This is a genomic window from Burkholderia sp. KCJ3K979 (assembly GCF_016759955.1).
GTDB lineage: Bacteria > Pseudomonadota > Gammaproteobacteria > Burkholderiales > Burkholderiaceae > Burkholderia > Burkholderia orbicola.
Genome location: NZ_JACFYV010000026.1, coordinates 1 through 52,817, shown reverse-complemented (window position 1 = coordinate 52,817; position 52,817 = coordinate 1). Strand labels below are relative to the sequence as shown.

The 52,817-nt window shown below is 66.8% G+C and carries 45 protein-coding genes and 1 riboswitch; of the genes, 22 read left to right on the top strand and 23 right to left on the bottom strand.

The features are described 5' to 3' along the window. The 7 genes from H3O04_RS09220 to H3O04_RS09190 all read left to right on the top strand — a co-directional run. On the top strand, positions 1-2,602 hold a 2,602-nt coding region (locus tag H3O04_RS09220; protein ID WP_202587538.1), incomplete at its 5' end, for a TonB-dependent receptor. A 188-nt stretch (positions 2,603-2,790) separates the two neighbouring features. Continuing rightward, positions 2,791-4,653: an extracellular solute-binding protein gene (locus tag H3O04_RS09215; protein ID WP_202587537.1), complete on the top strand. Its 1,863-nt coding sequence runs from the start codon at positions 2,791-2,793 to the stop codon at positions 4,651-4,653. A gap of 12 nt (positions 4,654-4,665) precedes the next feature. After that, the gene (locus tag H3O04_RS09210; protein WP_124477813.1) at positions 4,666-5,718 is read left to right on the top strand and encodes a microcin C ABC transporter permease YejB; all 1,053 of its coding nucleotides are present in this window, start codon (positions 4,666-4,668) and stop codon (positions 5,716-5,718) included. Then, positions 5,672-6,775 carry an ABC transporter permease gene (locus H3O04_RS09205; protein WP_011694290.1) on the top strand — a complete coding sequence of 368 codons (1,104 nt, stop codon included), beginning with the start codon at positions 5,672-5,674 and terminating at the stop codon, positions 6,773-6,775. Before H3O04_RS09210 ends, H3O04_RS09205 begins: the two co-directional genes overlap by 47 nt. After that, the gene (locus tag H3O04_RS09200) at positions 6,775-8,409 is read left to right on the top strand and encodes an ABC transporter ATP-binding protein (protein ID WP_202587542.1); all 1,635 of its coding nucleotides are present in this window, start codon (positions 6,775-6,777) and stop codon (positions 8,407-8,409) included. The genes H3O04_RS09205 and H3O04_RS09200 overlap by 1 nt, the downstream gene beginning before the upstream one ends. 112 nt (positions 8,410-8,521) lie before the next feature. Then, complete coding sequence (locus H3O04_RS09195; RefSeq protein WP_202587541.1) at positions 8,522-11,695, top strand: multidrug efflux RND transporter permease subunit; 3,174 nt, start codon at positions 8,522-8,524, stop codon at positions 11,693-11,695. Positions 11,696-12,518: 823 nt separating this feature from the next. Then, positions 12,519-15,239, top strand: coding sequence for a TonB-dependent receptor plug domain-containing protein (locus H3O04_RS09190; protein WP_202587540.1), 2,721 nt, complete (start codon positions 12,519-12,521; stop codon positions 15,237-15,239). Positions 15,240-15,731: 492 nt separating this feature from the next. Here the strand turns inward: H3O04_RS09190 and H3O04_RS09185 are convergent, their stop codons facing one another. After that, positions 15,732-16,745, bottom strand: coding sequence for a hypothetical protein (locus tag H3O04_RS09185; RefSeq protein ID WP_011545435.1), 1,014 nt, complete (start codon positions 16,743-16,745; stop codon positions 15,732-15,734). A 677-nt stretch (positions 16,746-17,422) separates the two neighbouring features. On the opposite strand from H3O04_RS09185, the gene H3O04_RS09180 reads away from it, so the two are divergent. From H3O04_RS09180 to H3O04_RS09165, 4 genes are all read left to right on the top strand, one after another. Then, a complete protein-coding gene (locus tag H3O04_RS09180) occupies positions 17,423-17,842 on the top strand; it encodes an organic hydroperoxide resistance protein (RefSeq protein ID WP_011545433.1) in 420 nt (139 codons plus the stop codon). Between the two features lie 65 nt (positions 17,843-17,907). Further along, a complete protein-coding gene (locus tag H3O04_RS09175; protein WP_200160635.1) occupies positions 17,908-18,234 on the top strand; it encodes a DUF4148 domain-containing protein in 327 nt (108 codons plus the stop codon). A gap of 63 nt (positions 18,235-18,297) precedes the next feature. Then, on the top strand, positions 18,298-18,627 hold the full coding sequence (locus tag H3O04_RS09170; RefSeq protein WP_011545431.1) for a DUF4148 domain-containing protein: 330 nt from the start codon (positions 18,298-18,300) through the stop codon (positions 18,625-18,627). 168 nt (positions 18,628-18,795) lie between these two features. After that, positions 18,796-19,512 (top strand): GNAT family N-acetyltransferase, encoded by a 717-nt coding sequence (locus H3O04_RS09165; RefSeq protein WP_202587536.1) that lies wholly within the window; start codon positions 18,796-18,798, stop codon positions 19,510-19,512. Between the two features lie 52 nt (positions 19,513-19,564). Here the strand turns inward: H3O04_RS09165 and H3O04_RS09160 are convergent, their stop codons facing one another. From H3O04_RS09160 to H3O04_RS09155, 3 genes are all read right to left on the bottom strand, one after another. Continuing rightward, positions 19,565-20,020, bottom strand: coding sequence for a MarR family winged helix-turn-helix transcriptional regulator (locus tag H3O04_RS09160; RefSeq protein ID WP_074802704.1), 456 nt, complete (start codon positions 20,018-20,020; stop codon positions 19,565-19,567). A 111-nt stretch (positions 20,021-20,131) separates the two neighbouring features. After that, a complete protein-coding gene (locus tag H3O04_RS36535; protein WP_256334039.1) occupies positions 20,132-20,260 on the bottom strand; it encodes a hypothetical protein in 129 nt (42 codons plus the stop codon). Beyond that, positions 20,257-20,628, bottom strand: a complete 372-nt coding sequence (locus H3O04_RS09155) for a GFA family protein (protein ID WP_202587535.1) — start codon at positions 20,626-20,628, stop codon at positions 20,257-20,259. The genes H3O04_RS36535 and H3O04_RS09155 overlap by 4 nt, the downstream gene beginning before the upstream one ends. A 482-nt stretch (positions 20,629-21,110) precedes the next feature. On the opposite strand from H3O04_RS09155, the gene H3O04_RS09150 reads away from it, so the two are divergent. After that, positions 21,111-22,574 carry an MFS transporter gene (locus H3O04_RS09150; RefSeq protein WP_201316941.1) on the top strand — a complete coding sequence of 488 codons (1,464 nt, stop codon included), beginning with the start codon at positions 21,111-21,113 and terminating at the stop codon, positions 22,572-22,574. Between the two features lie 57 nt (positions 22,575-22,631). Here the strand turns inward: H3O04_RS09150 and H3O04_RS09145 are convergent, their stop codons facing one another. From H3O04_RS09145 to H3O04_RS09125, 5 genes are all read right to left on the bottom strand, one after another. After that, positions 22,632-23,525, bottom strand: a complete 894-nt coding sequence (locus tag H3O04_RS09145) for a LysR family transcriptional regulator (protein WP_201316940.1) — start codon at positions 23,523-23,525, stop codon at positions 22,632-22,634. A gap of 96 nt (positions 23,526-23,621) precedes the next feature. Beyond that, complete coding sequence (locus H3O04_RS09140; RefSeq protein ID WP_202587534.1) at positions 23,622-24,449, bottom strand: alpha/beta hydrolase; 828 nt, start codon at positions 24,447-24,449, stop codon at positions 23,622-23,624. A 225-nt stretch (positions 24,450-24,674) separates the two neighbouring features. Then, positions 24,675-25,058, bottom strand: coding sequence for a VOC family protein (locus tag H3O04_RS09135; protein ID WP_202587533.1), 384 nt, complete (start codon positions 25,056-25,058; stop codon positions 24,675-24,677). A gap of 34 nt (positions 25,059-25,092) precedes the next feature. Continuing rightward, positions 25,093-26,055, bottom strand: a complete 963-nt coding sequence (locus H3O04_RS09130; protein ID WP_124480873.1) for a hydroxymethylglutaryl-CoA lyase — start codon at positions 26,053-26,055, stop codon at positions 25,093-25,095. 21 nt (positions 26,056-26,076) lie between these two features. After that, positions 26,077-27,267 (bottom strand): CaiB/BaiF CoA transferase family protein, encoded by a 1,191-nt coding sequence (locus H3O04_RS09125; RefSeq protein WP_202587532.1) that lies wholly within the window; start codon positions 27,265-27,267, stop codon positions 26,077-26,079. A gap of 259 nt (positions 27,268-27,526) precedes the next feature. Between H3O04_RS09125 and H3O04_RS09120 the strand changes: the two genes are divergently transcribed. Further along, a complete protein-coding gene (locus H3O04_RS09120; RefSeq protein WP_202587531.1) occupies positions 27,527-28,492 on the top strand; it encodes a D-2-hydroxyacid dehydrogenase in 966 nt (321 codons plus the stop codon). A 215-nt stretch (positions 28,493-28,707) separates the two neighbouring features. Here H3O04_RS09120 and H3O04_RS09115 read toward each other — a convergent pair whose 3' ends face one another. The 6 genes from H3O04_RS09115 to H3O04_RS09090 all read right to left on the bottom strand — a co-directional run bounded on the left by H3O04_RS09115 (position 28,708) and on the right by H3O04_RS09090 (position 33,852). Next, positions 28,708-28,920, bottom strand: a complete 213-nt coding sequence (locus H3O04_RS09115) for a hypothetical protein (RefSeq protein WP_006497261.1) — start codon at positions 28,918-28,920, stop codon at positions 28,708-28,710. Positions 28,921-29,135: 215 nt separating this feature from the next. Beyond that, positions 29,136-29,573 carry a hypothetical protein gene (locus tag H3O04_RS09110; RefSeq protein WP_023475953.1) on the bottom strand — a complete coding sequence of 146 codons (438 nt, stop codon included), beginning with the start codon at positions 29,571-29,573 and terminating at the stop codon, positions 29,136-29,138. 129 nt (positions 29,574-29,702) lie between these two features. Beyond that, entirely contained in the window at positions 29,703-30,626 is a 924-nt protein-coding gene (locus tag H3O04_RS09105) for an ABC transporter permease (RefSeq protein WP_006476007.1), read from the bottom strand. Then, positions 30,626-31,507, bottom strand: a complete 882-nt coding sequence (locus H3O04_RS09100; RefSeq protein WP_006483578.1) for an ABC transporter permease — start codon at positions 31,505-31,507, stop codon at positions 30,626-30,628. The genes H3O04_RS09105 and H3O04_RS09100 overlap by 1 nt, the downstream gene beginning before the upstream one ends. Positions 31,508-31,556: 49 nt before the next feature. Beyond that, entirely contained in the window at positions 31,557-32,636 is a 1,080-nt protein-coding gene (locus tag H3O04_RS09095) for an ABC transporter ATP-binding protein (protein ID WP_202587530.1), read from the bottom strand. Positions 32,637-32,685: 49 nt separating this feature from the next. Then, on the bottom strand, positions 32,686-33,852 hold the full coding sequence (locus tag H3O04_RS09090; RefSeq protein ID WP_011545418.1) for an ABC transporter substrate-binding protein: 1,167 nt from the start codon (positions 33,850-33,852) through the stop codon (positions 32,686-32,688). A gap of 469 nt (positions 33,853-34,321) precedes the next feature. On the opposite strand from H3O04_RS09090, the gene H3O04_RS09085 reads away from it, so the two are divergent. The 3 genes from H3O04_RS09085 (at position 34,322) to H3O04_RS09075 (ending at position 37,283) form a co-directional block, all read left to right on the top strand. After that, on the top strand, positions 34,322-35,026 hold the full coding sequence (locus tag H3O04_RS09085; protein WP_202587529.1) for a glutathione S-transferase N-terminal domain-containing protein: 705 nt from the start codon (positions 34,322-34,324) through the stop codon (positions 35,024-35,026). A gap of 514 nt (positions 35,027-35,540) precedes the next feature. Then, positions 35,541-36,029 carry a cache domain-containing protein gene (locus H3O04_RS09080; protein WP_043887405.1) on the top strand — a complete coding sequence of 163 codons (489 nt, stop codon included), beginning with the start codon at positions 35,541-35,543 and terminating at the stop codon, positions 36,027-36,029. A gap of 456 nt (positions 36,030-36,485) precedes the next feature. After that, a complete protein-coding gene (locus tag H3O04_RS09075) occupies positions 36,486-37,283 on the top strand; it encodes an alpha/beta fold hydrolase (RefSeq protein WP_043887407.1) in 798 nt (265 codons plus the stop codon). 141 nt (positions 37,284-37,424) lie between these two features. Here the strand turns inward: H3O04_RS09075 and H3O04_RS09070 are convergent, their stop codons facing one another. Further along, entirely contained in the window at positions 37,425-37,946 is a 522-nt protein-coding gene (locus tag H3O04_RS09070; protein WP_006476012.1) for a MarR family winged helix-turn-helix transcriptional regulator, read from the bottom strand. A gap of 130 nt (positions 37,947-38,076) precedes the next feature. On the opposite strand from H3O04_RS09070, the gene H3O04_RS09065 reads away from it, so the two are divergent. Further along, positions 38,077-39,255 (top strand): MFS transporter, encoded by a 1,179-nt coding sequence (locus H3O04_RS09065; protein WP_202587527.1) that lies wholly within the window; start codon positions 38,077-38,079, stop codon positions 39,253-39,255. 115 nt (positions 39,256-39,370) lie between these two features. Here H3O04_RS09065 and cobM read toward each other — a convergent pair whose 3' ends face one another. The 4 genes from cobM to cbiE are packed head-to-tail and all read right to left on the bottom strand — an operon-like array spanning position 39,371 to position 43,238. Beyond that, a complete protein-coding gene (cobM, locus tag H3O04_RS09060; RefSeq protein WP_023478073.1) occupies positions 39,371-40,099 on the bottom strand; it encodes a precorrin-4 C(11)-methyltransferase in 729 nt (242 codons plus the stop codon). 42 nt (positions 40,100-40,141) lie between these two features. Continuing rightward, entirely contained in the window at positions 40,142-40,873 is a 732-nt protein-coding gene (locus tag H3O04_RS09055; RefSeq protein WP_124478095.1) for a cobalt-precorrin-6A reductase, read from the bottom strand. Continuing rightward, positions 40,870-41,976, bottom strand: a complete 1,107-nt coding sequence (locus tag H3O04_RS09050; RefSeq protein ID WP_202587526.1) for a cobalt-precorrin-5B (C(1))-methyltransferase — start codon at positions 41,974-41,976, stop codon at positions 40,870-40,872. The genes H3O04_RS09055 and H3O04_RS09050 overlap by 4 nt, the downstream gene beginning before the upstream one ends. After that, entirely contained in the window at positions 41,976-43,238 is a 1,263-nt protein-coding gene (gene cbiE / locus H3O04_RS09045; RefSeq protein WP_202587539.1) for a precorrin-6y C5,15-methyltransferase (decarboxylating) subunit CbiE, read from the bottom strand. Before cbiE ends, H3O04_RS09050 begins: the two co-directional genes overlap by 1 nt. 213 nt (positions 43,239-43,451) lie before the next feature. Further along, positions 43,452-43,642: riboswitch (cobalamin riboswitch) on the top strand. 70 nt (positions 43,643-43,712) lie between these two features. Here cbiE and cobG point away from each other — a divergent pair. The 5 genes from cobG to H3O04_RS09020 all read left to right on the top strand — a co-directional run bounded on the left by cobG (position 43,713) and on the right by H3O04_RS09020 (position 49,720). Then, positions 43,713-45,113, top strand: coding sequence for a precorrin-3B synthase (gene cobG, locus H3O04_RS09040; RefSeq protein ID WP_202587525.1), 1,401 nt, complete (start codon positions 43,713-43,715; stop codon positions 45,111-45,113). Further along, the gene (locus H3O04_RS09035; protein WP_202587524.1) at positions 45,106-45,573 is read left to right on the top strand and encodes a precorrin-8X methylmutase; all 468 of its coding nucleotides are present in this window, start codon (positions 45,106-45,108) and stop codon (positions 45,571-45,573) included. Before cobG ends, H3O04_RS09035 begins: the two co-directional genes overlap by 8 nt. Further along, entirely contained in the window at positions 45,570-46,304 is a 735-nt protein-coding gene (locus H3O04_RS09030) for a precorrin-2 C(20)-methyltransferase (protein ID WP_202587523.1), read from the top strand. Before H3O04_RS09035 ends, H3O04_RS09030 begins: the two co-directional genes overlap by 4 nt. Then, entirely contained in the window at positions 46,301-48,025 is a 1,725-nt protein-coding gene (gene cobJ, locus H3O04_RS09025) for a precorrin-3B C(17)-methyltransferase (protein ID WP_202587522.1), read from the top strand. Before H3O04_RS09030 ends, cobJ begins: the two co-directional genes overlap by 4 nt. Before the next feature lie 339 nt (positions 48,026-48,364). Then, complete coding sequence (locus tag H3O04_RS09020; RefSeq protein WP_202587521.1) at positions 48,365-49,720, top strand: chitinase; 1,356 nt, start codon at positions 48,365-48,367, stop codon at positions 49,718-49,720. Positions 49,721-49,821: 101 nt separating this feature from the next. Here H3O04_RS09020 and H3O04_RS09015 read toward each other — a convergent pair whose 3' ends face one another. The 3 genes from H3O04_RS09015 to H3O04_RS09005 form a co-directional block, all read right to left on the bottom strand. Beyond that, positions 49,822-50,565 carry an IclR family transcriptional regulator gene (locus H3O04_RS09015; RefSeq protein ID WP_200160652.1) on the bottom strand — a complete coding sequence of 248 codons (744 nt, stop codon included), beginning with the start codon at positions 50,563-50,565 and terminating at the stop codon, positions 49,822-49,824. Between the two features lie 60 nt (positions 50,566-50,625). Continuing rightward, complete coding sequence (locus tag H3O04_RS09010; RefSeq protein WP_202587520.1) at positions 50,626-51,792, bottom strand: acyl-CoA dehydrogenase family protein; 1,167 nt, start codon at positions 51,790-51,792, stop codon at positions 50,626-50,628. A 38-nt stretch (positions 51,793-51,830) separates the two neighbouring features. Then, the coding region (locus H3O04_RS09005; protein WP_202587519.1) for a citrate:proton symporter at positions 51,831-52,817 on the bottom strand (987 nt) is incomplete at its 5' end.

Below are 52,817 nucleotides of genomic sequence, written 5' to 3'. Positions count from 1 at the left end.
AACCGGGGCGGCCGCACCCGACGTCGCACCCGGTGCGGCTGCGACGGGCGACACGGCGCCCGCCGCCCCGGCCGTGAACGGGCAGGGCAAGGTCGCACAGATCAAGCGTTTCGAGGTGACCGGCTCGCTGATCCGGCAATCCGACAAGACCGGCTTTCAGCAGGTACAGACCATCACGCCGAAGGAGATCCAGGCCAGCGGCGCGGTGACGGTGACCGACTTCCTGCGCAATGCGACGGCGAACTCGGCGAATAGCTGGGGCGAAGGGCAGTCGGGCAACTTCGCGGCCGGCGCGGCCGGCATCGCGCTGCGCGGCCTGTCCGAGAAATACACGCTCGTGCTGGTCGACGGCCAGCGCGTGGCGCCGTATGCGTTCTTCTCGAACAGCGTCGATTCGTTCTTCGACCTCAACACGCTGCCGCTCAACGACATCGAGCGCATCGAAATCGTGAAGACGGGCGCGGTGTCGCAATACGGATCGGACGCGATCGGCGGCGTCGTCAACATCATCACGAAACACAATTTCCGCGGGCTGCAGCTCGACGGCAGCATCGGCAGCGCGATCAACGCCGGCAACGGCGACGGCACGACGAAGTTCGGCGTGCTCGGCGGCTTCGGCGACCTGAACGCCGACCGCTTCAACGTGACGGCGGCGCTCAGCTACTACAAGTCGAACGGTTTCACGCTTGCCGATCGCGATTCGACCCGCAACCAGGACTTCACGGGCAAGCCGGGCGGCTTTTCGTTGCTCGGGCCGTCCTACTGGAACATGCCCGACGGCAGTGCGCAGGCGCTGAACGGCTGCCCGTTCGGCGGGGCGGTGCGCCAGGCCGCGACGAACTCGCTGTCGGCCGGCCTGCCGGGCACGATCTGCGCGTTCAACACGGCGGAAAGCACGTCGATCCTGCCTATGACCGAACGCCTGAACGCGAAGCTGCATGGCGACTTCAAGATCAACGACACGACGACGGCGTTCGCGGACTTCCTGGAAAGCTACAACACGACCACGACCAACGATGGCCTGTGGAACAACGTGATCGGCAACCCGCAGAACCCGGCGCTGGTGTGGAATCCGCAGACGCAGTTGCTGTCGCCGTTCAACACGGTCGTGCCGGTGACCAACCCGTACAACACGACGGGCGCGGCGACGCCGTTGACCTACGCGTTCCCGAACACGGTCGCGCAGAAGACCTGGGCGAACTACTGGCGCGCGGCGGCCGGCATCAAGGGCTCGTTCACGCTGCCGTACGGCGACTGGGACTGGGCGACGTCGGTCAGCCATTCGCAGAGCACGGTGTCGAACGTGTTTACGAACCAGCTGAACGTGAATGCGCTGAACAACATCTACCAGAACGGCACGCTGAATTTCGCGAACCCGGCCGCGACGCCGAACGCGTTCAACGGCCTGTACCAGGAAGCGAACAACCTCGGCATCTCGAAGCTCGATACGATCGACGCGACGCTATCGACACCGAACCTGTTCCACCTGCCGACCGGTGACGTCGGCATCGGCTTCGGTGCACAGTTCACGCACCAGAGCGAAACGCTGACGCCGGGCTCGGAATACCTGAGCGGCGCGGTGGTCTCGCCCGATCTGCAGACAGTGAACGGCGCGCGCAATGTCGCGGCCGTCTATTACCAGGTCAACGTGCCGATCCTGGAGAACCTGACGTTCAGCCAGGCAGGTCGCTACGACCACTACACGGACGTGGGCGGGGCGTTCTCGCCGCGCTTCGCGCTACGCTACCAGCCGATCAAGGCGCTCACGCTGTATACGTCGTACAACCGCGGGTTCCGCGCGCCGACCTTCGTCGAGGACAGCAAGTCGCAGACGCTCGGCATCCAGGTCGACCCGGCCACCGGTCAGAACTACACGTCGATCACGGTCGGCAACCCGAACCTCGCGCCGGAACGCACGCGCAACTTCAACATCGGCTTCCAGGTCTCGCCGGCCCGCTACACGGATATCGGCTTCGACTGGTACAAGATCCGCATCGACAACGTGATCGGCCAGGGCAAGCCGTCGCAGGTCGTGACCGACCCGACGACCGGCCAGTTGCTGTACAAGGTGATTCCGTACCAGAACCTTGGCTACCTCGACACGAACGGCTTCGAAGGCACGTTCCGCCAGGGTCTGCCGCTCAAGGGCTGGGGCATGCTCACGCTGTCGGGCGACTGGGCGTACATCAACAGCTACAAGATCGGCTTCCCGGGCAGCGCACCGGTGAACGGCGCGGGCAACAACTTCACGATCACGCAGCCGTTCGGCGGCAGCTTCCCGCGTTGGCGGGGCAACACGACGCTCGACTGGAACTATCGCAAGTTCGACGCGGCGCTGACGTGGCAGTTCACGGGCCCGTACGCGCAGAACCTGCTGCCGGAGCCGCCGAAAGTCGGTTCGTACAGCCAGTTCAACCTGATGCTGACGTACACGGGCTTCAAGAACTGGACGATCTACGGCGGCATCGACAACATCTTCAACCGCACGCCGCCGTACGATCCGATCTTCGCGAACGGCACGCTGAGCCAGAGCGGGTACGACACGTCGGTGTATTCGTACATCGGTCGCTTCGCGCAGGTTGGCGCGACGTACAAGTTCTGACGCCGACACGCGCAAGACCGAACTGCTTGGACAGGCCGCTCCACGTCCACTACCCCTAATTCGGAGCGGCCTTTTTTAACCAGGCGCGATGACGGTACGGCCGGTTCGACCGGTATCGACAACGCATGAATCGACAGGCATTGATCGCGCGCGGGCATCGGGCCGGCACGCTACCGGGTTGACTGAACATGAGACTGTTGAAATGGCGGCGGATGCACACGCTGTTCGCGTGCGTAGCGCTGATCGTAACCGCCGCGGTCGTGCCGCAGGTCGCGCGCGCCGTGCCGGCCATCGCGCAATACGACCAGCCGAAATACCCGCCGGGCTTCACGCATTTCGATTATGCGGATCCGCAGGCGCCGGACACCGGCACGCTCAACTTCGAAAACTACGACGAAGCACAGAGCTACGACTCGCTGAACCCGTTTCTGACCCGCGGCTCGCCCGCGCCGGACATCAAGAACCTGATGTTCGACACGCTGATGCAGCGCAGCTGGGATGAACTCGCGTCCGAATACGCGCTGATCGCCGACGACGTCGAGGTGGCGGTCGACGGGCTGTCCGCGACGTTCCACATCAATCCGGCCGCGCGCTTTTCGAACGGCGACGCAATCACCGCGGCTGACGTCAAGTATTCGTTCGATACGCTGACGAGCCCGCAGGCGTCGCCGCTGTACAACGCGCAATTCTCGATCATCAAGCGCGCGGTGGTTGTCGACAGCCACACGATCCGCTTCGAGTTCAAGCACGCGGAGCGCGACGCCGCGCTGATCGCAGGCGACCTGCCGGTGTTCTCGCCGAAGTGGGGGCAGCGCGCGGACGGTACGCGGCCGGCGTTCGACCAGATCGCGAACGAGCCGCCGATCGCGAGCGGCGCGTACCTGATCGAGCAGCGCAGGAACGACAAGCAGATCGCGTACGTGCGCAACCCGCACTACTGGGCCGCGAATCTGCCGTCGCGGCGAGGGATGTTCCGTTTCGCGCGCGTGTCGTTCAAGCTGTACCTCGACCAGTACACGGCGCTCGAGGCGTTCAAGGCCGGCGATGTCGACGCGCGAATGGAGTACAGCTCGACGCAGTGGGCGCGCAAGTACGTCGGCAAGAATTTCAGCAACGGCATGCTGAAGAAGGGGGAATTCCCGGACGGCCCCGCGCAGATGCAGGGCTTCCTGATGAACCTGCGCAAACCGATGTTCCAGGACGTGCGCGTACGGCATGCGCTCGCGCTGGCGTTCGACTTCGACTGGATGAGCCGGATGATGTTCTACGGACAGTACCGCCGCACCAACAGCTTCTGGGACGCGAGCCCGTTCGCCGCGTCCGGCATGCCGAGCGCGAAGGAGCTCGCGCTGCTCGAACCGTACCGCTCGACGCTGCCGCCGGAGGTGTTCGGGCCGATGGTCAAGCAGCCGTCGACGCTGCCGCCGGGCTCGCTGCGCGCGAACCTCAGGCAAGCGCGCGACTTGCTCGCGCAGGCCGGCTGGCACTATCGCGACGGCGCGCTGCGCGACGCGAACGGCACGCCGATGACGATCGAGATCATCGACGACCAGCCCGGCATGGATCGCCTGATCCTGCCGTACACGCAAGCGCTCGCGACGCTCGGCATCCATGCGTACCTGCACGAGATCGACAGCGCGCTCTACCAGAAGCGGCTCGACAATTTCGAGTACGACATGACGACGTATATCTACTCGCCCGTGACGATTCCCGGCGCGGAGCTGACGCGCCGTTTCGGCAGCGCGGCTGCCTCGCAGCCCGGCTCGGAGAACTATCCGGGCGTGAAGTCGAAAGCCGTCGATGCGCTGATCCGCGCGGCGCTCGCGGCGAATACGCTCGACGATCTCGAGACGGCCACGCACGCCCTTGATCGCGTGCTGATCAACCTGTACGTACTGGTCCCGCAGTACTACATGCCGAACGCGCGGATCGCGTACAAGACGACGCTCGGTCATCCGGCGGTCGTGCCGGCTTCCTATCAGTACGAGGACTGGATCGTCGACTACTGGTACGGGAAGCGGCCGGCGGTCCAACCCGCTCCGGCGGCCTGACGGAGAACAACCATGCTGGCATACATACTCAGGCGCCTGCTGTTGATGATCCCGACGCTGATCGGCGTCGTGACGATCACGTTCGCCGTCACGCAGTTCGTGCCGGGCGGCCCGGTCGAACAGGTGCTCGCGCAATTGCGCCACGGCAGCGCGCGCGGCGGGGAGGCGGGCGGAGGCGCGGGCGGCTACCACGGCAGCCAGGGTGTCGACCCGCAGCAGATCGAGCAGATCCGCAAGCAGTTCGGCTTCGACAAGCCGCCGCTCGAACGCTACATGCTGATGCTGAAAAGCTATGCGACGTTCGACCTCGGCCAGTCCTACTTCGCGCACCGCAGCGTGTGGGCGGTAATCCGCTCGAAGCTGCCGGTGTCGATCACGCTCGGGCTTTGGACGGTGATCCTCACGTATCTCGTGTCGGTGCCGCTCGGCATCGCGAAGGCGGTGCGCAACGGTTCGCGGTTCGACACCGTGACGAGCGTACTGGTGCTGACCGGCTATGCCGTGCCGGGCTTCGTGCTCGGCGTGCTGCTGCTGATGCTGTTCGGCGGCGGCACGTTCTGGCAGGTATTCCCAATGCGCGGGCTCACGTCGGACAACTTCGACGACCTGACGCTGATCGGCAAGACGCTCGACTATCTGTGGCACATGGTGATGCCGGTCACCGCGTCGGTGATCGGCAATTTCGCGATCGTCACGATCCTGACGAAGAACACGTTCCTCGATGAAATCGGCCGGCAATACGTGCTGACCGCGCGCGCGAAAGGGGCGCCGGAGCGCGACGTGCTGTGGAAGCACGTGTTGCGCAATGCGGCGATCCCGCTGCTCACCGGGTTGCCGGCCGCGTTCGTCGGTGCATTCCTGAACGGCAACCTGCTGATCGAGACGCTGTTCTCGCTCGACGGGATGGGGCAACTGTCGTACGACTCGGTGATCCGCCGCGACTATCCGGTCGTGCTCGGCTCGCTGTTCCTGTTCACCCTGATCGGTCTGCTGACCAAGCTTATCGCGGATATCTGCTATGTCCTCGTCGACCCCCGTATCCAGTTCAGCCGCCTGGACCACTGATCCAGCGTGCGCGCCGTCGCCGTCGCCGTGGCGGCGCACGTGGCAGCGCTTTCGTGCGCAGCCGCTCGGCTATGCAAGCCTCGCGATCTTCGCGACGCTGTTCGTGCTCAGCCTGTGTGCCGACGGCCTGTCGAACGATCGGCCGCTGCTCGTGCGCTACGACGGGCACTATTACTTTCCGATCGTGAAGGACTATCCGGAGACCGAGTTCGGCGGCGACTTTCCGGCGAAGACCAACTATCTCGACCCGTACATTCGCGCGAAGCTCGAGACAGGCGGCAATTTCGCGATCTATCCGCCGAATCGCTACCGTTACGACACGATCGACTATTTCGCATCGCGGCCGTATCCGGCGCCGCCGTCGGCGAGCAACTGGCTCGGCACCGACCAGTTCGGCCGCGACGTGCTCGCGCGACTGCTGTACGGGTTCCGGCTGTCGGTGCTGATGGCGTTCGCGCTGACCGTGTCGGGGGTACTGGTCGGCGTGCTGACCGGCGCGCTGCAGGGCTTCTACGGCGGCCGCACCGACCTGATCGGGCAGCGCCTGATCGAGATCTGGAGTGCGTTGCCGGACCTGTACCTCTTGATCATCTTCGCATCGATCTTCACCCCTTCGCTGTGGTTGCTGTTCATCTTGCTGTCGATGTTCGGCTGGCTCGTGCTGTCCGACTACGTGCGCGCGGAGTTCCTGCGCAACCGCGCGCTCGACTACGTGAAGGCCGCGCGCACGATGGGGCTGTCGAACTGGCAGATCATGTGGCGGCACGTGCTGCCGAACAGCCTGACGCCGGTGATCACGTTCCTGCCGTTCCGGATGAGCGCGGCGATCCTGTCGCTGACGAGCCTCGACTTCCTCGGCCTCGGCGTGCAGCCGCCGACGCCGAGCCTCGGCGAGCTGCTGCAGGAAGGCAAGAACTACCTCGACGCGTGGTGGATCTCGATCTCCGCGTTCGCGGCGCTCGTCATCACGCTGCTGTTGCTGACCTTCATGGGCGACGCGCTGCGCAACGCGCTCGACACGCGCTCGCGCGGCTCGGCATTCGGCGGGGAGCGATGATGGCGAACGCGTTGCTTCAGATCGACGGGTTTTCGGCGCGCTTCGGCGCGAAGGCGGCCGTGCAGGACCTGAGCCTGTCGGTCGGCCGCGGCGAGCGCGTGGCGCTCGTCGGCGAATCGGGGTCGGGCAAGAGCGTGACGGCGCTGTCGATCCTGCGCCTCGCGCAGCAGGCGACGCTGTCGGGACGGATGCTGTTCGACGGCGAGGACCTGCTCGCGAAGACCGAACGGCAGATGCGCGGGATTCGCGGCGCCGACATCGCGATGGTGTTCCAGGAACCGATGACGGCGCTGAATCCGCTGTATACGATCGGCAAGCAGATTGCCGAGAGCCTGCGGCTGCACGAGGGGTTGCGGCCGGGCGATGCGCGCGAGCGGGGGATCGCGCTGCTGCGGCGCACCGGGATTCCGGAGCCGGAACGGCGCATCGACAGCTTTCCGCATCAGTTGTCGGGCGGGCAGCGGCAGCGCGCGATGATCGCGATGGCGCTGGCATGCCGGCCGCGGCTGTTGCTGGCCGACGAGCCGACGACGGCGCTCGACGTGACGGTGCGCCAGCAGATCGTCGACCTGCTGATCGAACTGCAGGAGCAAGAGGCGGCCGCGCGCGGGATGGCCGTGCTGCTGATCACGCACGACCTGAATCTCGTGCGGCGTTTTGCGCAGCGCGTGGCCGTGATGGAGCAGGGCGTGCTCGTGGAGACGAACACGACCGACGCGCTGTTCGCCGCGCCGCAGCACGCCTATACGCGCCGGCTGCTCGACAGCGCCCCGCAGCGGGACGTCGAGCCGGTCGCGGCCGGCGCGCAGACGATTCTCGACGTGCAGGACCTCGCCGTCGATTACCGCATCGCGGCGAAGGGCTGGCGCGCGGTGCTCGGCAAGACGACGTTCCGCGCCGTGCACGATGTGAAGTTGAACCTGAGGCGCGGCGAAACGCTGGGAATCGTCGGCGAATCGGGCTCGGGAAAATCGACGCTGGCGGCGACGGTGCTCGGCCTGCAGCGGCCGGCCGCGGGCTCGATCGAAATCGACGGCATGCCGCTGGACGCGCTGCGGACGACGGGCGGCAGGCACGCGCTGTACGGCAGGATGCAGGTCGTGTTCCAGGATCCGTTCGGCTCGCTGTCGCCGCGGATGACGGTCGAGCAGATCGTCGGCGAGGGGCTCGCCGTGCACCGGCCGCAGGTTGCCGGCGCCGCGCGGCGCGCGCGGGTCGCCGCGCTGCTGCAGGAGGTCGGCTTGCCGGCCGAGGCGATGCTTCGCTATCCGCACGAATTTTCCGGCGGCCAGCGCCAGCGCATCGCGATCGCGCGCGCGCTGGCGGTGGAGCCGGAGCTGCTGGTGCTGGACGAGCCGACGAGCGCGCTCGACGTGTCCATCCAGAAGCAGGTGCTGAATCTGCTGACGAATCTGCAAAAGAAGTACAAGCTGAGCTACCTGTTCATCACGCACGATCTCGCGGTGATGCGTGCAATGGCCCACCGGGTCGTGGTGATGAAGGCGGGGCGGGTGGTCGAGGAGGGCGATACGCTCGACGTGCTGCATGCGCCGTCCCATCCGTATACACGCGCGCTGCTCGCGTCGTCGATGCTGGCTCCGGTGCGCGGCACACAAGAGAGAATCGATGATTGACGTGAACCGGGCGAAGTACGCCCAGGCCGCCCACACGCCGTGCGGCGGCGCCGACGGGGATGCCGTTCCGCGGTCCCGTGCCGAAACGCCGGCGGTTCGCTGACGCATGCCGATGCCGTCGTTCTTCATCGATCGTCCCGTCTTTGCGTGGATCGTTGCGCTCGCAATCGTCGTCGCGGGCGTGCTCGCCATTCCGCAGCTTCCGATCGCGCAGTATCCGCGGCTTGCGCCGCCGCGGGTCGTGATCACGGCCGCGTATCCGGGCGCGTCGACCGAGACGGTCGACGGCGACGTCGGCAGCATCATCGAGGAAAGCCTCGACGGCGCCGACGGGCTTCTGTATTACGCGACGAGCAGCGACGGTCACGGCAATCTCGAGATCGACGTCACGTTTTCGCCCGGCACCGATCCGGACATCGCGCTCGTCGACGTGAACAACCGGCTGAAGCAGGTCGAGCCGCGGTTGCCGCAGCAGGTCGTCCAGCAGGGGATCGGCGTATTCAAGGCAGCGAACACGTTCCTGATGCTCGTCACGCTGACGTCGACCGACGGCACGCGCGATTCCGCGCAACTCGGCGATTACCTGAACCGCTACGTGCTGCGCGAACTGAAGCGTGCGCCGGGCGTCGGCGCGGCCGAGCTGTGGGACGCCGGCGAGGCGCTGCGGGTCTGGCTCGATCCGAACAAATTGCGTGAATACGACCTCGGCGCCGACGACGTGATCGCGGCGATCGGCGTGCAGAACGCGACGGTGACGGCCGGTGCGATCGGCGATGCGCCGTTCGAGCGCGGCCAGCAGCTCACCGCGACGATCGTCGTCAAGGGACAGCTGACGTCGCCGGAGGAGTTCGGCCGGATCGTGCTGAAGTCGAAGCAGGACGGTTCGGTGGTGCGCGTCGCCGACGTCGCGCGTGTCGAAATCGGCCGCGACGACTATTCGTTCTATTCGCGGCTGAACGGCCGCCCGGCGGCCACCGTCGGCATTCAGCTCGGCCCGCGCGGCAACGCGCTCGAAACGTCGAACGCGATCCGTGCGCGGCTTGCCGAACTGTCGAGGGTATTGCCGCCGGGCGTGGCGATGGAGATTCCGTTCGATGGCGCCCATTTCGTGACGATCGCGATCCGGGAGGTCGTGCTGACGCTCGTCGAGGCGGTCGTGCTGGTGTTTTGCGTGATGTGGCTGTTCCTGCGCGATCTGCGTTACACACTGGTGCCGACCGTCGTGATTCCCGTCACGCTGATGGGTGCGTTCGTCGCGATGTGGGCGTTCGGACTGTCGATCAACGTGTTCACGATGTTCGGTCTCGTGCTGGCGATCGGCATCCTTGTCGACGATGCGATCGTCGTCGTCGAGAGCGTGCACCGGGTGATGGAGGAGGGCGTGTCGCCGCGCGACGCCACGCGCCGCGCAATGAAGCGGATCGGCGGTGCGATCGTCGGGGTGACCGCGGTGCTGACCGCCGTATTCGTGCCGATGGCGTTTTTTCCGGGCGCCGTCGGCGGCATCTATCGGCAGTTCGCGGTGGCGATGATCGCTTCGATGCTGGTGTCGTCGTTCATGGCGCTGTCGCTCACGCCCGCGCTGTGCGCGAACCTGCTGAAGCCGGTCGCGCGACACGACGGCGGAATCGGCCACGCGCGGCGACGTGGCATCGGCACGCATCTGGCCGACTGCTTCGGTGCGTCCTTCGCGCGCGTCGAATCCGGTTATCGCCGTCTTGCCGTGTTCGCCGTGCGCCGCACCGGCATGGTCGTGGCGGTCTACGCGGTGCTCGTGATCGCATGCGGGCTGCTGTACTGGATGATGCCGGGCGGCTTCCTGCCGACCGAGGACCAGGGCCAACTGCAGGTGATGATCCAGTTGCCGGCGGGCGCCACGCAGGCGCGCACGCTCGCGGTCGTCGAGCGTGTCGAGGCGATCCTGCGCGTGGAGCCGGCGATCGCGAACGTGACGAGCGTGATCGGCTGGAGTTTCGCGGGCAGCGGGCAGAACGTCGGGATGGCGTTCGTGGAGCTGAAGGACTGGGCGCGGCGCGACGTCGACGCGATGGCGTTGCGCGACCGGCTCAACGGGCGTTTCGACACGATCCTCGACGGCGACGTCGAGGCGTCGCTGCCGCCGTCAGTGCGCGGCATCGGGCATTCCGACGGATTCACGTTCCGGCTCGAGGATCGCGGCGGCGTCGGGCTCGACGCGTTGAAGGCGGCTCGCGAGCAGTTGTCCGGACGAGCGAAAGCGGATCCGTTGCTCGCCGCCGTGCATTTCGAAGACCTGCCGGACGCGCCGCGCATCGAACTCGATGTCGATCGTGCGAAGGCGTACGCGCTCGGCGTGCCGTTCGAGCGAATCGCGGGCCTTCTGGGCGGCACGTTCGGCTCGAACTACATCAACGATTTTCCGGCATCGGGCCGAATGCGGCGGGTGATCATCGAGGCCGACCCGGCCGCGCGCACGACCGATGCGCAACTGATGGCGCTGACGGTGCCGAACCGCACCGGCGACATGGTTCCGTTGTCGGCCATCGCCGCGCCGCACTGGACGGTCGGCCCGGTGATGCTGAATCGCTACAACGGCTATCCGTCGCTCGACATCAGCGGCCGCGCGGCGACCGGCACGAGTTCGGGCGCGGCGATGGCGGAGATGGAGCGGCTCGCCGGCGCACTGCCGGTCGGGATCGGCTTCGACTGGGTCGATGCGGCGCGCGAGGAGCAGGTTGCCGCGAGGCAAACGCCGCTGCTCGTCGGGCTGTCCGTGCTCGCGGTTTTCATGGCGCTTGCCGCGCTGTACGAAAGCTGGACGGTCCCGCTGTCCGTGCTGACGATCGTGCCGCTCGGCATGATCGGCGCGATCGCGGCGGCGCTCGCGCGCGGGATGCCGAACGATGTGTATTTCAAGGTCGGGATGATCACGGTGGTCGGGCTGGCGGCGAAGAATGCGATCCTGATCGTGCAGTACGCGCGCGATCTGGCCGGGAGCGGCGTGCCGCTGCGGCAGGCGGTGATCGACGCGGCCGCCGCGCGATTCCGGCCGATCATGATGACGTCGATGGCGTTCCTGCTGGGCGTCGTGCCGCTCGTGCTGGCGACCGGCGCGGGTGCGGAAAGCCGGCGATCGATCGGCACGGGTGCGTTCGGGGGCGTGCTCGCTGCAACGATGTTCGGGCTCGTGTTCGCGCCGGTGGCGTTTCGGGTGGTGGTATCCGCAGGCCGGCGCGGGCGGCATGCGGCGGTGACGAAGCGCGACGCGCAGCGCGTGGAAACAGCTGAAAATCTGGAGATCGATTGATGGTCGCGACGGGACGTTGGCGGTGCGATCACGGGATGACGGATGCGCGACGCCTAGCACGTGCTCGAATGGCTGTGCTATCAGGAGTCCGATCTGTTGATCGCGGAACGCTACACGACGGGATTCATGGATCACACGTTCGGACTGTTTCCATGCCAAGGATTCGTGTCTCCTCTCTGGTAAACAAAAAAGTTCGGTCTGACGAGTACCGGTCGCGTGCTCCATTGCGGCGCATGCGCGAGCGGGTGGAAAAGGCAGTCGCACAAGGAAGACAGAACAACGGTAGCGGCGGATGAGCCATATCGATTTTTATTCGGCACCAACCGAGTGCATCTATTGCACCTAAACAAAGTTATGTGGCATCAAATATTTTTTGACGCATCGATTCTGTCCTGCTATGTTCGCGTCCAACGTAAAACTTTGGTAGTGAACGGTAATGAAGATGCCGTGCATTAAGACTTTAAAAGTGAAGACGTAAAGCAGCCCTTCAACGAGCGACTGCCTTTCCTGGCAACACATGCGCGCTAATTGACGAAGCGCCATGGTGCGAATGTTCCAGGGGCATCTTGTATGCGGTCGTTCGATGCACGGAAAGATCGATCCATGTAATTAGGTTTCCTAACTCTATAGGAATGCCGTTTCTTTTATTTCAAATTCATTCCACTCTGCAGTGGAAGAAATAAATTTGAAAGGAATGAGCGGACGGACGGAATGGTTTTTGATTGCCAGACGACGAATCAGGAACGCGGGGCAACGCTATTTAAAGGCCGGCGAATCTCCGTGCATACAAAAAGGTGAGGCCTTGCGACGACAGAGGGGTGTTATGAAACCAACGGCTTTGGGATCGGCAATACGCAGCATCGTATGGGCTGAAGTCGCGTTGACGGCGGCTTTGGGTACCTCCGCTTACGCGCAGACAACGCCTGTCGACGGGAGCGTCGCCGCCGAGCGAACCGGCAGCACGGCCGCCGCCGCGCCCGCGCCGGCATCGGGCACCGCCGCGGGCGGGCAGACCGTGAAAAAGCTCGACAAGTTCGAAGTGACGGGCTCGCTGATCCGTACATCCGACAAGGTCGGTCACACCGAGGTGCAGGTCATCACCGCGAAGGAAATCCAGCAAAGCGGATACACGACGGTTGCCGATTTCCTGCGTTCGACCTCGGCCAATTCCGCAAGCAGCTGGGGCCAGACGACGATGAACAGCTCGGCCCCCGGCGGCGCCGGCATGGCGTTGCGCGGGCTCAGCGAGAAATACACGCTCGTGCTCGTCGATGGCCAGCGCGTCGCGAACTATGCGCAGTCGGTGAACTTCACCGACACGTTCTTCGATGTCAACGCGATCCCGTTGAACATGGTCGAGCGCGTCGAGATCGTCAAGACCGGCGCGGTATCCGTCTACGGCTCGGACGCGATCGCGGGCGTCGTCAACATCATTACGAAGAAGAACTTTCAGGGCCTGCAGATCGACGGCCAACTCGGCAAGGCGCAGCATCCGGGCGACGGGCAGGGCAACTTCAGTGTACTGGCCGGCTTCGGCGACCTGAATTCGGATCGCTTCAACGTCACCGCGGCCGCCAGCTATTACCGCGATTCGGGCTCGACGCTCGGCGATCGCGACATGACGTCGGCGCAAGACTTCACGCAATATCCCGGCGGGCTGGCAGCGCCGCTCGGGCCGAACCAGCAATCGTACTGGTCGCTGGCGGACGGCTCCAGGGTGCCGCTTTCGCCGTGCCCGCCGGGCAGCAAGACGAGCGCGACCAATTGCACGTACAACCCGGCCGCGTCGACATCGCTCGTTCCGTCCACGACGCGCCTGAACGCGAAGGTGCGCGCCACCTTCAAGATCGACGACAACACGCAGGCCTATGCGGGCTTCTGGGTGAGCCGCGATGAAACCGTCCAGTTGCAGGGACCGGCCTCGATCTCGAGCACGACGAACGTCTACAACCCGTCGACCGGGTCCGTTTCGCCGCTGCCGCGCACCGTACCGGTGAGCAACCCCTATAACCCGTTCGGCGTGCCGACGGCGATCAACCTGACCTTCCCGGGCAACGTAGTAGGGGCGGACACGGTATCGACGTTCTGGATGGCGAACACGGGCGTCAAAGGTTCGTTCGACACGGGCAGATTCGGCGCGTGGGACTGGTCGGCCGATTACGGCCACTCGCAGAGCACCGTCGATACGACGTATCGCAACCGGATCAACGTCGCGGGCCTCGAGAACATGCTCGCGAACGGCACCTACAACTTCTCGAACCCGGCCGCCACGCCAAACGGCCTGAACGGCGTTTTCACGGACGACGATCAGCAGGCCATCTCGAAGGTCGACAGCGTGACAGCCAAGGCCTCGACGTCGAATCTCTTCACGCTGCCCGGGGGCCCGGTCGGCCTGGGCCTGGGCACCGAGTTCCGTCACGAATCGTCGACGATCAACCCGCAGACGCTCGCGTCGCAGGGCGTATCCGCACCCGCGAACGTGCAGACGGTGGAGGGTTCGCGCAACGTCGCCGCCGCGTTCTACCAGGTCGACATTCCGATCCTGCGCAACCTGACGTTCACGCAGGCGGGCCGCTACGATCACTACAGCGACTTCGGCGGGGCGTTTTCGCCGAGTTTTGCGCTGCGTTTCCAGCCGGTGCAAATGCTGACGACGTATGCATCGTACAGTCGCGGCTTCCGCGCGCCGACCCTCGTCGAAAACTCGCAGGCCGTCTATCTCTCTCACCAGAACCTCGTCGATCCGAACGATCCGAGCGGTGTGCCGACCAAGCACTTCACGACGGAGCAAGTCGCGGGCAATCCGAATCTTCAGCCCGAGCACACGAAGAACTACAACATCGGCTTCCAGCTTTCACCCGATGCGATGACCGATATCGGTGCGGCGTTCTACAAGGTCCGCATCGACGGCGTCATCGGCACCGACGATCCGAACGCGGTGCTCGTCGCCAACGATCCCTCCCGTGTCGTGCGCAACGCCGACGGGTCGGTGCGTTACCTCGTTCAGCATTTCGTGAACCTAGGTGCGCTCGACACTGATGGCTTCGATCTCAATTTCCGCAAAGCGCTGCGTACCAAGTACGGCACGTTCACGCTCGCAGGCGACTGGACTTATGTGTGGCACTTCAAGCTGCACAGCCCCGGAACCGCACCGCAGGACTTCGCCGGCAACAACCTTGCGCTGCTGCAGCCGTTCGGCGCGAGCAATCCGCGCTGGAAGGGCAATACGAGCGTGAGCTGGGACTACCGGCAACTGACTACCACGCTGACCTGGCAATACACGGGGCCATATACGAACGCCGTGGCCGCGGAATTCGGCGACGGCGGTACGGGATCGGTGGCGTCGTACAGCCAGTTCAACCTCATGTTCAACTATCGCGGCTTCAAGCATTGGACGATTTACGGCGGCATCACGAACCTCTTCGACAAGAAGCCGCCGTTCGACGTCGAGTGGCAAGCCGTGCCCGACATCACTGGCTATGACCAGTCGCTCTACACGAACCTTGGTCGTTTCTTCCAGGTCGGGGCGACGTACCGGTTCTGACAGGGAGGAAGCCGCCAGGCGGCAACCGGTCCCGGCGCGCGGCCCGCGCCGGGACGACGAAGAACGAGCTGGACCGGGAGCCGGCCTCAGGTCAAGTGCAGAGATGCAGGGTTTGAACGCGAGGACGCTTGGCCAGCAGCACCTCGCTGCCGTCGATTTATCTTATTTTACATAATCAACATTATCGACATTTTTGATTGTGGCAGCCATATCCTAATGTCGTGTTCTGGCTATTTACAGATGTCGTGTTTTTGACTGCTGGCATGCTGGACGGCTGCCGGTTTCCCGGCGCCGGAGGCTGCGATGGCTGCAACGGAGCGGATCACGATGACGATGCGCGAGCTGGATCGACTCAAGGTCATTCAGGACGTAGCCGACGGCAAGCTCAAACCAGATTGACGACACGACAGATGCGCCGGTTGGTCGCCCGGTTACGGGCGCGGTCCAGCCAGTTTTGTTCAACAGAATGCGCGGACGTAGAAGATCGAGCGCCTAGAAGTTTCGCGCCACGCCAACCATGAACATGTCCTGGTCCTTGTCGTTGCCGGTTGCGACACGATTGAAGCGCAGGCTCGCCGCCCAATCGTTCGTCACCTGATAGGCCACTTGCGCGCTGAGCAACGCATTGAGTCGCGTCCTGCCCGAGCCGTCGTTCCGATCCCGCGAGAGATACGGACCGACGCCCGCCGACAGCGTCCATTTGCTCTTGATCGGCGCGACGTACCAGAATTGCGCGGCCACGCCGCGTCGGCCGGCCACGCCATTGTTGCCTTCGTAGACGAAGCTCGCCGAATAGGCCCACGCATTGCCGAGCGGCCGCTTGACTTCGACCATGTATCCCCTTTCGATCGGCACTTGAGGACGGTTCGTCTGCGACGTCCCGGCCCAAACGCCGATCTGCGTCTTGCCGTCCGAAAACGCAGGGCCAGGATCGCCGCCGAAATCCGAGCCGACGCCGAAGAGCACCGCGTCGGAATTGAATCCGCCGATCATCTGGACGTGGTTGTACTGCACCTTGAGAAAGAAGCGCTTGGGAACGACGTAATACCGCACCGCTGCCGACGCGCGCACGCCCCAGCGCTTGTCATTGCGTGGCTGGCCGTCGACATGGGTCGTGTCCATGCTGAAGTACGGGCCCGCCGAAAATTCGAGCGCCAGGCGACTGCCGACCGGCCAACGAAACGAACCCAGGGCGGCAAAACCGTCACGATGGTGATTCAACGGATGCCCTTCGTTCATGTACGCGAGGTAGACCGACAGGTAATCGTTCAAGACGTCACCGAAGCCGACTTCGTACGCACGCCAATGCATATCGCCACCCTCGGTCGCTCGTCCGTCGCCATACACCGCATAGGCGTTGAGCGTTCTCTCCGATTTCAGCCCGCTCGGCGAACTACTCGACGGTCCATCCTCGGCGTGCGCGTGTACCGGGCACGTCAGCATTGTCAGGCCGGCGATCGAGCTTGTGAGGACGAAGCGCGAACAGATGTAACGGCACTCTCCCATTTGGCCCCCTCACCTTGGTAAGCGCGTTTTCCGGGAAAAGTTGCTAACGATTATAGGCGGCGGACAGCAGGCGTCGAACACGCGTTTACGGCAATTCCCCTGCCCTGATGGCGAGCATGTTCGGTATCAGGGCATAAGAGTGCGTCGGGTCGGGCGCGTTTCAATGGACGCCAGTTTGGATTTCCAATGAACCTATTATGATAAGAAAAGTTATCCGAATAGCGGTATCGTTTGATCGAACTGCATGTTCCGAGGCAGAAGGTTCAGGCCATCAAATCACCAGAAAATCGGCTCCCTCGGTGAGATCGCGCCATGCTTCGATCTTCGCGCGGCGCGGCGCGGCGCGTCGAGGCGCCTGGACGCAACGTCGGGCTCCGCTTGGCCGAACAGCGGACGCAACGACGGCGTATCCGGCTCCAGCGCGGCGAGCACCGCGCCAAGCATCTGAACCCCCATCGGCGAGACGGCATCGTCGGGCCAGCGACAACGGGATTAATCAGGTCGGGATCGTCTGAAAGCCCTGCCCTGCAAGGCACGACACGATCCAGATACATTGAAATACAAAATATCGTATGCGATTTAATCGAATACGCTTGACTCAGGTGGTCGTGAGGCGGAAACTGCATCGCATGCGATCGAATCGCATCTGAAACAAACCTCAACCGACGGAGTAAATGATGAGCAAGATCGACAAAGTGCTGTACACGGGCAAGACGCATACGACTTCCGGCGGCCGCGACGGCGCCGCGCGCAGTTCCGATGGCCGCCTCGACATCCAGTTGTCGTCGCCGGGCAGCGCGGGCACCGGCACCAACCCGGAACAGCTGTTCGCGGCTGGCTGGTCGGCCTGCTTCATCGGCGCGATGCAACTTGCGGCGCGTGCCGCGAAGGTGACGCTGCCGGCCGATCTCGCGGTCGACGCCGAAGTGGACCTCGGCACGGCGGGCAACGCGTACTTCCTGCAGGCCCGGCTGAACGTGAGCGTGCCGGGGCTCGAGCGCGACGTCGCGCAACGCATCGTCGACGCCGCGCACCAGACTTGCCCGTATTCGAAGGCGACGCGCGGCAACATCGACGTCGAGATCCGGATCGCCTGAACGTTGCACCGGGCGGCCGAGTGCCCCCTCCCGAATTCCCGATTCCTTTTCCATCGAGGTGAAACATGAAAACCCAATTGATCGCTGCCCTGTTCGTCGCTGTTTCGGCTGCCGTTGCCGCTCCCGCGTTTGCCAATGAAGCCGCCGTGACGCGTGCGCAGGTGCGCGCCGAACTCACGCAGCTTCAACACGTCGGCTATCCGCTGAATCGCGCGACGGACGCGACCTACCCCAACGATCTGCAGGCCGCGTTGACGCAGATCCACGCCGACGACGCCGTCGCGGCCAACGCACCGGCTTCCGGCTACGGCGGCAACGCCGACACCGCGACGCAATCCGGCCGCCGGTATGTCGCAAGCGTGGTCGAGCGCTCGGTGTACTTCGGTCACTGAGCACCACGCCCGGTACGTGAACCCTGATCCCCGTTTATTCCTGATCCTATTTTGTCGAGGTGAATGATGAAGACCCAACTGATTGCCGCCCTTCTCATTGCCGTGTCGGCCTCCGTCGCCGCACCGGTTTTTGCCGGCGAAAGCACCGTCACACGTGCGCAGGTGCGTGCGGAACTGGCCGCGTTGCAGCAAGCCGGCTACCAGCCGAACCGCCCCAACGATCCGAACTATCCGGCCAATATCCAGGCGGCGCTGAAACGGATTCGCGACGACGGCGCCGTCGCGGCCGATACGCAGGCAGCCGATTACGGCAGCGATGCCGGCGGTGCCGCGCAGTCCGGCAGCCGAAACACGCTGCGCACCGCCGAGCGCTCGATTTATTTCGGGCATTGAGCGCGGCACGGCGAATTCGGCCGCTGAGGTCCGCCATATAAAGCGCATGCGATGTAATCGCGTGCGCTTTTCTATTGGTGTTGCCCGGGTCTGCGTTCGCGGTGCTATCCGCCCGCCCCCATCCGGGATTATTCTGTGCGGCACCCACCTTCCACCAAGGAGCCGCCGATGCCGGACGCCATGACCGGAAACGCGACAACCGATGCGCACGTGCTCGACCGGGTCGTCTGGAATGCGCTCACGGGCAGGCAGTGTCGCTTTGCGCTCGGCGACGGTCGTGCGCTGCGGTTCCCGACGGCCATCGCGCCATTTGCCGCGATCGACGACACGAGCCCGGCGTCGTTCGACGCGCTGTGCGGGCTGATCGCCGCACACGGCCCGGCGGCGCTCGTCACGCCGGACGAGATCGAGCCGCCGGCAGCTTTGTCGGTGATCCGGCGAGCGACGTTGCTTCAAATGACCTGGCAAGGTGCGTTCGATCCGACGCACGAAACGGAGCCTGTTCCGCTCGGCGAAGCCGACGTGCCTGACATGCTCGCGCTGACCGCCGCCGCGCAGCCGGGCCCGTTCGGCCCGCGCACGTTCGAGCTTGGCCACTACATCGGCGTGCGCAGTGAAGGCCGGCTGGCCGCGATGGCCGGCCAGCGGATGCAGGTCGACGGCTATACCGAGGTCAGCGCCGTCTGCGTGGACGCCGCGTTTCGCCGGCAAGGGCTTGCCGCGCGGCTGATCCGGTCGCTGATCGCGACGATCGGCGCGCGTGCGGAAACGCCGTTCCTGCACGTCCTGACGACGAACCGGGTGGCGATCGAACGTTATCTCGCACTCGGTTTCGTGGTCCGTCGCGAGATGCACCTGCTGGTGCTGGGCGATGCGCACGCATGACAACGCGGCCGGCGCGATTTCCGCGTCGGCCGCTTGTCGTGCCTGAGAGCTTTCAGGCTTCGGTCGACCGGATCAGGTTGCCGCGCAGCGTGACGATCGCCTTCTGTACCTTGGCGAACTCGTCCGGTTTCAGCCCGGTGGCTTCGACCAGGTTCATATCGAGCCCCTTCTCGCGCACGCGTCGACCGCTTTTCGTCAGGCTGACGAGCACCTGGCGTTCGTCGGACGGATCGCGGTGCCGCTCCAGGTAGCCCATTGCCTCGAGCTTCTTCAGGATCGGCGTCAGCGTATTGGATTCGAGAAACAGCTTCTCGCCGAGCTGGCCAACGGTCTGGTTGTCCTGCTCCCACAGCGCAATGATCGTGATGTACTGCGTATACGTGAGGCCGAGCTCGTCGAGGATCGGCTTGTATGCCTTGCCGAACGCGAGGTTCGCCGAGTAGATCGCAAAGCACAGGAACTCGGACAGCTTCGGCGCGGCGGACGGCGGGGTTTCAGTCGGTTTCATGGACTTCCTCCAGCGACGCGAACGGTCGCAGACAACCGCATTATATATCGCATGCGATCTTATCGGAAGCATGATAATCGGTGTCGATCGGCTGACGCGCGCCGCGCTCGTTCAGCCCGGCTTGTGGCGTTTGCCGGTTGGCTGACGGCTGATCGACAGCAGCGAGCACTGCACCGGATGCGCGATTTCGGTCGCGAGCCCGCCCGCGGCAAACAGCAGGATCATCAGCCAGCGCTTCATGCGTCCTCCACGATCGAAAGGCTCGCGCCATCGAGGACCGTCGCGTCGAGCGCGGTCGGATCGACGCCGTCGAGGCAACCGAGATTGACGCGCCAGCATGCCGGGTCCTTGCGGGTCTGGTGGAACGGATAGACGCCGCACCGGCTGCAGAAATAGTGGCGTGCGGTGTGCGTGTTGAAGCGATAGCACGTCAGCGCGTCCTCGCCTTCGACGATCGTCAGGTTGGCGGCGGCGAACATCGGGCTCATCAGCGCGCCGCGCCGGCGGCACAGGCTGCAGTTGCAGCGGACGGCCGGTGCAATGGCCGCGATGACTTCGAATTTGACGGCCCCGCAATGGCAGGACCCTTTGAACCAGGTGGCAGACATGACGGGCTCCGAAAGAGGTCACGCCTGCTTTATAGCGAACCCGCGCGCGGGCGTTGTATCGCACTGTATCCGCGCTCGGCGCAGATACAGGACATTGCACATCCGCGGCGCGCGCGATCTGCAGGCGACGGTTGCGTCGGCGCCCACACAGCAGGGGTCATGGTTTTCCCGCCCCGCGGGATGGCGCGGATGCGCATCGTTTTCGATACGCCCCTCCGCCACGCAGGCTGCACCGGCCTGTCGGGCGACTACGCGCTGCCGCGCGGCCTCTACCCTTTCTGCCCAGGAAAGGACGCTTGAAACATCCGCAATTATCACGTGCCGCCGATTTGCCCACCATGTATCGGACGATCGGCGCAGCCCGCACGGGCGGCGCTTGCACGCGCCCGGCGATGCCTGCCGTCGCGTCGCGTGGCCGGCGCGTTACACCGGTCGCGAACGCCAGGCCCAGCGCCACGGCATATCGATAATCAGGAGACACGATGAACAGCCAATCCCTCGACCTAGGCGGCCATGCCGGCGGCCCTGAATCCGCCCGGCCGCCGGCCGCTTCAGCAGGCACCGGCGCCGATGCGGCAGCCCTTCCCGGCCGCCGCGTCACGCTCGGCGATTTCATGGACGATCTGCCGGTCGGCGCATTGCATCGATTCGTCGTCTGGGTGATCGGCGTCGGGCTGTTCTTCGACATGTACGAGATTTTTCTCGTCAGTACGATCGGCTCCGCGTTGCAGCACGAATACGGGCTGAGCCGGCAAAGCGCCGATTTCAAGCTATTGCTGGCGTCGGCGTTCATCGGCATGTTCGTCGGCGCGATGTGCCTCGGCAGCCTGGCCGACCGCATCGGCCGGCGCAAGGCGTTCCTGCTCACGCTCGGGTGGTACAGCGCGTTCTCGCTGGTCGGTGCGTTTTCCGTGAACGCCGACATGCTCGTGGCATGCCGGTTCCTGACGGGCATCGGCGTCGGCGCGATCTATCCGGTCGCCGACAGCTTCCTGTCCGAAATCCTGCCGAAGGACAAGCGCGGGCGGCTCGCCGCGTGGGCCTACACGACTTCGTATGTCGCGGTGCCGCTCGTCGGCTTTCTCGCGCTGTGGCTGAATCCGTTGCAGGTGGCGGGCGTCGCCGGCTGGCGCATCATCCTCGCGATCGGCAGTCTCGGCGCCGTGTACGTGCTGCTCGTCCAGCACCGGCTGCCGGAAAGCCCGCGCTGGCTGCTCGCGCAAGGCCGCACGGCCGATGCGCACGCGGCGCTGCGGCGATTCGCGGAAAGCGCCGGCGTGCGTGTGCCCGAACACTTCGCGGAACCGGTCGAGCCGCAGCGGCCGCTGGGGCTCGGCGAGCGCATCGCGCTGCTGCGCCGCCAACCGTACGGCGCGCGCTACGTGATGCTGGCGATCTTTCACCTGTTGCAGGGCTTCGGCTACTACGGGTTCGGCACGCTGGCCGGCACGGTCGTGAAAAGCCGCGGCTTCGACGTGACGGACAGTACGCTGTTCATTGCGCTGTCGTTCATCGGCTATCCGATCGGCTCGCTGCTGTCGATTCCGCTGCTCAACTGGATCGAGCGCCGCACGCTCGTGATCGTGTCGATCCTGTCGATCGCGGTGTTCGGGCTGTGCTTCGCGTATTCGGGCAATACGATGCTGATCGTCGGCTTCGGGTTCCTGACGACCTGTGCGTCGAACGTGTTCAGCAACGCGTATCACGTGTATCAGGCCGAGATTTTCCCGGCGCGCGTGCGCTCGACGGCGATCGGCAGTACCTATGCGCTGTCGCGGATCGTGAGCGGCGCGCTGCCGTTCGTGTTGCTGCCGGTGCTCGGCCACTACGGCGCGGGCGCGATGTTCGGCGTGATCTCGGTCGCACTCGGCATCGTCGCCGTCACGCTGCGCGTGCTCGGGCCGCTGACCACGCGGCGCAGCCAGGACGAGATCAATCCGGTTTGACGCGGCGATCGGCACGGGGCGCACGGAGCCGCACCCGTGCGTCGCGTTGCCTCGCATTCACCGCGCCGACATGAAATCGAACAGCTTCGCGACGTCGGTCGTCAGCACGCTACCCGCCTTCACGCCGACCCACAGCGTGCGCGTCGCCCACGCGTCGTCGAGTTTCACGACACCGAGCCGCGCCGCACGCTCGCCGGTCACCGCATCGCGCGGCAGCACGCCGACGCCGAGCCCCGCCTCGATCATCCGGCTCACGCCATCGAAATTCGATACCTGGATTCGCAGCTTCAGCGAGCGCTCGGCCGCGAACGCGGCGTCGGTCATCCGCGCGAGCAGCGAGCTGCCGTCGCTCAAGCCCACGTAGTCCTCGTCGAGCGTATCCGCGAAGCGGATGCGCTCGCGCGCGGCGAACCGGTGCGTGCGCGGCACGAGCAGCACGAGCTCGTCGCGCCGGTACAGCCGTCGTTCGATGCCGGGCGCCGGCACGTTGTCGGCGAATACGCCGAGATCGGCCTTGCCCGACGCGAGCGCGTCGACGATCTCGTGACTCAGCCGCTCCTCGAGGCTGACCTTGATGCCGGGGTTGTCGGTGAGGAACGCGGCGAGATCGGCGGGCAGGAACTGGACGATCGCGGACGTGTTGGTCCAGACGTGGATATGGCCGCGCACGCCGGCGACGTAGTCGCTCATCTCGTGCGCCATCCGGTTGACCTGCTCGATCACCTTCGCCGCATGATCGAGCAGTGCGCGGCCCGCGGGCGTCAGCTCGACGCCGCGCGCATGCCGGACGAACAGTGCGCTGCCGGTCACGCTTTCGAGTTCGGCGATGCGCTTGCTGACCGCGGACAGCGTGAGCTGGCCGTGTTCGGCCGCCTTCGTCAGGCTGCCGTGCTCGGCGACGAGCGCGAACACGCGCAGCGACTGCAGATCGAAATGAAGCGGGTTCACCATGTCGTGGGGTCCTGGAGGGCCGTGTGAGCGTACGTCGTCATCGTGCCGGTCTGACGCCGATCATACGCCCGGCCGTGCGTGTGCGATATGGGATGGCTAGCGCGGCGCGATCGCATGCAATGCGGCGAGCATCGCGCCGTCGGGCGTCGCGAGATCGTCGAGCACCGCGAAGTGCTGCATGCCGGGCAGCCACGTGCGGGCGATTCGCTCGCCGGCGGCTTCGCACGCGGTTGCGTATTCGTCTGCCTGCCGGATGAGTTCGGGCAGTTCCGCATCGCCGACCGCCACGACGGTCGGGGCGCCGGGCTCGATGTGATGCAGCGGACTGTATGCGTCGACCTCGTGTGCGGTGAGCTGCAGTTTGTCGTTCAGGCAGCACAGCGCGATCGGTTCGAGATCGACGAGCGGGCTGATCGCAAGCGCCGATGCGACGGCCGGATGCGCGCGATGCAGCGCCGTCAGGTGGCCGCCCGCCGAATGGCCGCTCAGGTGAATCGGCCGCCCCGCGATACCAAGGCCGTCGCGGTCGGCCGCGAGATGGTCGAGCAGCGCGCCGATCTCGCCGACGATATCGGTCATCGTCGCGACCGGCGCGAGCGTGTATTCGGCGAGCACGACGTCGTAGCCGCGCGCGAGCGGCCCGCTCGCCGCATACGCGAAATCCTCTTTCGTGCAGTGCTGCCAGTAGCCGCCGTGGATGAACACGAACAGCGGCGCATCGCGCTGCCCGCACGGCAGCCAGTCGAATCGCTGCGCGGGTTGCGCGCCGTAGCGCAGGTCGCGGCGGCCGGGCGTCGCGGCATACAGCGCCGCGCTGCGCGCCTGGCATGACGCGAGCAACGCGGGGAAATCGGGAACAGCCTTCGTGTTCAGGTACGCGGCGTCGAGCGCCGCGCGGTCCATGCCGCGATAGAGGATCGTCATTGGGGAATCGCCCGGATCAGGTTGCGGATGCGCGCGGCAGGTTGGCGCCGTGCGCGCGGCGAAGGCGGCGGCCGGGCCGACGCCGTTGCGCCATTATCCGCAGTGCGGTCGCGCACGGCTATCCGGAATCGGCGGGCGCGGCGCGTGCCTGTCCGCTTTCGGCGAAGGACTGTGGCGCCGGGCGCGCAGCGTGCGGGTGCCCGCGCGGGCGACTGCACCCGCACGTCAGATCAGTTCGGAGATTTCGATCAGGTTCAGGTCGGGATCGCGCACGTAGATCGAGCGGATTTTCTGCGTCGCGCCCGTGCGTTTGACGGGCCCTTCCACGATCGGCCAGTCGACGCGTCGCAGGTGCGCGATCACGTCGTCGAGCGGAACCGACGCGATGAAGCACAGGTCGAGCGCGCCCGGCACCGGCACATGCGCTTTCGGCTCGAATTCCGCGCCGCGCACGTGGAGGTTGATCTTCTGGTTGCCGAAACGGAACGCGAGCCGGCCCGCGCCGAAGGTTTCGAGCTGCATCTGCAGCACCTCGGTGTAGAAATGCTTCGTCCGTTCCGGATCGACGCAGGTCAGCACGAGATGATCGAGATGGTCGATCAGCGTCATGGAATTCGCTCCTGTTTCTGTTGGGGGTCACGATTCACGAGAAAGCGCGTTGCGCTGGCATGTCGCCGGCGTCGGCGCGCGGCGGCGGATGAAGGTCGGAGCGGCGGCCGGCCTTCAGGATCTGGCTCGGCACGTCGTGCCCGATCAGCGCGGGCAGCCGCGCCGATGCGGCGAGCACGGCCGCCAGATCGATGCCCGTATCGTAGCCGTCGAGCTCGAGCATGTGCACCAGTTCCTCGGTGCACGCGTTGCCGGTCGCACCCGGCGCATACGGGCAGCCGCCGAGCCCGCCGAGCGACGCGTCGAAGCGGTCGATGCCGGCGTCGAGCGCCGCGAGCGTGTTGGCAAGCGCCATCCCGCGCGTGTTGTGGAAGTGCAGCGTGAGCTGCAACGCGCCGAAGCGCTCGCGTGCGCGGCGCGACAGATCGCGCACTTGCGACGGAAACGCCATGCCGGTCGTGTCGCACAGCGTGAAGCCGTGCACGCCGAGATCCGCGAAGCGCTGCATCCACGCGAGCACCGTTTCTGCCGACACGTCGCCTTCCATCGGGCAGCCCATCGCGGTCGACAGCGACACGTTGATCGCGACACCCGTGCCGCGCACCGTGTCGATCACGTCGCGCAACTGCGCGAACGACTGCTCGCGCGTCATCCGCAGGTTCGCGCGGTTGTGGCTCTCGCTCATCGACATCACGAGGTTCACCTCGTCGACGCCGCATGACAGCGCGCGCTCGGCGCCGCGCACGTTCGGCACGAGCACCGTATAGACGACGCCCGGCGCGCGCACGATGCCGTGCATCACGGCTTCCGCGTCGCGCAGCGCGGGAATTGCCTTCGGCGACGTGAACGACGTGACCTCGATCTTCGCGTAGCCGCAGGCGCTCAGCGCGTCGACGAGCGCGATCTTGTCGTCGGTGTCGACGAAGGCGGCCTCGTTCTGGAAACCGTCGCGGGTTGCGACTTCGTGGATATGGAGTCGTTGCGGATGCCGGTTCATGGGTTCGTCCCGATGGTTGTGTCAGATCACGCCGCGCGTACGCCAGTCGTCGCGCGTCGCCGCATCGATGCCGAGCGATTCGAGTACCGCATCGGTATCGGCGCCGAGCGCGGGCGCCGGCCGCTCGATGCGCCCGGGCGTCGCGTCGAGTTTCGGCACGATGCCCGGCACCAGCACGGGCGTGCCGTCGGGCAGCGCGGCGTCGACGATCATGTCGCGCGCACGGTAGTGCGGGTCGGCCGCGATGTCGGCCACGTCGTAGATGCGTCCGGACGGAATGCGCGCATCGTTCAGCGCGGCGAGCACGTCGTCGAGGTCGTGGCGGGCACTCCATTCGCCGATCGCCGCATCGATGCGCGCGACCTGCGCGACGCGCCCGTCGTTGTGGGCGAGCGCCGGATCGTTGCCCAGATCGGGGCGACCGATCAGTTCCATCAGGCGCCGGAAGATGCTGTCGCCGTTGCCGGCGATCAGCGCGTACTTGCCGTCGCGGCAACGGTACGCGTTGGTCGGCGCGATGCCCGGCAGGCTGCTGCCGGCCGGCTCGCGCACCGCGCCGAACGCCGCATATTCGGGCAGCAGGCTTTCCATCATGTTGAACACCGATTCGTACAGCGCGACGTCGACGACCTGCCCCTTGCCGCCCTGCTGCTCGCGATGCCGCAACGCCAGCAGCACGCCGATCACGCCATGCAGTGCCGACAGCGAATCGCCGAGCGAGATGCCGACGCGCACCGGCGTGCGGCCCGGTTCGCCGGTCAGGTGGCGCAGGCCGCCCATCGCCTCGGCGATCACGCCGAAGCCGGGCCGGTCGCGATACGGGCCCGTCTGCCCGAAGCCCGACACGCGCAGCATCACGAGCCCCGGATTGATCGCGGACAGTGCGTCCCAGCCGAGCCCCCAGCCTTCCAGCGTGCCGGGCCGGAAGTTTTCGATCAGCACGTCGGTGTCGGCGACGAGGCGGCGCACGACGTCCTGCCCTTCGGGCGTGCGCAGGTCGAGCGTGAGCGAGGTCTTGTTGCGCGACTGCGCGGCCCACCAGACCGACGTGCCGTCGTGCAGCAGCCGCCATTTGCGCAGCGGATCGCCGATGCCCGGCGGCTCGACCTTGATGACCTCCGCGCCGAATTCGGCGAGCATCCGGCCCGCGAACGGCCCGGCGATCAGTTGGCCAAGCTCCAGCACGCGGATGCCGTCCAGGGGGCGTGTCATGACTGTCTCCGATGAAAGCGTGTTGTCGATGACGGCGATCATGACGGCGTTCGCGCCCGGCGAAAATCGATCGATGGTCAACCCGCCTTTCCGAAACGGAAAGGCGGTCGTCGGTGCGAGCATGGTGTCGATCACGTAGCGAGCCTCTGCCTTTCCTTGCAGGAAAGCCCGCTCGCGCAACGATCAAACGATGGCGCACGCGCCGCCGGCAGAATCGAAGCCGTTCCGCGCCACCGGGCGCCTGCCAGCGAGACCCGCCATGTTTTCCGTTTCCGCTCCCGCGAAGATCGTGTTCCTCGACCGCGCGACGCTGTCGCCGCAGACCGGGCTGAAGCCGTTTCCGTTCCCGCACGTATTGCAGATATTCGACCGGACAGCCGCGCACGAGGTCGCGGCGCGCATCCGCGACGCGGACATCGTCGTGACCAACAAGGTGCGGCTCGACGCGGCGGCCCTCGCCGCCGCGCGGCCGTTGCGGATGATCGCGATCGCGGCGACCGGCACGGACATCGTCGATCTCGATACCTGTGCGGCACGCGGGATCGTCGTGAGCAATATTCGCGGCTATGCGGTGCGCACGGTGCCCGAGCATACGTTCGCGCTGATCTTCGCGCTGCGGCGCAGCGTCGTCGCTTATCGCGACGCGGTGCGCGCGGGGCGCTGGCTCGACAGCGGGCAGTTCTGCTTCTTCGACCACCCGATTCGCGACCTGGCCGGTTCGACGCTCGGGATCGTCGGCGACGGCGTGCTCGGGCGCGCGGTGGCCGCCATCGCGCGTGCGCTCGACATGCGGGTGCTGTTCGCGGCGCACGGCGACACATCGGGCGACGGTCATGCGCCGCTCGACACGCTGCTGCGCGACAGCGACGTGATCACGCTGCACTGCCCGCTCACGCCGGCCACGCGGCACCTGATCGACGCACACGCGTTTGCGCGGATGGCGCGCCGGCCGCTGCTGATCAATACCGCGCGCGGCGGGCTCGTGGACGAAAGCGCACTCGTCGATGCGTTGCAGTCGGGGCAGATCGCGGGCGCGGGGTTCGACGTGGTCACGCAGGAGCCGTTGCCGGCCGCGCATCCGTTTCACGCGATCCTGTCGCATCCGGCGTTCATCCTGACGCCGCACGTCGCGTGGGCGAGCGACGAGGCGATGCAGGCGCTCGCCGATCAGCTCGTGGACAACATCGCCGCGTTCGTCGGTGGTGAACCGCGGCACGTCGTGTGACACGCACCAACAGAACGGCCCCGCTCGATTGCCCGAAGCGGGGCCGGCTGAATGCGGGGCTGCTTACGCCAGCGACTCGGCACGTAACGGGTTCGTGCGTCCGCCCTATCTTGCGGCCGGTTTCTGAATACCTGATGAACGCGACTTTAAGGCATTCAGGCCGGCAGTGATGTAGGGCAAGTCCGAAAGGCGGAAAAGCCGCTCAGTCAGGCCGCTCAGTAGGCGGACATCTCGACGCAAGGATCGACCTTGGACGGCGAGCAGATGACCGAGTACTTGGCGCTCTCGCGCATCAGCGCTTCGCCTTCGTGCAGCGCGATCTTGATCTCGGGGTGACGTTCGTACGCAAGGAAGGCCGAGCACACGACGGCGGACATCACGACGAGGGAAAACACAAATTTTTCAAGGGTTTGGAAACGTTCAGGCATGGTTGGGACCTTTCTCTCTCGCCGTAATTATACCTTGAGATAAGGGTTTTCCCTATAACTCTGCCCGCATACCGAGGATGGGGTCAAACGAGATAAGACAAGTGCTTGCGCCCTTTTATCGAAAAAGCGGGCCGCGCGGCCCGTACGAACGGGGCCGTCTGCACGAGGACGGAACGAGGGCTTGCCGGTGGCCGGCGCGTCACTGGCCCACTGCGTCACTCCGGCGCCGACGCGCCACTCGCCGCATTGCCCGGCCAGGCCTTGCCGATATGGTCGATCAGCGACTTCGCGGTGCCCGTCACGAGCGCCGCGTCGACGCCCGACGTCTGCCACGCGCCGTCGGCCGCCTTCACGAAGGTCAGGTTCGCGCGCGACGGCGAGTAATCGGCATTGCGCCACGTGACCACGACGTCGCACGAATACGTGCGATCGCCGAGCTTCTTGCAGTCGCCGTCGGGTTTCGCCGACACGACGTCGGCCGACACGGGCAACGGCTGGCCGAACAGCGCGTTCAGCCCGCCGTGGTTTTCCGCTTCGAGCGCGCGGCGCACGGCGGCGTCGACGTCGCTCGATCCGGGGCCGTCGTGAAGCAGATTGCAGGCGGCCAGCAGCGTCGAAGCGCCGGCGAGTGTCAGCAGCGTGTGAAACTTCATGGATATCCGTTGATCGGGTGAACGCCGCGTAGTCTGCAACGTCCGCGTGTCGTGCGCGGTATCCATTTGTAACCAATTGCACGGCTACCTACAGCCTGGCGACCCGGTGCGATCGTGCGATGCCCTCGCCTATTGCCGCTCCTGCTTCACGCGGCTCACGAGCTGCGTCGGACTGACGAACTGCAGCGCGATCACGACCCATACGAGCGTGATGGCCATATAGATCATCGCCATCGCGTCGATCGACTGCGGCGCGCGCACACCGGTCGAGAACACCGCGTAATACAGCGCGACGACGAGCGTCTGCGTGCTCGGGCCCGCGGTGAAGAACGTCAGCTCGAACATCCCGATCGTGCGCACCAGCACGAGCAGCCCGGCCGCGAGCATGCCGGGCACCAGCAACGGCAGCAGCACGTAGCGGAAATAGCGCCACGTGTTCGCGCCGAAGATGCGCGCGGCCGCTTCGAGGTTCGGATCGATCTGTTCGATGAACGGCGTCATCACGAGGATCACGAACGGCAGCGCCGGCACCAGGTTCGCGAGGATCACGCCCGGCAGCGTGCCCGCGAGCCCGATCTTGTACATCACCGTCGCCATCGGAATCCCGTACGTGACGGGCGGCACCATCAGCGGCAGCAGGAACACCAGCAGCGCGAAGCGCTTGCCGCGGAACTGCACGCGCGCGAGCGCATACGCGGCCGGCACGCCGAGCGCGATCGACAGCAGCACGACCGCGCCGACGACCTCGACGGTCACCCACAGCACGCTCGCGAGCTGGAAGTCGTCCCACGCCTTCGCATACCAGTGCAACGTGAAGCCCTGCGGCAACGGCGTGCCGAACCAGCGCGTCGCGACCGAGTTCACCGCGACGGTCGCGATCAGCAGCATCACGTTCAACAGGAAGAACGCCATCAGCCCCCAGACGAGCGCCTTCCATGCGCGGCCAGCGAGATTGCTTTTCATCCGGTGCGGTTTCCTTGCATCGACGGGCCGCGCATCGGGTGCGTCGTGCTTCGGCGGCCACGTGCGGGCGGCATGATCGTCGGTTGCCATCAGCCCTTGCCTCCCGTCACCGCGCCCGTATAGAAGAAGCGGCGCGCGCCGAGCATCGACGCAACCACCAGCAACTGCACGAAGCCCATCACGATCGCGATCGCCGACGCGAGCGAATAGTCGTAGCTTTCGAACGCGGCCTCGGCCGCCGCGATCGAGATCACGCGGGTCGGGCCGGCCGGCGCGCCGAGCAGCACGGCCGACGGAAACACCGAGAACGCCTGCACGAACGACAGGCAAGCGGCCATCGTGAGCCCCGGCACGAGCAGCGGCAGGTAGATCTGGCGAAACTGCTGCCACGGGTTCGCGCCGAGGGTGGCGGCCGCGCGCGCGAGGGTCGGGTCGATGCCGCTGATGTACGACAGCATCAACAGGAACGCGAACGGAAAACCCGACACGATCAGCGACAGCAGCACGCCCCAGTAGTTGTGCGTGAGGCGCACTTCGTCGGTGTACAGGTGCAGCCCCTGCAGCGCCTGCGGAAACCAGCCGTTCGGCCCGAAATACGTGAGCATCCCGTCGGCGACGAGCACCGTGCCGAGCGTGACCGGAATCACGAGCAGCGTCGTGACGAACTTCTGGTACGGCGAGTTGCGGCGCAGCGCGAACGCGACGGGCACCGCGATGCCGACGTTGAGCAGCGTCGCCGGCACCGCGAGCTTCAGCGTGACGAGCACAGTCGGCCACATCGCTGTGTCGGTGAAGAACTGCACGTAGTTCGCGAGCGCGCCGCCGCCGTTCGTCGCGTTCGTCGGCTGGAACGACAGCACGAGGCCGTACGCGAACGGATAGATGAACAGCGCGGCGATGAACGCGAGCGCCGGCGTGACGAGCCAGGCTTTCGCGTCGCGCGGCGCGCCGCCGGTCGCGAGCGTGCTCATGCGGCCTCCGGGCGCGACGCCGCCGCGCATGCCGGGTTGCGCGGGCCGTTCATTGCGCCTCTCCCGCATAGACGAGCGTGCGCGCGGGCGCCACGCACAGCCGCAAGCGCTCGCCTTGCGTGAACTCGCCGGCCACGCGGGCCCAGATCGAACCGAACGGCGTGATCGCGCGAATCAGCGAATCGCGGCCGCCATACTCGACCGTCTCGACGGTCGCGTCGAACGCATTGTCGGCACCCGCTTCCGCGCGTTCGATGTCGTCGGGGCGCAGCGCGACCACGACCTCCTTCGCGTCGAAGCCGGCCATCGGCACGCCGATGAGGCGCACGCCGCCCGACGTGACGTTCACGTAATCGCCGGCCATCCCTTCGAGCGTAAACGGCAGCACGTTGCGATAGCCCATGAAGCGCGCGACATGCAGGTTGTGCGGGCGCGTGTAGACATCCTTCGGCGACGCGACCTGCTGCACGACGCCCTCCTTCATCACGACGATGCGGTCGGCCATCGACAGCGCCTCGTCCTGGTCGTGCGTCACGTAGATCGTCGCGCGTTCGAGCTGCGTGTGGATGCGGCGGATTTCCGCGCGCATCTCGATGCGCAGCTTGGTGTCGAGGTTCGACAGCGGCTCGTCCATCAGCACGAGCGGCGGCTCGATCACGATCGCGCGCGCGATCGCCACGCGCTGCTGCTGCCCGCCCGACAGTTGCCCGGGCAGCTTGTCCTCATGACCGACGAGCTGTACGAGTTCGAGCGCCTGCTGCGCGCGCCGCCGCGTTTCCTGCTTCGCCACGCCGCGCATCTTGAGGCCGAAGCCGACGTTCTCGAGCACCGACATGTGCGGAAACAGCGCGTAGTTCTGGAACACCATCCCGAAGCCGCGACGCTCGGGCGGCAGCACGTCGATGCGCACGTCGTCGAGCCAGATGCCGCCGCGCGTGAGCGGCTGCAGCCCCGCGATGCAGTTCAGCGCGGTCGATTTGCCGCAACCGGACGGGCCGAGCAGCGCGATGAATTCGCCGCGCCGGATCTCGAGGTCGAGCCCGTTCAGCGCGGCGACCTGCGCGCCTTGCGTATTGGTAAAACTGCGGCACACGCCGTCGAGCCGCAACCGTTCGAAACTGTGCTTCATTCCTCGAACTCCATCGACGCGGCCGCCGCGGCGCCCGCCGGTTCAGCCGTCACTTCGATTTCTGCGAACCGATCTCGCGATCCCATTTCTGGAACGCGGCGACCATCGCCTGCGCGTTGAGCGGCTGCACGTGCGGACGATCGGCGAGCAGCTTCGCGTATTCCGGGCGGCCGAATTTCCTGATCACTTCCTGGCTGTGCGCGGGCGCCATCTCGAGCGTCACGCCCTTCACCGCCGGGCCCGGGTAGAAGTAGCCGTCGTCGTAGGTCATCGCCTGCTGCGCCGGTTCGAGCAGGAAGTTCATCAGCTTGAACAGCACGTCGAGCTTTTCCTTCGGCACGCCCTTCGGGATCACCATGTAGTGCGCGTCGTTGACCCACGTCATGTTGTCGAACGCCTGGATCTTGAATTCGGCCGGCACGATGCCGAGCGCGCGCGGGTTCAGGTCCCAGCCGGTGACGGTCACGGTCATGTCGCGCGTGCCTTCGCCGAGCTCCTTCATCACCGCCGACGTCCCGCCCGGGTAGTACGGCACGCATTCGTTCAACTGTTTCAGGAATGCCCAGGTCTTGTCCCAGCCGTTGATCGGGTCCTGCGGATTCTTGTCGCCGAGCACGTACGGCAGCCCCATCAGGAATGTGCGGCCGGGGCCCGAGTTCGCGGGGCGCGCATAGATCAGCTTGTTCGGGTGCGCCTTGCACCACGCGAGCAACTGGTCGGGCGTCTTCGGCGGGTCGCTGACCTTCGCCGGGTTGTATTCGAGCAGCGGGCCGGCCGGCATGTAGGTCACTTCGAGGCCGAAGCCCTGCGCGAGATCCTGCATCTTGCGCGGGCCGGGCGCGTACTTGTCGAGCACGCCGGGGAGCGCGGCCGCGTTGTCGGGCAGGAGCTTCTGCCACAGGTTCTGCTCGATGCCGGCGGCCAGCGCGTCGGTGCCCGTCAGCACGAGGTCGATGTCCGAGCGCCCCGCCGCCTGCATCGCCTTGATCTTGCCCGGCAATTGCGGCGCGGGCGCGTTCGTGAACGTGACGTTCGCGACGAGGCCCGGGTTCTTCTCCTTGAACGCCTCGATGGCCTTCTGCGTGAGCTGCAGGTTGCCGGCGACGTCGACGATGTTCAGCGATACGGGGGCCGCAACGGCCGCGGCGGCCGACAGCGTGAAGCCTAGTGCGAGTGCGATCCGGCGGACACGGCGAGCGATCGGGGTGGTGTTCATGTCTCCTCACTTCGGTCGGTGGATGGGACCTTTCTTGTCAGGAAATCATGACGGCGTTATACGATGTCGGTCAACAAAAAACCACGGAATGCGGGGCGGGACTTTCCCTGACAAAAAGCTTCCGTTTGTTGACGAATTGCGCGGTGGCCGATTCTGTCGAGGGTGACGGAGTCGTTTGGCCGGGTGTGTTAGGACGTCGTATCTCGATGAGAGGCGGAACGGGTCGGGCCGTCGGCGGCCCCCGGTCGACGGAGACACGTTGCCCGCTGTGTCTTGCGGTACCGTGAGCCGCGCTGAACATAGCGATCGCGCCGAACCACCGGCGGCCGGCCGACCCCTGCATCGATTCCCCGGATCGGCTACAGTGGGCGCTTTCGGCGCGCTCCGCCCTGCCGCCGCGCCGCGAACCGTGCGCGAGCGCGGCGGCACGGGCGGAGCGCGGATCATTCACTTCGACGAGCGAACCTTCATGCCCGATCTGTCCGCCTTCCCGATCACGCAAAAGTGGCCGGCCCAGCACCCCGACCGTCTCCAGCTCTATTCGCTGCCGACGCCGAACGGCGTCAAGGTGTCGATCATGCTCGAGGAAACCGGCCTGCCGTACGAGCCGCACCTCGTGCGCTTCGACACGAACGACCAGTTCTCGCCCGAATTCCTGTCGCTGAACCCGAACAACAAGATCCCCGCGATCATCGATCCGAACGGCCCCGACGGCCAGCCGCTGCCGCTGTTCGAATCGGGCGCGATCCTGATCTATCTGGCGGACAAGACGGGTCAACTGATCCCGCAGGATCTCGCGGGCCGCTACGAGACGATCCAGTGGGTGATGTTCCAGATGGGCGGCATCGGGCCTATGTTCGGGCAGCTCGGCTTCTTCCACAAGTTCGCCGGGCGCGATTATGAGGACAAGCGTCCGCGTGACCGTTATGTCGCCGAATCGAAGCGCCTGCTCGGCGTGCTCGACGCGCATCTCGCGAACCGCCAGTGGGTGATGGGCGATACCTACACGATCGCCGATATCGCGATCTTTCCGTGGGTGCGCAATCTGGTCGGATTCTATGAGGCGGGCGATCTGGTCGGGTTCGGCGAATTTGGGAACGTCAAGCGGGTGCTCGACGCGTTTGTTGGGCGGCCGGCTGTCGCGCGGGGGCTCAATATTCCGGCGCGGGGCTGAGTGACCGGGCGGCAGCGGGCACATCGTCCGCGGCCCGCGCTACGCTCGAGTCAGGCCCACCGCAATGCGCGGTGGGCATTTTTTTGCTCATCACGAATTTTGGGGGAACGCCGGGAAGACTGTCGGTGTTCGGCCAATTTCCGCCATTCGCGACCGTCCGCAGTCGAGTCGACATTATGAGTACTCCAGTATGTCGAGTCGCCCACGCGCTGCGGGAAAACGAGTCTGACCAGGCCGCGCTTCACGTACTAGTCTTCTGGCATACGGAGCGGGTGCCTCACACTCACCAGCGGCTCTTGTGCAACCTTGGCCGAGCCTATGACGAAGCGCCACCACATCCGCTCAAGAACGTTGTTCGATACGGCGGACTGGACAAAGCCGCCGCAACTCTGAAAATCGGACGTAGATACGCCGTCAGGCCCAGAGGCTATTCAAGACAGCGTACCTATTTCAGGGGGGGAAAGAGCGATCGGCGTGCGGAACAGCACGGCATTTAGCGGTTGGAGATAGCGCTATGAACGGGAAAACTCTCTTTACCTGTACTTTGCTGTTGGCTGGATGGTTCTGCTTCGCGTCGCCTGCTTTTTCCCAGTCCTCTCCCCCGACGTCCGAAACCGCAAAACAGACCGAAGCGCTGGTAGACAAAGCTGCGGAGCTGATTGACAGAAAAGGCAAGGAGGCATTCTCTGAGTTCAGAGTGAATGGCAGCGAGTGGTTCCACGGGGATACCTATGTGTTCGTTTACGATCTGAAGGCGAATGTCCTGTTGAATCCGGCAATCCCATCACGCGAGGGGACCAACGTAAGCGGCCAGAAAGATACCAACGGCAAGCTGTTTCACGATGCCATGATTGAGACGGCCGAAACGAGGGGATCGGGCTGGGTTGACTACATGTTCATGAGGCCCGGGCAAACTCATCCGTCGCATAAATGGACGTATGTGAAGGCAGTGAAGATCGATGGGGTTCCGGGCCTGGTGGCGTCGGGCTTCTATTCGGAGTAGGTTCTGGCTAGCCCCAGTCGACCCCACCACAGAGGCGGACGAATCCGTTTTGGCCGGTGGCCCTCCCGTGAATTCTCATGAGCAGCGGTTTGCCAGCCTTATCTGCTAGAACACTTTCACGTGGAGTTCACTTCCTTCGGCGATGTGGGCTGTTTTGAACATTGAACGTTGAACGTCCGCTTTCGGCCTTCGAATTCGAGACTTTGTATTTCCGCTTCGGGTCGACTACAGCCGAACGCGTCGGGCGGCATACGGCCAGATGCGGTCGTTCGACCGGGGCCAACGCGCATGCCGGAGCGGCGCTTGATGTCCGTACTCCGGTCACGTGCCCGTCGCGCGCTCGCCTATTGACCCATGCTCCAGAGATTGATAGGATGGCCTCACTTTCAAAACGCCCTCCCGGTCCGCCGGGAGGGCGTTTCGTTTTGGTTCCTGCAACCAAAATGGAACCCTGGAATGAAAGCCTCTCTTGAAATCCGATCTGGCTCGGATGCCGGTCTCGGGTATGTGCAGTATGGCAATGGTCCAATTCGCGTGCTGGTCATGCACGACTGGCTCGGCGACCATTCCAGCTACGATGCAGTCATGCCTTGGCTCGATGGCCATTCGTTTAGCTACGTTTTCGTCGATTTGCGCGGCTACGGGCAATCCATCAACCTGGACGGTGAATTCACGGTCCAGGAGATTGCAGCCGATTGCCTCATGCTCGCTGACCGACTGGGTTGGACGCACTTCCATATCGTCGGCCACTCGATGACCGGAATGGTCACGCAACGTATTTCGGCGGACGCGCCGTCCCGCGTCATAAGCGCGATCGCCGTATGTCCCGTTTCCGCAGCTGGAAATCGGTTGAGTCCTGATGCACTGGCTTTCTTTGCCAGCACCATGCAAGACGACGATGCCCTTCGGCGGCTGTTTCGCTTCGTCACCGGAGGACTTTCCGATTCGTGGGCTGAACGCAAGGTCCGACAAAGCCGCGACACAGTCTCACCTGCCTGCCGGGCCAGATACCTCGAAATGCTCGTCACGGCAGACTTCGTCGATGACGTTCGGGGTCTTGAAACACCGTATTTGGTCATCGTTGGTGATAAGGATCCCGGACTGGATTCGGAGGCAATGGCGCACACTTTTCTCGCATGGCATCCGAACGCAGAACTGCAAGTTATCCCCAACTGCGGTCATTACCCGATGCAGGAGTGTCCGCCATATTTCGCAACCGTTATCGAAGGCTTCTTGAAACGCGGCGCCATTTGACTTGACTGGCCGAAAGAAAGCTGTAAGCGGACATATTCGGGCACGGGCCTGGATTGTCCGCAACGGGTCGGCAAGCGACGTCCACGAAAAAATTCACGAAGAATTTTTTTGCACGCCGCGTACGCTTTCATCACGCATTCTTCAACGCCGCGTCCCTTCCTCCCCTTCCGGCGTTGGATCTTCCAGCCCCGCCAGCAGCTTTCCGAGCAGTTCCGACAACTGCGCCTGTTCCGTCGCCGACAACGCAGCCAGCAGCGCACGCTGATTCTCGATGTGCGCAACAACCGCTTCATCGATCAGCGCCCGCCCCGCATCCGTCAGCGCGACGAGCGTGCCGCGCCCGTCGGCCGGGTTCGGCCGGCGCTCGACCCACCCTGCCTTCTGCAACCGGTCGATGCGCGCGGTCATCCCGCCCGACGACATCATCAGCGCGTCGTACAGCGCGGTCGGCGTCAGCGCGTACGGTGCGCCGCTGCGCCGCAGCGTCGCGAGCACGTCGAATTCACCCGGCTGCATGCCGTAGCGCGCGAACAGCGGATTGAGACGGTCGCGCGCGATCACGAGCGCAGCTTCCTGCAACCGCCCCACCACCACCATCGACGTTGCGTCGAGATCCGGACGCTCGGCGCGCCATTGCGCGAGCGCATGCTCGGCTCGATCCATTAACCCTCCTCGGCCTGCCAGTTATCTTGACGTCGAGACAAATCACCATTTATCTTGATGTCGAGATACTTTACCTGAAAAACGCGCGGCGCCTCGCTGGCAGCCACGCATCGATATCGAGGGCCTTGCGATGAATCGCTTCACTTCCCCCGGATGGCGGCTCGCCGCGATCGTGCTGGTCGGGCTGAACCTGCGGCCGGCGCTTGCCGCGGTCGGCCCGCTGCTCGACATGATCCAGCGCGCGACGGATATCGGCGACGGCGCGGCCAGCCTGCTGACGACGATCCCGATCCTGCTGATGGGGCTCGGTGCGCTGAGCGCACGGCGCCTGCAGCGCATCACCGGGATCGCGGGCGGCGTATGGCTCGGCGTCGCGTTGATCGGGCTGGCCTGCGCATCGCGCGCCGGTGCGCAGCACGCATGGCTGCTGCTCGCGAGCGCGTGCTGCGCGGGTGTCGGGATCGCGATGGTGCAGGCGCTGTTGCCCGGCTTCGTGAAGGCGCATTTCGCGACGCGCATCGGCGGCGCGATGGGCGTCTATTCGACGTCGATCATGGGCGGCGCGGTACTCGCGAGCGTCATCGCGCCATTCGCCGCGGCGCGCTGGGGCTGGCTCGCCGCGCTCGCCGGCTGGGCGCTGCCGGCGGCGCTCGCCGCATTGGCGTGGCCGCTGGCCAGCCGTGGGGGCGACGCGCTTTCCGCCGGGCCGGTGTCGGTATCGAATGCACGGCCGTCGCGTTCGCCTCGCGCCTGGCGACTCGCGCTGTTCTTTGGCATCGCGACGGGCGCCTACACGCTCGTGCTCGCATGGCTGCCGCCGTACTACATGCGGCTCGGCTGGTCGCCGACCGCGGCGGGCAGCCTGCTCGGCGGCGTGACGCTCGCGGAAGTCGTCGCGGGGCTGACGATCTCCGCGACGATCGATCGCCTCCCCGATCGCCGGCCCGGGCTGCACGCGGCGATCGCGTCGCTGTTCGTCGGGTTGCTGGTGATGCTGGCCGCGCCCGACGCGCTCGCGCTGCCGGCCGCGCTGCTGCTCGGCGCGGGGATCGGCGCGCTGTTTCCGCTGTCGCTGATCGTCACGGTCGACCATGCGGCCACGCCGGCCGATGCTGCGTCGTTGACGGGGTTCGTGCAGGGTGTCGGTTATTTGATCGCCGGGCTATTCCCGTTCGCGGCCGGCATCGTGCGCCAGCAACTCGCGGACCTGACGCCCGCGTGGATCGCGATGGCGTGCCTCTGTGTCGTGCTGTTCGCGCTCGCGGCCGGGCTTGCGCCGAAGCTGGCGCGGCACGTCGCGCGGGCCTGAGCGACGCCGCGGGCCAGCGGCCCGGGCGCCTGCCTGCCCGGTGTCGTCCCGGCAGCTCGCACCAGCAATATCCTCGCGGCCCGTCCAGATACCCGGCTTCACGGCGCTGGCGCGTTCAGCCCGCGCTCGCATACAGCGTCGAATCCGCGAACCCTTCGGCGTCGAGCACGCGCCCGATCAGGATCAGCGCGGTGCGCTCGATCTGCGTGCCCTGGACCTTGCCGACGATGTCGGCCAGCGTGCCCGTCACGCGTTCCTCGTCGGGCCAGCTTGCGCGATAGATCACCGCCACCGGGCAATCGGCGCCGTAATGCGGCAGCACTTCGTCGACGATACGCGCGAGATGGCGCACGCCGAGATGGATCGCGAGCGTCGCACGATGCGCGGCGAGCGCGCCGAGCGCTTCGCCTTCCGGCATCGTCGTCTTGCCCGCGAAACGCGTGAGGATCACCGTCTGCGCGACGCCCGGCAGCGTGAGCTCGACGCCGAGCGTGGCCGCGCATGCGGCCGTGGCCGTCACGCCCGGCACGATTTCGTACGGAATCCCAAGTGCTTTCAGGCGGCGGATCTGCTCGCCGATCGCACCATACAGCGACGGGTCGCCCGAATGCACGCGCGCGACGTCCCGACCTTTCGCGTGTGCGGCCGCGAGCAGCGCGACGATCGCGTCGAGATCGAGTTCGGCCGTGTTGACGACCTGCTCCGCGCGATGACCGTCGAGCACGGCGGCCGGCACGAGCGAGCCCGCATACAGGATCACCGGGCACGTGCGCACGAGCCGCTGGCCCTTCACCGTGATCAGCTCCGGGTCGCCGGGGCCCGCGCCGATGAAATACACCGTCATCGAAATTTCTCCGTCAATTCGTTGGGTGGCCGCTGCGTCGCGTCAGGCGCGCACGGCCGGATCGAGTGCGTCGATGAGTGCCGTGACCGAGTCGAACGCGCGGTCGGCATCGGGCAGCGGCGGCCGGCGCAGCATCACGACCGGCAGCCTGCGTTCGCGCGCGACGTCGAGCTTGGCCTCGGTGGCCGCGCCGCCGCTGTTCTTGCTGACGACGACGTCGATGCCCGCCAGCGCGAACAACGCGCGCTCGCCGTCGAGCGTGAACGGCCCGCGCGTGGCGACGACCTGCGCACGGGCGTTGCCGGGATGCGCATCGAGGCAGCGCACGAGCCAGAACTGGTGCGGCGGAATCGTGTCGAGATGCGCGAGCGGTTCGCGGCCGAGCGTGAACAGCGGGCGCCTGAATGGCGCGAGCGCGGCCTCGATGCCTGCCCAATCGTCGACCATGCGCCAGTCGTCGCCGGGTTGAGGCGTCCACGGTGCGCGGCGCAGCGCCCATAAAGGCACGCCCGTGTCGCGCGTCGCCGCCGCGGCGTTCGCGCTGATTCGCGCGGCATACGGATGGGTTGCGTCGATCACGAGGCCGATGCCCGCGTCGCGCAGATACGCGGTAAGCCCGGCTGCGCCGCCGAAACCGCCGACGCGCACGTCGCAGCGCAGATCGTCGGGCGTCTTGCCGAGTCCGGCGAGACTGTAGACATGATGCGGGCCGAGCGCGCGCGCGATTTTCAGCGCATCGCCGGTGCCGCCGAGCAGCAGGATGCGCGGGCTCATCGCGCCATCCCGACGCATCGCGCCATCCCGACGAAGCGGCCCTGCCGGTCGATCGCGAACATCTCGACCGCGACCGACGGCGGCACGATGTCGCGCGCCACCCGCAGCGCATGCACGCAGACGAGATCGCCGAGCGGCACGCCGTCGGCCTGCGCCAGTTTCAACGCTTCCTGGCTCGTGTTGGCCGCGCGCATCGCGGCCTGCAGCGCCTCGTTCGCGCCGGCTTCGGCCGCCCACTGCGCGAGCAGCGGCAGGTCGATGCTCGAATGGCGGCTGTGCAGGTCGAGATGGCCGGCCGCGAGTTTGCTCAGCTTGCCGAAGCCGCCGCACATCGACAGGCGCGCGACGGGCGCGCGCCGCAGGTGCTTGAGCACCGCGCCCGCGAAATCGCCCATCTCGATCAGCGCCATGTCGGGCAGGTGGTAGTGCGCGCGCATCGCGTTCTCGCTGGCGTTGCCCGTGCAGGCGGCGATATGCGCGATGCCGTTCGCCCGTGCGACGTCGATGCCCTGATGAATCGACGCGATATAGGCCGAACACGAGAACGGCCGCACGATGCCGGTCGTGCCGAGGATCGACAGCCCGCCGACGATGCCCAGGCGCGGGTTCATCGTCTTCAGCGCGAGCATCTCGCCGCCTTCGACGCCGATCGTCACGTCGAAGCCACCCGCGTAGCCGTGCTCGGCCGCAAGCGCCTCCAGATGCGAGGTCATCATCTGGCGCGGCACCGGATTGATCGCCGGTTCGCCGACCGGCAACGTCAGCCCCGCGCGCGTGACCGTGCCGACGCCCGGCCCGGCATGAAAGCGCACGCCGGGCGCCGCCGCGAGCGCGACGCGCGCGAAGATCAGCGCGCCATGCGTGACGTCCGGATCGTCGCCGGCATCCTTGATCGTGCCGGCTTCGGCGCCGTCGGCGGTCGTGCGGCAGAACTCGAGCCGCATCATCACGCGCTGCCCCTTCGGCAGCACGATCTCGACCGCGTCGTCCGCGTGACCCGCGAGCAGCAGCCGCGCGGCCGCGAGCGACGTCGCGGTCGCGCAGCTGCCGGTCGTGTAACCGAAGCGCAGCGGCGCGGGTTGTTCGGGGGTTTCGTCGCGCATCACGCGTCCGTTGCGTTCGACGAATTCGACGAGTCGGCCGTGTCGGTCGCGTCTGCCGTGTCGGGCTTGCGCACGTCGTACAGCGTGACCGGCAACGGCTGTCGCCACGTGTCGAAGCGGCCGAGCGGTTCGGCATGCGCGAACGACACGCGCGTGAGCGTGCCGCCATGCGCGTCGCGCCACGCGGCGAGCGCCATCTCGCCCTGCAGCGTGACCGCGTTCGCGACCAGCCGGCCGCCGGGCTTCAGCGAAGCCCAGCACGCGTCGAGCACGCCGGGCGCCGTCGCGCCGCCGCCGATGAAGATCGCGTCGGGCGCGGCGAGCCCCGCGAGCGCATCGGGCGCACGGCCCGCGACGAGTTGCAGGCCCGGCACGCCGAGCGTATCGCGGTTGTGTTCGATGAAGCGCTGCCGCTCCGCATGCGCTTCGATCGCGATGGCCTGGCAGGATGGATGCGCGCGCATCCATTCGATGCCGATCGAGCCGCTGCCGGCGCCGACGTCCCAGAGCAGTTCGCCGGGCGCGGGCGCGAGACGCCCGAGCGTCATCGCGCGCAGGTCGCGCTTGGTGAGCTGGCCGTCGTGGCGGTACGCGTCGTCGGGCAGGCCGGGCGTGAGCGCGCGGCGCGGTGCGTCGGGGTCCGCCCGGCAATCGAGCGCGACGAGGTTGAGCGCGGCGGTTTCGTCGACGTGCCAGTCTTGCGCGAGGCCATCGATCCGTCGCTCGAGCGGACCGCCGAGGTGTTCGAACACGCTGACGCGCGTCGGCCCGAAGCCGCGGGCGGCGAGTTCGGCCGCGACGGCGGCCGGCGTGCGGCCGTCGGCGCTCAGCACGAACAGGCGCCGGCCCGGCAGCAGATGGCGGGCCAGCGTCGCGAGCGGACGCCCGACGAGCGAAACCGCGCCGACGTCCTGCAGCGCCCAGCCGAGACGCGCCGCGGCGAGCGACAGCGACGACGGCGCGGGCAGTACGCGCCATTCGTCGGGAGAAAGCTGGCGGGCGAGCGTCGCGCCGACGCCGAACAGCATCGGGTCGCCACTCGCGAGCACGCACACGGGCGCGCCGCGGCGGGCGAGCAGCCCCGACAGGTCGAACGGCGACGGCCATGCTTCGCGCGTCGCCCGCAACCGCGCGGGCAGCATGTCGAGATGCCGGGTCGCGCCGACCACGTGCGTCGCGTCGAGCAGCGCGCGCCGCGCGTGGCGTCCGAGCCCCGCGTAACCGTCGTCGCCGATGCCCACTACCGTCAGCCACGCCGTCATGCACCCTTCCCCATCGTTCGATTCCATCGTGTCGCCGCGCGGCCGCGAAAGCGCCGGTGCAGCCGTCCGCATTGCGAAAAACGGCATGGTACCGTGTTCCACCCGGTGTTTCACCTGCCGGCCCGCCCGCATCCGATCGTTGCCCGACCGCTGCCCGCTTCGCCTGCCGCGAACGGCCGACCGGTCGCGAATCGCGGCCGAAATCGGGTATCCTACGGCCGTTCGTTCGCCGGTGCCCTTCGGGGCCGAAGAGGGAACACAGGGCGCCCCCCGCGCCGCTGTGGCTGCCCCCGCAACTGTAGACAGCGAGCCGAGCTCCCCCTCATGCCACTGGTTTCACCGGGAAGGCCGGGAGCCGGCGCCGACCTGTCAGCCAGGAGACCTGCCGGCCAGAAAGTGCGTGCGTGCCAGTCGGCGTCGGGCGGGGTGTACCGATGCGTTGGCCGCGGCGCCACACACTGTCCCGGTATCCCGTTGAATTCCGCCCCCGCTTCGATTCCTGCGTCGCCCGTCGTGCGCCCGTCGGCCTGCCCGGGGCTCGTGCGCGTGGTCGCGGCCGCCGACGGCGGGCTGTGCCGGATCAAGCTGCCGGGCGGCCGGCTCGACGCGCGCCAGGCGCGCGCGATCGCCGCCGCCGCGCGCCGGTACGGGTCTGGCGCGATCGATGCGACCAATCGCGCGAATCTCCAGTTGCGCGGCATTCGCGACGACGCGGCCGATGCGCTCGCGCACGCGTTGCTCGACGCGGGGCTCGGCCCGCGCGCAAGCGTCGGCAACGGCCCCGCCGATGCGGCCGCGCTCGCGGCGAGCGACGACGTCCGCAACGTGCTGCTCAGCCCGCTCGCCGGGCACGACCCGGGCGCGCTCGTCGATAGCCACGCACTCGCCGTGCCGCTGCTCGACATGCTGGCGAGCGAGCCGCGTCGCGGCGAACTGTCGCCGAAATTCTCGATCCAGCTCGACGGCGGCGAAGCAGTCGCGGCGCTCGATCATCCGCACGACATCTGGCTGGCCGCATGGCGTCGTGGCGACGGCGCGGTACGTCTCGCGGCGGGGCTGGCCGGCTGTCCGCCGGTTGCGTGCGGCGACCGGCCCGCTGCGGTCGACGTGTCGCCGGAACAGGGCCCCGCACTGGTGCGCGCGCTGCTGCTCGCGTTCCTCGATCTCGCGCCGGCCGACGTCACGCGGATGCGCGGGTTGCTGGCGACGTGCGACGAACGCACGCTGCTCGCGCGCGCCGCGCACTACCTGCCCTTCCCGCTCGCGGCCGATCCGGCGCTTGCCGACTGGCGGCGCACACGTACCGCCCCCGCCTTGCGTTTCGGCGCGGTTCCGTCGCGCGACGCGGCGCGCTGCAGCGTGGGCGCGCAATTCGCGCTCGGGCGGCTCGACGCGGCGCAACTGGAGCGGCTTGCCGCGCTGGCCGAGGCCGACGGCGACGGCACGCTGTCGATGACACCGTGGCAAGGCGTGTTCATGCACGGCGTGCCGAACGAACGCACGGCGGCGATGCGCGAAGCACTCGCGTCGCTCGGCCTCGTGTGCGCGGCGTCCGACCCGCTCGCGACACTCGTCGCCTGCACCGGCAGCGCCGGCTGCGCGAAAGCGCGCGCCGATACGAAACACGATGCGCTTGCGCTCGCCGCGCGCGTCGGCCATCCGCTCGACGTGCACCTGACCGGTTGCGAGCGCCACTGCGCGCTGCCGCATCCCGCCGCGCATACGCTCGTCGCGGTGGCGCCCGCGCACTACGACCTTTACCGGCGCGACGCGGCCGCGGGCCTCTGCGCCCCGCTCGCGCGCCATCTGACGATTGACCAGGCCGCGGTCCGACTCATGGACGCGCGGCACAGCCAGGACACCACCGATGCTTGACTACATTCGCGACGGGCAGGAAATCTACCGCCAGTCGTTCGCGACGATCCTGTGCGATGCGAGGATGGTCGCCGAAGGCATCACGCGTGCGCGGCTGCCGGCGGCCAACCGCGTGATCTGCACGCTCGGCGAGCCGGAGGTGCCCGACCTCGCGCGCGACCTCGGCAACACGCGCTCGGCCGCCGCGCTCGAACTGTGGCGCCCGCATCTCGCGGGCAGCGTCGTCGTAATCGGCAATGCGCCGACCGCGCTGTTCCACCTGCTCGACATGATCGACGCCGGTGCGCCGCGGCCCGCGCTGATCCTCGGTTTCCCGGTCGGCTTCATCGGCGCGGCCGAATCGAAGGCGCTGCTCGACGCCGACAGCCGCGGCGTGCCGTACGTCGCGCTGCTCGGCCGGCGCGGCGGCAGCGCGATGGCCGCCGCAGCGGTCAATGCGCTTGCAACGGAGGTCGAATGACGACTACGCGCGGACGGCTGTTCGGGGTCGGCGTCGGCCCCGGCGATCCCGAGCTGATGACGATCAAGGCGCTGCGCGTGCTGCAGGCGGCGCCGGTGGTCGCGTATTTCGTCGCGAAGGGCAAGAAAGGCAACGCGTACGGCATCGTCGAAGCGCACCTGCTCGACGGGCAGACGCAACTGCCGCTGGTCTACCCGGTGACGACCGAGGCGCTGCCGCCGCCGCTCTGCTACGAGACGTTGATCGCCGATTTTTACGACACCGCGGCCGAGATCGTCGCGGCGCACCTCGATGCGGGCCGCGACGTCGCAGTGATCTGCGAAGGCGATCCGTTCTTCTACGGCTCGTACATGTACCTGCACGATCGCCTCGCGCCGCGTTACGACACCGAGGTGATCCCCGGGGTGTGCGCGATGCTCGGCGGCACGGCCGTGCTCGGTCAGCCGCTCGTCTATCGCAACCAGAGCCTGTCGGTGCTGTCGGGCGTGCTGCCCGAGCATGAACTGCGCGAGCGGCTCGCGCGGGCCGACGCGGCCGTCGTGATGAAGCTCGGCCGCAATTTCGACAAGGTGCGGCGCGTGCTCGACGAACTCGGGCTCGCGAAGCGCGCGCGGTACGTCGAGCGCGCGACGATGGCGAACCAGCGCATCGTGCCGCTCGACGAGGTCGATCCGATGGCATCGCCGTATTTCTCGCTGCTCGTCGTGCCGGGGGAAAAATGGCAAGGATGACGACCCCGCCCGCGATCGTGATCCTCGGCGCGGGCGCGCTCGATACCGCACGACGCATCCAGGCGCGTTACCCGGGCGCCCGTGTGCACGGTCTCGCGTCGCGCGTCGACGCCGACGTGCCGTTCGACGAACTCGGCGCGCACCTGCGCGAACTCTATGCGCGCGGCCTGCCGATCGTCGCGCTGTGCGCGGCCGGCATCGTGATCCGCTGCCTCGCGCCCGCGCTCGCCGACAAGGGCGTCGAGCCGCCGGTGCTCGCGGTCGCGGAGGACGGCTCGGCCGTCGTGCCGCTGCTCGGCGGGCTGACCGGCGTCAACGTGATCGCGCGCGAAATCGCCGAATGCGTCGGCGTCGCGCCGGCGATCACGACGAGCGGCGAACTGCGCTTCGGCGCGTGCGTGCTCAATCCGCCGGAAGGCTATGCGCTCGCCGATCTCGCGCAGGGCAAGCGCTTCGTGTCCGACCTGCTCGCGGGCGCGTCGACGCGCGTCGACGGCGCGGCGCCGTGGCTCGACGACGTCGCGCTACCCCGTGATACCGCGGCCGCGCACGCGATTCGCGTGACGCCCGATGCGTGGCGCGGCGCGCGCGACGAGCTCGTGATTCATCCGCGCAGCGTGGTGGTCGGTGTTGCCGCGGATGCCGTGCATGCAGGCGAAGCGCTTGCCGCGCGCATCGAAGCCATGCTCGACGCACAGGGCCTCGCACGGCTGGCGCTCGCGGCCATCGTCGCGCCGGCGTCGGCGATCGGCGAACCCGCATTGGAAGAAGCGGCGAGCACGCTCGACGTGCCGCTGCGTTTCGTCGATGGCGATTTCGTCGATAGCGACCGCGACGCGCCCGCCGACGCCGCCACGCTGCTCGGCCGTGCACTGCGCGTCACCCACACGATGCGTGCGGCATCGCACGGTCTCGCGTGCGCGGTCGCATCGCAGCCGGTCGACCCCGCCACGCTCGGCCGCGCGCGCGGCCGCCTGACGGTGCTCGGTCTCGGCCCGGGCGGCGCCGCATGGCTCACGCCGGCCGCGCGCGCGGCGCTCGCGGACGCGACCGACATCCTCGGCTATACGACCTACATGAACATGGCCGGCCCGTTTCGGGCGGACCAGCGCGTGCACGGCACCGACAATCGCGAGGAAATGCAGCGCGCGCGCCATGCGTTCGAACTGGCGGCCGAGGGCCGGCGCGTCGCGGTCGTATCGTCGGGCGACCCCGGCGTCTTCGCGATGGCCGCGGCCGTGCTCGAAGCGCTCGACGAAGCGCGCGACCCGCAATGGGCCGCGGTCGACCTGCGCGTGGAGCCCGGCATCTCGGCGTCGCTCGCCACGGCCGCGCAGGCCGGCGCGCCGCTCGGCCACGATTTCTGCGCGATCTCGCTGTCGGACAACCTGAAGCCGTGGGACGTGATCGAGACGCGCCTGCAACACGCGGCGCAAGCCGATCTCGTGATGGCGTTCTACAACCCGATTTCGCGCGCGCGGCCGTGGCAGCTCGACCGTGCGCTCGACATCGTGCGCGCGCATCGCGCGGCCGACACGGTGGTCGTGCTCGGCCGCGACATCGGCCGGCCGGGCGCGACGCTTTCGACGACGACCCTCGGCGCGCTGCGCGGCGACCAGGTCGACATGCGCACGATGGTGATCGTCGGCTCGTCGACGACGCGGCGTTTCGCGATCGGCAACGCACGCGAATGGGTCTACACGCCGCGCTGGTATCGCTGAACGCCGCGGCGCGCGTATCGAATTCGGCGGTGCTCACGTGAATGCGCGATGCGCGCGAGCCGTCAATCGGCATGCCGGTGTATCACCGGCGCGTTGGAACCGGTCCATCCGCGCGCCATGGCGCGAGCAGCCGGAAAAAGTGCCCGCTCCGCGTTTCGCAACGCGACCGAATCGGCAAGATCGTTACGTATCGGGAATCGAATAACAAAAAGAAGTATCCCTAAATTCCCTATTCGACGCGAATACTCCAAGATAGGCACGCCGCCGACGGGACAGGTGCCTGCCCATCGGCGGCGATACGCAGGCCAGCGTATCCCTCTTCCACTTGGAGAACACAGAATGAACAACAATGTGTTGCCGCGTTTCGTTCCGCGTGCGTTTGCCGCGGGTTGTCTGCTCGCGATGGCGAGCGTGTCGCACGGTGCCGGCGTGTATGCACCCTATGTCGACGTGACGCTCTATCCGACACCGTTGGTCGACCAGATCGGCGTGCGCCAGGGCATCCAGCAGTTCACGCTCGCGTTCGTGGTCGCGGGCAACGGCTGCGTGCCGTCGTGGGGCGGCGTGCAGCCGATCGGCAACGGCGCGAGCGGCGGCCTGCTGACCGCACTGTCGACGTCGATCGCGAGCTACCGCGCGAAAGGCGGCGAAGTCGCCGTGTCGTTCGGCGGGGCGAACGGCACGCCGCTGATGCAGGCCTGCTCGACGGTTCCCGCGCTGAAGAGCGCGTACCAGACGGTGATCGACACGTACGGCCTCACGCATATCGACTTCGACATCGAGGGCGCGTCGCAGCAGGACACGGCGGCGGTCGCGCGCAACTTCCAGGCGGTCTCACAGTTGCAGGCCGACTACGCGGCGAAGGGCAAGCCGCTGCACGTGACGCTGACGCTGCCGACGATGCCGACCGGGCTCACGCAGGACGGCGTGAACGTCGTCAACGCGGCCATCGCGAACAAGACCACGTTCGATGCGGTCAACGTGATGGCGATGGATTACGGCCCCGCGAACATCGACATGGGCGCCGCCGCGATCAGCGCCGCGCAGGCGCTCTACTCGCAGCTCGACACGGCGTTCAAGTCGGCTGGCCAGCCGAAGACCAACGCGCAGCTGTGGCAGATGGTCGGCGTCACGCCGATGATCGGCGTGAACGACGTGCAAGGCGAAACGTTCACGCTCGCGAATGCGCAGACCGTGCTGAACGCGGCAATCGCGAACGGCTACGGTTTCTTCGGCAACTGGTCGGTCGGCCGTGATCAGGCGTGCCCGTCCGGCGGCACGTATGCGTCGCCGACCTGCTCGGGCGTCGCGCAGCAGCCGTACGCGTTCGCGGCGATCTTCAAGAAGCTCGACGGCAAGTGGGGCGCGGGCGTCACGCAGGACCCGAACTACGGCGGCGGCTCGGACAGCGGCACGCCGCAGCCGGGCGCACCGTGGGCGGCCGGCCAGGTCTATACGGCCGGCGCGACGGTCACCTACCAGGGCACGACGTATCAGGCGCAGTGGTGGACGCAGGGCGACGTGCCCGGCCAGGCGGCCGTGTGGAAGCCGATCGGCGGCGGCACGCCCGCATGGTCGGCGACGACCGCCTACCAGGGCGGCACGTGCGTGACGTACCAGGGTGCGAAGTATTGCGCGAAATGGTGGACGCAGGGCGACAACCCGAGCGCGGGCGGCGTGTGGGTGAAGTCGTGACGTTGCGACGCGCTCGCGCGTGACGCGCGGCGGGCCGTTTCCGGCGTGGCAGGACCAAACGCCGGGGCGGCCCGCTGCCGACGCCGGCGCGCGCCGTTGCCCTACCCGCGCGCGTGCTCGGCCAGCAGCCGTGCCTTCGCGTCGACGAGCAGCGCCGCGTGCTTGTCGCGATGCTGGCGAATCCGCTCGGTCGGCCCGACGACCGACAGCCCGTACCAGTCGCCGTCGAGCGTCAGCGCCACCGCGAGCGCCGACAGCTCGGGCGCGCTCTCGCCGAAGTTCTCGGCCCAGCCGAGTTCGCGAAACCGCGCGGTCTGCGCGACGAGCGCCGCGAGGTCGGCCACCGTCGCATCGGTGAAGCGTTCGAACGGCAGTTGCGCACCGAGCGCCTGCTGCGCCTCGCTCGCGAGTTCCGCGAAGATCGCCTTGCCGATCGAGTTCGCGTGCAGCGGGCGCAGCTCGCCCGGCTGGCGCGTATAGCGGATCGCCTGCTCCGATTCGACGACGTCGAGATACGTGACCGACACACCCTGGATCTTGCCGAGCACGGCGGTTTCGCGGCTCGCGTCGCGCAGCGCGACGAGGTGCGGATGCACGATGTCGACGACCGGATCGGTCGCGTCGATCGCGGCGGCCACCGTCTGCAGGCGCCGCGTCGGGTAGTAGCCGCCGCGCTTGCGCACTTCGTACAGGTAGCCGCGGCTCACGAGCGTGCGCGCCATCGCGAGGCAGCTCGACGCCGGCACGTCGAGCAGGCGCGCGAGTTCGGTGAGCGGCAGCGGCCGCCGTTCGGCGGCGAACAGCTCGAACAGGTCGAGCGTGCGGGCAACGAGTTTGACGTCCATGACAAGCGCTTGATTCGGAACGGGAAACCGCGCGCCGGGCGGGCCGCCGGGTCGCTACGGTCAGTACGACTTCGGCAGCCCGAGCACCTTCTCCGCGATGTAGCACAGGATCAGTTGCGGACTCACGGGCGCGAGCCTCGGAATCATACACTCGCGCAGATAGCGCTCGACATGATATTCCTTCGCGTACCCCATCCCGCCGTGCGTCGCGATCGCCGTCTGGCAGGCCTGGAACGCGGCTTCCGCGCCGAGGTATTTCGCCGCGTTCGCCTCCGCGCCGCACGATTGGCCCGCGTCGTAGCGCGTCGCGGCCTTCATCACCATCAGCCACGCGGCCTCGAGCTGCATCCACGCCTGCGCGAGCGGATGCTGGATCGACTGGTTTTGCCCGATCGGCCGGCCGAACACCACGCGCTCGCACGCATACTGCGTCGCGCGGCGCAGCGCGACCTGCCCGAGCCCGATCGCCTCCGCGGCGATCAGGATGCGTTCCGGGTTCAGCCCGTGCAGCAGATAGCGGAAGCCGTCGCCTTCGTTGCCGATCAGGTCGTCGCGCGACACGCGCAGGTTGTCGATGAACAGCATGTTCGAATCGACCGCCTTGCGGCCCATCTTCTCGATCTCGCGCACCTCGACGCGTGAACGGTCGAGGTCGGTATAGAACAGGCTCAGCCCGTCGGTCGGCTTCGCGACCTGGTCGAGCGGCGTCGTGCGCGCGATGATCAGCATCTTGTTCGCCACCTGCGCGGTCGAGATCCAGATCTTGCGCCCGCTCAGCACGTAGTGATCGCCGTCGCGGCGCGCCTGCGTGGTCAGGTGCGTGGTGTCGAGCCCGGCGTCGGGTTCCGTCACCGCGAAGCACGCCTTGTCGCGCCCGGCGATCAGCGGCGGCAGGAAGCGCGCCTTCTGCGCGTCGTTGCCGAACACCTGCACCGGATTCAACCCGAAGATGTTCATGTGGACGGCCGACGCGCCGGACAAGCCGGCGCCCGACGCGCTGATCGTGCGCATCATCAGCGCCGCCTCGGTCATCCCGAGCCCGGCGCCGCCGTAGGCCGGGTCCATCGCGATGCCGAGCCAGCCGGCCTCGGCGAGCGCCGCGTGGAAGTCGGCCGGAAATCCGCCTGCGCGATCGCGTTCGAGCCAGTAGTCGTCGCCGAAGCGCTCGCAGATTTTCTCGATCGCGCTTTCGATCGCGCGCTGGTCGTCGGTCAGGTCGAACTGCATGGACTGCTCTCCCGAAAAAGCGTGAACGGCCGCGCCGCTCACAATGGAAACACGCTCGTCGCGACCGCGGCGAAGACCATCAGCACGGTGGCGGCGAACAGGAACGGAATCGTGAATTTCTGGTGCTCGGCGAGTTCGACGCCGGTCAGCCCGACGATCAGGAACGTCGCGGGCGTGAGCGGGCTCACCGGAAAACCGGTCGTCATCTGGCCGAGCAGCGCGGCCTGCGCCATCTGGATCGGCGGCACGCCGAGCAGCTTGCCGCTCTCCGCGAGCACCGGCAGCACGCCGAAGTAGAACGAATCGGGATCGAACAGCAGACTCAGCGGCATCGACAGCAGCCCGAGCACGAACGGCATATGGCGCGCATGCTCGACCGGCACGTGCGCGACGACGACCTCGGCCATCGCCTTCAGCATCCCGGTGCCGGACATGATGCCGGTGAACGCGCCGGCCGCGAGCAGCACGCTCGCCATCATCAGCGCGGCCTTCGCATGCGCGTCGATCCGTTCGCGCTGCGCCTGCACGTCCGGGTAATTGATCACGAGCGCGGCGACCGTGCCGAGCATGAACATGACCATCGGGTCGACGATGCCGGACACCAGCGTGACGAGCACGACGAGCGTGAGCGCGACGTTGATCCCGAAGCGGCCCGGCCGACGCAACGCGCGTTCGGCGTCGGTCAGCTCGCGCGGCGCGATCGCGAGCGCGGCCGCGCCGGCGCGGTCGAGCCCGAGCCGTTTCGCCTCGCGCACGCCAAGCACCCAGGCGGTGCCGAACACGAACGCGAGCCCGACGATCTGCACCGGAATCATCGGCGTGAAGATCGCCGAGCCGGGAATGTGCAGCGCCGCCGACGCGCGCAGCATCGGCCCGACCCATGGCAGGAAGTTGACGCCGGCCGCCATCGACGCGACGCACGCGAGAATGCGGCGATCCATTCCGAGCCGCGTATAGAGCGGCATCATCGACGGCAGCGTGACGAGAAACGTGACGGCGCCCGAGCCGTCGAGATGGATCAGCAG

What these genes read in the sequence shown, in the direction of transcription:
- H3O04_RS09215 (WP_202587537.1), top strand. Translation starts at nt 2,791, where the DNA reads ATGAGACTGTTGAAATGGCGGCGGATGCACACGCTGTTCGCGTGCGTA.
- H3O04_RS09210 (WP_124477813.1), top strand. Translation starts at nt 4,666, where the DNA reads ATGCTGGCATACATACTCAGGCGCCTGCTGTTGATGATCCCGACGCTG.
- H3O04_RS09205 (WP_011694290.1), top strand. Translation starts at nt 5,672, where the DNA reads ATGTCCTCGTCGACCCCCGTATCCAGTTCAGCCGCCTGGACCACTGAT.
- H3O04_RS09200 (WP_202587542.1), top strand. Translation starts at nt 6,775, where the DNA reads ATGGCGAACGCGTTGCTTCAGATCGACGGGTTTTCGGCGCGCTTCGGC.
- H3O04_RS09195 (WP_202587541.1), top strand. Translation starts at nt 8,522, where the DNA reads ATGCCGTCGTTCTTCATCGATCGTCCCGTCTTTGCGTGGATCGTTGCG.
- H3O04_RS09190 (WP_202587540.1), top strand. Translation starts at nt 12,519, where the DNA reads ATGAAACCAACGGCTTTGGGATCGGCAATACGCAGCATCGTATGGGCT.
- H3O04_RS09185 (WP_011545435.1), bottom strand. Translation starts at nt 16,745, where the DNA reads ATGGGAGAGTGCCGTTACATCTGTTCGCGCTTCGTCCTCACAAGCTCG.
- H3O04_RS09180 (WP_011545433.1), top strand. Translation starts at nt 17,423, where the DNA reads ATGAGCAAGATCGACAAAGTGCTGTACACGGGCAAGACGCATACGACT.
- H3O04_RS09175 (WP_200160635.1), top strand. Translation starts at nt 17,908, where the DNA reads ATGAAAACCCAATTGATCGCTGCCCTGTTCGTCGCTGTTTCGGCTGCC.
- H3O04_RS09170 (WP_011545431.1), top strand. Translation starts at nt 18,298, where the DNA reads ATGATGAAGACCCAACTGATTGCCGCCCTTCTCATTGCCGTGTCGGCC.
- H3O04_RS09165 (WP_202587536.1), top strand. Translation starts at nt 18,796, where the DNA reads ATGCCGGACGCCATGACCGGAAACGCGACAACCGATGCGCACGTGCTC.
- H3O04_RS09160 (WP_074802704.1), bottom strand. Translation starts at nt 20,020, where the DNA reads ATGAAACCGACTGAAACCCCGCCGTCCGCCGCGCCGAAGCTGTCCGAG.
- H3O04_RS36535 (WP_256334039.1), bottom strand. Translation starts at nt 20,260, where the DNA reads ATGAAGCGCTGGCTGATGATCCTGCTGTTTGCCGCGGGCGGGCTCGCG.
- H3O04_RS09155 (WP_202587535.1), bottom strand. Translation starts at nt 20,628, where the DNA reads ATGTCTGCCACCTGGTTCAAAGGGTCCTGCCATTGCGGGGCCGTCAAA.
- H3O04_RS09150 (WP_201316941.1), top strand. Translation starts at nt 21,111, where the DNA reads ATGAACAGCCAATCCCTCGACCTAGGCGGCCATGCCGGCGGCCCTGAA.
- H3O04_RS09145 (WP_201316940.1), bottom strand. Translation starts at nt 23,525, where the DNA reads ATGGTGAACCCGCTTCATTTCGATCTGCAGTCGCTGCGCGTGTTCGCG.
- H3O04_RS09140 (WP_202587534.1), bottom strand. Translation starts at nt 24,449, where the DNA reads ATGACGATCCTCTATCGCGGCATGGACCGCGCGGCGCTCGACGCCGCG.
- H3O04_RS09135 (WP_202587533.1), bottom strand. Translation starts at nt 25,058, where the DNA reads ATGACGCTGATCGACCATCTCGATCATCTCGTGCTGACCTGCGTCGAT.
- H3O04_RS09130 (WP_124480873.1), bottom strand. Translation starts at nt 26,055, where the DNA reads ATGAACCGGCATCCGCAACGACTCCATATCCACGAAGTCGCAACCCGC.
- H3O04_RS09125 (WP_202587532.1), bottom strand. Translation starts at nt 27,267, where the DNA reads ATGACACGCCCCCTGGACGGCATCCGCGTGCTGGAGCTTGGCCAACTG.
- H3O04_RS09120 (WP_202587531.1), top strand. Translation starts at nt 27,527, where the DNA reads ATGTTTTCCGTTTCCGCTCCCGCGAAGATCGTGTTCCTCGACCGCGCG.
- H3O04_RS09115 (WP_006497261.1), bottom strand. Translation starts at nt 28,920, where the DNA reads ATGCCTGAACGTTTCCAAACCCTTGAAAAATTTGTGTTTTCCCTCGTC.
- H3O04_RS09110 (WP_023475953.1), bottom strand. Translation starts at nt 29,573, where the DNA reads ATGAAGTTTCACACGCTGCTGACACTCGCCGGCGCTTCGACGCTGCTG.
- H3O04_RS09105 (WP_006476007.1), bottom strand. Translation starts at nt 30,626, where the DNA reads ATGGCAACCGACGATCATGCCGCCCGCACGTGGCCGCCGAAGCACGAC.
- H3O04_RS09100 (WP_006483578.1), bottom strand. Translation starts at nt 31,507, where the DNA reads ATGAGCACGCTCGCGACCGGCGGCGCGCCGCGCGACGCGAAAGCCTGG.
- H3O04_RS09095 (WP_202587530.1), bottom strand. Translation starts at nt 32,636, where the DNA reads ATGAAGCACAGTTTCGAACGGTTGCGGCTCGACGGCGTGTGCCGCAGT.
- H3O04_RS09090 (WP_011545418.1), bottom strand. Translation starts at nt 33,852, where the DNA reads ATGAACACCACCCCGATCGCTCGCCGTGTCCGCCGGATCGCACTCGCA.
- H3O04_RS09085 (WP_202587529.1), top strand. Translation starts at nt 34,322, where the DNA reads ATGCCCGATCTGTCCGCCTTCCCGATCACGCAAAAGTGGCCGGCCCAG.
- H3O04_RS09080 (WP_043887405.1), top strand. Translation starts at nt 35,541, where the DNA reads ATGAACGGGAAAACTCTCTTTACCTGTACTTTGCTGTTGGCTGGATGG.
- H3O04_RS09075 (WP_043887407.1), top strand. Translation starts at nt 36,486, where the DNA reads ATGAAAGCCTCTCTTGAAATCCGATCTGGCTCGGATGCCGGTCTCGGG.
- H3O04_RS09070 (WP_006476012.1), bottom strand. Translation starts at nt 37,946, where the DNA reads ATGGATCGAGCCGAGCATGCGCTCGCGCAATGGCGCGCCGAGCGTCCG.
- H3O04_RS09065 (WP_202587527.1), top strand. Translation starts at nt 38,077, where the DNA reads ATGAATCGCTTCACTTCCCCCGGATGGCGGCTCGCCGCGATCGTGCTG.
- cobM (WP_023478073.1), bottom strand. Translation starts at nt 40,099, where the DNA reads ATGACGGTGTATTTCATCGGCGCGGGCCCCGGCGACCCGGAGCTGATC.
- H3O04_RS09055 (WP_124478095.1), bottom strand. Translation starts at nt 40,873, where the DNA reads ATGAGCCCGCGCATCCTGCTGCTCGGCGGCACCGGCGATGCGCTGAAA.
- H3O04_RS09050 (WP_202587526.1), bottom strand. Translation starts at nt 41,976, where the DNA reads ATGCGCGACGAAACCCCCGAACAACCCGCGCCGCTGCGCTTCGGTTAC.
- cbiE (WP_202587539.1), bottom strand. Translation starts at nt 43,238, where the DNA reads ATGACGGCGTGGCTGACGGTAGTGGGCATCGGCGACGACGGTTACGCG.
- H3O04_RS09035 (WP_202587524.1), top strand. Translation starts at nt 45,106, where the DNA reads ATGCTTGACTACATTCGCGACGGGCAGGAAATCTACCGCCAGTCGTTC.
- H3O04_RS09030 (WP_202587523.1), top strand. Translation starts at nt 45,570, where the DNA reads ATGACGACTACGCGCGGACGGCTGTTCGGGGTCGGCGTCGGCCCCGGC.
- cobJ (WP_202587522.1), top strand. Translation starts at nt 46,301, where the DNA reads ATGACGACCCCGCCCGCGATCGTGATCCTCGGCGCGGGCGCGCTCGAT.
- H3O04_RS09020 (WP_202587521.1), top strand. Translation starts at nt 48,365, where the DNA reads ATGAACAACAATGTGTTGCCGCGTTTCGTTCCGCGTGCGTTTGCCGCG.
- H3O04_RS09015 (WP_200160652.1), bottom strand. Translation starts at nt 50,565, where the DNA reads ATGGACGTCAAACTCGTTGCCCGCACGCTCGACCTGTTCGAGCTGTTC.
- H3O04_RS09010 (WP_202587520.1), bottom strand. Translation starts at nt 51,792, where the DNA reads ATGCAGTTCGACCTGACCGACGACCAGCGCGCGATCGAAAGCGCGATC.